Here is a 57,671-nt window from a genome sequence, read left to right on the forward strand (position 1 = left end):
AGCCTCCTTTACTATAGAATTCAAACTAAGAATTATAAAAATCAAACAAGGTTTGTTCTTAGGGCATTGGGAGCTATTCCAGTTTGTTTTTTAAAATAATTGGTAAAATAAGCAGGTTCTTCAAAGCCTAATCCGTAGGCAATTTCAGCAATATTCCAATCCGTATGGGTTAACAGGGCATTGGCTTCCTGTATCACTCTTGCTGTAATCTGTTGGCTGGTGGTCTTTCCTGTAATCTCTTTTACAGAACGGTTTAAAGAATTAACATGAATGGAAAGACTCTGTGCGTAATCATTGGGGGTTTTTAATTTCAAAAAAGCTTCAGGGCTATCAATCGGGAATTGCCTTTCCAGGAGCTCCATAAATAAGGATGCTACTCTTTGAGAAGCATTCTGATAGGGTTCAAATGTTTCTGCCGGATGCATTTTCATGGTTTCATGAATCATCAGATGAAGATAAGCTCTCAGCATATCATATTTGTGTACATAATCTGATTCAATTTCGGCCATCATTCTGATATACAGATCTGAAAGTACTTTCTGCTGATCTTCATTCAAAAAGAAAACCGGAGTTCCACCAATTTTAAACAATGGTGAATCCTGAAGATTTCCTAAACGGCTTCCGTTCTGTAAAAATGGTTCTGTAAAAAGACAGAACCAGCCTTTCTGATTTTCATCATCTGCTTCCCATGAATAAGGAATAATAGGATTGGAAAACAACAATGCAGGACGATCCACATAGATCCATTTATCCGCATAGTGAAGCTTACCCTTTCCTATAATCAGTGAAATTTTGTAATAATCTCTTCTGCTATATGGCGATAACAGCGAACAGTGTTCTCTTGAAAACACATTAAAATGCCCCATTTTGTTTGCACCCAAGCATAGAGGTCCATACTCGGGAGCATTTCGCTCATAAAAGCCTTGTAATGATTCATTGGATTCCATATCTCAAAGTTATAAAATTCAAACAAATCAGGAAATATATTTTTATTTAAATGGGAGATGGGTTTAGAAATGGGAAGATAGAAATTCTAACTAAAGCCGGATAAAAAATTGTTTATTTATCTGAAAAGGTAAAAGCCTATGATGTTAATGTTCATCATTATTTAACAGTAACATTACTCATTACTTATAATAAAAATGACCGACACGAATGCCAGTCATTTTAATAGTGATATATAATAGTTGATAATGGTTAATCCCAGTCCCCATGATGTCCATGGTTATGTTTGTTCTGTTTTTTGTAATATTTGGCTCTTTCTTTATAGTATTTTTCCTGTTCTTTACGGTATTTTTTGTAATCATTTTTTCTTCCGTACACAATAACAGGATTTTCTCCTCTATAATATCTCTTTTTAAAAATGATATACTTTTCTCTACCAAGAATTCTTTCCAGCTCTGAATATCTATCTCCTCTCCATCTTCCTGGTTCTACAACATAAACTCTATTCCATGAATCATAATCACGATACCTGTCATTTAATGCATAGACCTGGTTGGCCTGTGTGGTAGAAAGTAACAGATCTGCAACTACTGTCTGCCAGTTGATATCTGAAATACTCCTTCTATAATCATTATAATAATCTGATTGGGCGTAGCTCAGGCTAAATGTCCCAACCAAAAATGCTGTTAGCAATAACTTTTTCATTTCATTCCTCTTTTAAATTAAACATCAAGACATAGTCAATTAAAGTGCCAATTCTTATCCGAGATTCCTAATATTTGTTAACAAAAAACATAAATAACTGATTATCTTTTAAATAATTTCTAAAATTTATTAAATTTTAAAAATCTCAGTTGTTAGAAAATAGTGTATTTTATCATTGTGCAAATTATTAAACAGGGAAGAAAGAAGTTATTTCATAATTACTATTTTCAGATGTATTAAAGCCCCTCCTTTTGATATAAATAATGGTTACGGCTGTAGTTGTTTAACGAAAAGATCTTTTATCTTTTATCTTTTATCTTTTATCTTTTATCTTTTATCAAACCTCTTATAAAATTCGTTAAGATTCTCAAAAACTATTACTCCATGTTAAATAATTTTGTAATTTTAAGGGAGAGAATGCTTTCAGGTGTTCTCAATAGTATTATTTTATCAACCAAATCTGAGTAATTATGGAAAATATAAAATTTATGGTATCTCCATATCAGGATGAGCTGCAGTTGTTTATTGATGATAAAAAAGCAGGTTATATGTCCATTGAGGTTGACGGAAGACTTCTTATTGTATATTATACCAAGCTTGATGAAGAACGAGAAGGTAAAGGCTATGCTAAATTACTGCTGGATGAGCTGGTTCGTTACGCAGAAGAAAAAGATTTGCTTGTGGACCCTGAATGTGATTTTGTACGTCAACAGTTTGAAAATCATCCAAGAAGATATAAAGACATCTGGCATGCTTAATCAATCTTCCCACCAGGTTGTAAACTGTTGATCTTTACGGTTCAGATCTACTACTTCTCCGATTTTTGGAGTAAGAACGTTTAACCCTTTTTCTTTACCTAAACCATTTATTTTTTGTAAAGGTTCATTCCATGGATGCAATGCGAGGGCAAATTTAGCTGCGTGCACCGGAATAATATATCTGGCATTTATATCTATAGCAGCCTGAGCAACATCTTCAGGTAAGGTATGAATATATCGCCATGCTTCACCGTATTGTCCGTTTTCAAGGATTGCATAATCAAAAGGACCATACTTTTCTCCTATCATTTTAAAATGAGAATCATAACCGCTATCACCACCAAGGAAGATTTTCTTTGTAGGCGTTTCCAATACATAAGAAGTCCAAAGGGTATCATTCTGCTTTACTCTTCTACCGGAAAAATGTCTGGCTGGTGTAAAGTTTAGTTTTATCCCATTTTTTAATTCAAATTCTGCACCCCATTCATCTTCAATGAGCTGTTCTTCCATATATCCCCAACGTTCCAGATGCGCTCCTACGCCCAATGGAACAATAGCCATTCCGGTACGGTCTTTAATTGATTTAACTGTAGGGTAATCAAGATGGTCAAAATGATCATGTGTTATGACCAGATAATCAAGGTTGGGAATATCTTCAGGTTTAAAAATGTCAGATCCCTTGAAAGCTTTGTTAAAGTATTTGAACGGTGAACCATATAAACTTAATACAGGATCAATTAAAAATGAAACACCATCAGTCTGTATATAATAAGATGAATGTCCTAACCATACAAAAACATCTGTATTTTTATCCAGGCTTTTTAAATCTGTATGGATAGAGGGAATTTCCCTTAATGGTTTTAGCAAAGGATGTTTTTTACCTAAGAAGAAATCATAAGTAACCTGCCACATTTTATAACCTTCAGCCAGGGATGGCGTATGACTGATATTCTGGAATTGTTTGTTTCTATAAAGTTTTGACTGTCTGATCCGGTTCAATCGTTTACCTTTGGGTACAGCCCCAAACGCAGCTCTGTTTATCACGATAAAGTAGGTTGCCGCCAATAAAACCACAACCGCAAAAATCCAATACATCATTTGTAAAAAATAAATATCAAAGGTATCAACTTTTGCTCTTACTTGAAAATAAGATACATTTGACTGCATTTTTTTAACTAAATTTATCATGTATTTCGGAAAATTTATTATTCATTTAAGTGATGATTAATTTTAAACTTTCTATTTTAGCGGCTTAAAAAAACTCAAAGATCTATTGAAAAAATACTCGGTAATATTTATTCTGGCCATGCTTTCCTCATGTGCATCTATTAAGAGACACAATGAACAGCGGGCTTCCTGTATTCCCCCGGAGCAGCTTAAGGAAGATGTGGATTTTGCCTATTCCAAACTTCAGCAAATGCACCCACAACTGTATTGGTATATTCCCAAGAAGGAATTGGACCATAAATTTGACAGCCTTAAGCAAACAATCAATGAGCCGCTTACCCCGCTTCAGTTTTATTTTAAACTTCAACCCGTAATTGCAGGAATCCGGGAAGGGCATCTTTCGTTAAGAATTCCGAGAAAAAAGTTTACCAAAAAGGAAATCAAGACTTTAGACCAAAAAAAAGGACTATTCAGCAGGTTTGAATATTATATTTCCGGTGACCAGATGTATATTACAGAAAACAGGGATTCCATTGAAAATATTCAACCGGGAACTGAGATTCTGTCTATAAATCATATTCCGATCGCAGATTATATCAAAAAATACAGAAACCTGATCAGCAGTGATGGGTATAATACTACTTTTCAGCCTTATTTTTTAAAGGATCTTTTCTTTAGTTACTATACGGCAGAAAACGGACTTTCAAATAAAGCAACTCTTGAAACGCTTTATAAAGGCGAAAAACATACTTATACTTTAAGCAGAGAATCAAAATCTGACTCTGATCTTGAAAAGGACAAGGAAATGAACAAACGGACGCAGGAAAGAAAGCTTAATGATTATGTTGCGTCCAGCAATTCCTATAACAGAAGTTTTAAATTTCTGGATAAGGACAGCACCATTGCCTATATCAAGGTGAAAAGCTTTTCAAGGGAATATTCGGATGAGTTTTATAAAAAAACATTTGCTAAGATTAAAAATGCAAAGTCAGAGTACCTCATCATAGATGTCCGCAATAATTATGGAGGATCTCTTTATGAAATCAATAATCTGTATTCTTATCTTTCGGATAAACCGTTTACTCTGATAAAGCCTTCACAGGTTACCTCAAAGGATATTCCTTTAAGAACTAATTATTTCAGAAAAAGTTCTCCATTAGACTATGCCATTAAAAGCCTCTCTTATCCAAGTTACTTTTTTGCCCAGGCTTTCAGTACTTATAAAAAAGATGGAAAGGTTTTCTACAAAATGAAAGCGGATAAACCTACAAAGCCCAATAAAGGAGCTTTTCACGGTAAAGTTTTTGTTCTGATTAACGGAGGAAGCTTCTCTGCCTCTTCTATTATTACAGCAAAGCTTAAGAATGATAAAAGAGCGACTCTGGTGGGTGAAGAAACAGGCGGAGCCAATGACGGAACAGTGGCCGGTTTTTATTCTTATCAGAAGCTTCCTAATTCTGAGATCAGATTTCCCATCGGGCTTCTTCTGGTACAACCGAATATTGATTTTTCAGATACTAAGAAAGGAGTTGTTCCTGATGTAGAAGTCAAAGAAAGCCTACAGGATATTATTGAGAAAAAGGATCCACAGCTAGATTGGATCAGGAGTGAAATTGGAAAGGAAAAAACCGAAAAAAATTAACTTAAACAATCACTTTACAATTATACAATAGGACTCGGCGGGCTTTCAGCCCGCCGAGTCCCGTTTAGCTTATCTTTTCAATTCTTTCAAAAGAGATTCAATATGATCAATATATCTTCCATAATAACGATGGAACCAGAATTTGCCGCTAAGAAATAATAGAAACAAGCCTCCAATGACACTTCCAATCAGAATAAGCGCTATCTTCATCTCGCTTAAAGGCTGCGGCCAGGGGATAAATTCAAGCACGATAAGAATCTCACATACTATAAACGGTGCAAAGCTGATATAGTAGGATAAATAATATTGTTTGTTCAGGTTCAGCTGGGTCACGAGATCTTTCAGTGAATCGCTGGTTTTAAATTCTGTATTGCTGATCTCATTATACAGTCTGAAAAACTTACGGTAAAAGAAAACCGTAACAATAAGCATAGAGGCTACCAAAACTGTAATATAAAGCTGAAGCTTAAAGGGCTTACAGACAGAGCAGACCATAAACGCAAAAATGAAGATTCCTACCACCCACCAAAATTCCATGCGCATGTTCCTGCGTACTTTTTCAAGGGGAAGATGTATTGTGTTTCTTTGTTCTATGCTGATTTCTGGAGTCTCATCTGCAATATCTTCGTTCCATGTATTTTTCAATTCATCTATATTCATTGGATTTCTGATTTAATGTTGATTAATAATATGTTGGTTTAAGATATCTTTCAATTTATTTTTGGCACGGTTCATTTTCACTCTTACATTTCCTTCGGAGATTCCGATCTGTTCTGCAATCTGTTTTCCTGAGAAATCTTCTAAGTAATAGAAAATAAAGGCCTTGTCAATGGGATTTAGCTGATGAATAGCTTTATACATTTCTGCCATGCGTTCCTCTTTATCATCATCATAATCTTCCTGAGCAATTGCGTGGCTGGAGAAATCTTCATTTCCTATAAAGCTTCTTCTTTTTTGATTTTTAAGAAAGATAATTGCCGTATTTAAAGCAATTCTGTACAACCAGGTTGAAAATTCGCTTTCTCCTCTAAAGTTGGGATATGCCTTCCATAATTGACAGGTAATTTCCTGAAAAAGATCATCACGGTCATCTTTCTCAGACATATACATTTTAGAAATCTTAAAAATGATTCCTTTATGCTTTTCAATCTTATGGATAAACTCTTGCTCTAATGAGGTCATAGCTTGTTACTCTATAAAGTTAGTTCTCATTAAAAAAAAATGTTACAGAAATCAATTGAAAAAAATAAAAAACCCGACAGAAAAAATACTGCCAGGCCTCTCATCGTGTGTTTTTTTTGGTTTCTACTATTTTTAGGATAGTACTTTATTCGAAATAATATGTGTTTCTGATTGTAATAATTATTTGGACAGTTAGTAGAGAAAAAGCAAAAATGTTACAACATTCCATAAAAAAACTGATAGATTTTTTTCCATCAGTTTATTATTTTGCAGGCAGGCCTCTTTAGTTTAATCTATCTAAAGCTCTATGCAAGGTTGTCATATCAATAAAACCAAGTTTAGCTCCAATGATAATAATAATGAGGAGAATTAAGGTTAAAAATAAAATGATAAAAATATAAACCGATACATACCATATTACAGTGTTCATGATATTCCCCTTGATTCCAAACTTATTCATAAAATACTTCTGAGATCTTTCAAACCATGTTTTCTTTTTTTCTGTTCGCGGTTTTACTTCTACTCCATTCAGCTCATCTACCAGATACACCACATCATCAATATATCTTCCGTACATATAATAAATCCAGTATTTTATAATAAAACATACCAATAGTAAAGTAATGAGAAAACTTATCCCGAAAATCGCAAGGTTATATTCCATATCAAAATGGAAATTGATTTTAATAAGTGATAAAAGAAAGGCAAGAGGAATATAGGAAATATAGTATGAAATATAAATTTCTTTTGATATTAAAAGCTGGGTTTTAAGATTGAAAAGGTCATAATTGGTATTAATACTGTTTTTTTGCAGCAGTGTATACAATTTAAGGAAACGGGAATAGAAATAACACATAAAAGCAATAGTCAGAATAGTGACAAATGCTGATATGGTTCTGATATTGGAATCTGTAGAAGCAAACGGAAAGCTGGTTAAAAGCAATGGCAAAGTAACAACCATCAGCCAGAATTCAGTTTTCATATTGATTTTCAGCATCTGGAGCGGTGAATGAATCTCACGTTGTTTTTCCAGGGAAATTTCAGGCGGTTCCTGTCCTGTATCTTTGTTCCAAAGTTCTTTAAAGCTGTCTAACTCCATTCTTTTATCTTTTAAATTGAACCTGTTCTCTGTTTGGCAATGATCTCTTTCAATTTGGTCTTCGCTCTTTTGAGCTTTACCCTTGCATTCACTTCTGTAATTCCCAATTGCCGGGCTATTTCCCTACCCGGATAATCTTCCAAAAAGAAAAATATCAGGGCTTTGTCAATAGGATTCAACTGATGAATGGCTTCATACATCAGCTTCATATTCTGGTCATCAATATCATTATAAGGTTCCTGCCTGGCACTTAATCCGTCAATGTCCTGGTTTTTTATAAAACTACGTTTTTTTTCACTTCGCAGAAAAACAATTGCCGTATTAAGCGCAGTTCTGTAAAGCCATGTTGAGAAATCACTCCGCCGTTGAAAATCTCCGTAAGATTTCCATGCCTGGTAAATGATCTCCTGATAGAGGTCACTCTGATCGTCCTGGTTATCCATATACATTTTAGAGATCTTGAAAATAACACCTTTGTGCTTTTCAATTTTCTCTAAAAATTCCTGTTCTGCTGAAGACATGATTTACACACTAATCCTTCAGGTAATATTTTATAAAAACATCACCCTGTTATAACACAAAATACTCTAATTCCAGCCATTAATTTAAAAAATCCTTAAAAAACAAAGAAGTTTATTAAGGATTTTTATTTTATGTTAAATACAGCAAGGGATTAGAACTAGAAAATATAGTCTGTGCTTAAAAAATTGGAATCATGTTCCCTTACAATGGTATTCAGTAATTCTTTATTGGAATCTGTAAGTTTTGCAGCTACCAGTGATCTGATTGAAAATGAACGTAGGGCATCAAAAACAGAAAGTGTACCTTCTGCACTGTCTTTTCTTCCTGTAAATGGAAATACATCCGGACCACGCTGTGCCTGGCAATTGATATTGACACGGCTTACCAGGTTTACAAAAGGATCAATCAATCTTGCTACTTCCTGTGGGTCTTCACTGAAAATACTTACCTGCATTCCGTGGGAAGCATTCACCTGATATTCTATAGGTTCTTCAATATCTTCAAACGGAACTACCGGAATTACCGGACCGAACTGCTCTTCGTGATACAGTTTCATATCACTGTTTACAGGATAAACTACTGCCGGAAAGACAAAAGATTCTTCTGTATAACCACCATCTTTATTTAAAACCGCAGCGCCTTTCTCTATAGCATCATCAATACATTCTTTCAGATAAGGAGGTTTATTCACTTCCGGAAGCGGGGTTACTTTCACCTCTTTTTCCCATGGCAGACCGGCTTTCAGAGCAGAAACAGCTTCACTCAGCTTTGCAGTAAATTCTGCTGCAATTTCTTTCTGCACAAAAATCAGTTTTAAAGCGGTACAACGCTGTCCGTTAAATGAAAGAGCTCCTAAAATACATTCGCTTACAGCCACATCAAGATTAGCATTTTTGGTAACAATAGCTGCATTTTTAGCATCTAAACTTAAAATTGCTCTTAAACGGTTTACTTTAGGATGCAATTTCTTCAATCCATTAGCTACTTTACTGGAACCAATAAACGCAAGTACATTGACTTTACCACTTTCCATAATAGGAGTGATGATTTCAGAACCTTTTCCGTATAAAGTGTTTACTGTTCCTTTCGGAAAGGCTTCCTTAAAAGCATTCAGCAAAGGATAATGTGCTAAGACTCCATGTTTGGGAAGCTTAAACAAGATGGTATTTCCCATAATCAAGGCTGGAATCAGCGTGGTAAAAATCTCATTCAAAGGATAATTAAAAGGCCCCATACTTAAAACCACACCCAACGGTGCTCTTCTGATCTGTGCAATGGTTCCTTCTGCCTGCTGGAAGCGGGAAGACTCTCTGTCCAGATCTTTTAATGCATCAATGGTTTGGTTGATATAATCTACAGTACGATCGAATTCTTTGGTGGAATCTGCCAGTGTTTTCCCAATTTCCCACATCAGCAATTTGATAATCAGATCACGCTGCTGGATCATCAGATACACAAATTTCTGCATACATTTGATTCTTCCTTCTACGGACATTGTTGGCCATTCACCCAAACCATTATCATAAGCCTTTACACATGCCTCAAGAACTTCCATGGCTTCTTCAGGCCCGATATTTGGGATACTGCCCAATAGCTTTCTTTGTAAACCATTTTCTGTAGGGATACAGACTGGGGAATAAATATCCTGGGTTTCTCCTTTCCATTCTACCAGCTCACCATTCAGAAGGTAGACTTTCTGGTGAATTTCGGGTACCTTATATTCTTCGGGGATTTCGTTTTCGCTTTTAAAAATATTGTGAAATAATGCATTGTTTGCTGAACTCATATTTTTAGTATTTAATAATTTGAATCTAATTTTTGATAGAATAAAGGTAGATGTAAAAATTGATTTTAAGAATAATGGTTCAATAGATTTGCTCTATTTAAGAGCTATTTGAATGAAAATTAACCCAGCCAACTGAAAAAAACAATATTTTTGTTTAAAAATAAATTTTCAATGTTTTCAAAAATAGTTTTCAGTACATTATTCTTTTTCTCAGCAATGGGTTTTGCTCAAAAATCTAAAGCCATCAACACTGTTTTGTTAAAAGGAACGCCTGTACGTACTTATTCCAAATTACCGGAGGTAAACAAGCCGGCTCCTAAATTTACCCTTACAGATGTTAATATGAATGACCAGAGCCTGGATGCTTACAAAGGACGATATGTGATCCTTAATATCTTTCCCAGCGTAGATACGGGAGTTTGTTCCGCATCTGTTCATCATTTCAATGAGGAGGCAGGAAACCTTCCCAACACGGTAGTTCTTTGTATTTCCAAAGATTTACCTTTTGCTCAGAAAAGATTCTGTGGAGCTGAAGGAATCAACAATGTGGTGATGCTTTCAGATTTCCGTTCTGATTTTGGTTGGAATTATGGGGTAGAAATGGTAGAATCTTCTATGAAAGGACTTCTCAGCAGAGCTGTTGTGGTGATTGACCCTTCTGGAACCATTATTTATGAAGAGCAGGTACCGGATATCTCTCAGGAACCTAACTATGCTGCGGCTATTGCAGCTGTAAAAAATTAAATTTTACTTTAAAATATTAAAAAATCTCCGGCGATCTTCGATCGCCGGAGATTTTTATTTTTATTATCTGCGTTTCTTTTTCTTCTTAGTTGTAATTACAATTACCCCGTTTTTAGCTTCTTTACCATACTTTTCTACTGCGTCTTTCGCTGAAAGGCTGTTAACAGTTTCAATTGTTTCTGGATTTATTACGCGCAATTCTTCCAAAGAAATCTTTTTACCATCCAGTAAAACCAGTGGTCTGTTTTCCGGAGTTAAGACAGGAGCCCCGATTCTTACAGATGGATTCCTATTAAAACTATCAGTTGAAATTACACTCATGTTGACTCCCGGTACTTTTTCCGGAGGTTGAATTTCTCCGAGCTTTATTTCCTGTGCATTCATTGTAGCAACAAAGCTTCCAAATGTTAACAGTCCCAATGCCAGTTTACTCCCTAATGAAAAGTTCAGGTTTATTCCTAATTGATCTTCCCGAAATCTTCCACAGATATCTTTATTGAAATCAAAAGTATTAATAAGTTCTTCATCTGAAAAACTTGTAAAATCATAAACTGTTTTTGAGCAAACAGAACAGAATTTTCCTTTTTCATCAGTTGTCATATTATTCCAGTTTTCATGACAGGGTTTTGGAATGGTGATTTTCATAGCAGGTCTTTTATGTATAAAGATGCTTTGGGAATGAAAAAGGTTGGAAACGATTTTGGTGTTTTGTACAAATAGCAGATTTCTACTGGAATTAATACGAAGTTTCAAGCTTTATTAAACAATTTAGAAAAGAAAACTGTTCAGTCTGTACGATTAATATTTTCGACTCAGAATCAATCAAAGATTTAATAGATGTATATCCGTTAAGTAAAACCGAATATCTAAAATTTGCAGATCATTTTGTAGCGACTTCTACATTTGATGCCCCCAAATTAATTGCCTTTTATCCTCTTCAGGATTTACAATATAAAGAGTATGGTGGAAAAAATTTTAAAGAGCAAAAGATGAAATAAAGTTTATCATTAATACCTACCACAAAAAATAAATTATTACAAATAATATAAACATAGGTTCGGAATCTAGCGATTCCAATTAAAATGTTAACTTGGCATTATAGAATGCTATCAATGGGATTTGAATATAAATTAAAAGCTAAGTTTACAGACAAACAAACTTCTGAAATTCAGAATTTACTGGGAAATTCTGATCTTTTTGAAAAAAAACATGAATATGCTCATCAGCTGTTCTGGGATTTCAGGTATGCAGAAAATACGGGGAAAATACCTAATATCAGTATTATTTTTGAGAAGGATGGTATTTATATCTGCCAATGGGGTTCTTCTTATGCTTGGACAGATCTTGATGAGTTGAAAAACTACATAGAAAATGAACAAATAGAATACGAGCTTATTGATTACCAAGAATAATAATTATAATAGCCACTAATTCACGAATAAAATCATCCGTGAATTAGTAGCTAAAAAATACTTGCTAAAAATTTTTGATTTTCTTTCACCTTAAAGATTCATGCTTTTGTAATTTTTCAACAAAAGCTAAATTTCCATCAACATTTCCCCATCCTTCAAAACCATATACTCCTGCCCTACTTCCTCAGAAACTCTTTCCAAATCATTCCCATTAAACAATTGCGGGATATAGCATTTCTCATGAGTAAACAATCCATAATGTATTGGCACCAGCTTCTTAGCATGCAAAAGATGAGCTGCGGCAAAGGCCTCTTTTAGATTAAGAGAAGCCGGAACCGGGCTGTATTCCAAACCAATAATCTCAAAATTGACCACCACACCATTCACAGGTAAAAATGCGTAATCTATATCTTTATTTTCTTTTCCAAGCCTCCAGAATTGATTATGCCAGATGGTATCTCCACCATGAAAGATCTTATTGGTTGCATCTTCCACTATCCAGGAAGATTGAATTTCCCCTACTCCATCCATCGCAAATACAGGCTTGAAGGTGATTCCGTTTTCAGTGAAGGTTTCGTCCAGATTCAGAACTACTATTTCAACATTTTCCACATGTTTTCTAACCCATGGTTCCAGCTCTGAATACACAATTAATTTTCCATCCTGTTTCAGACATTTTTTGATAACACCTTTATCAAAATGATCTAAATGTAAATGGGTAAACAGGATATAATCTGCCTTTAAATGATCTGAAAACGTTATCACTTGTTCTACAGCATCTCCTAAAACGGGTTTATAATAGGAGAAATCCTCCACTGCATCTATCAAAATGGTTTTGTTGTTGAAGATCAGCTTTATTCCTGCCCAGTTTAATTTTTGTATTTCCATAATTTCTTTTTTTACAAAGGAAAAGACTTCAGGAGGGCTAGTCAATAAACAAAAGTTAATTAATTAGGGATGGAAGAGTAATGACGGAAGTTCATTATTATCCTATAATTTCTGATAGTTTTTTGAATAATGAAGAATCTAAATCTTTTTTAAGCCCAAAGATTTAAAATATTTTGATGTTATATTCTAAGGAGGCAAAGATGCCGGCAAAGCCGTTGACTAAGCTAATGATAACAGCACGCTTCATCAAATCGATTGAAAATCGATCCACCCTTTGCTCGCTTAAAATAATACGTATTTAAAATTGAAACTTTGCGTTTATAAAAAGCAGAATAATACCGCTCATTAAAATGTGAGAATCAATAGAGAAGTTAATTGCTACCCCGTGATTTCTGATAGTTTTTTGAATTGATGAAGAGTCTAAATCTTTTTTAAATGCAAAGATTTAAAATATTTTGATGTTATATTTAAGGAGGTAAAGATGCCGGCAAAGCCGTTGACTAAGCTAATGATAACAGCACGCTTCATCAAATCGATTGAAAATCGATCCACCCTTCGCTCGCTTAAAATAATACGTATTTAAAATTGAAACTTTGCGTTTATAAAAAGCAGAATAATACCGCTCATTAAAATGTGAGAATCAATAGAGAAGTTAATTGCTACCCCGTAATTACTGATAGTTTTTTGAATTGATGAAGAGTCTAAATCTTTTTTAAACGCAAAGATTTAAAATATTTTGATGTTATATTTAAGGAGGTAAAGATGCCGGCAAAGCCGTTGACTAAGCTAATGATAACAACACGCTTCATCAAATCGATTGAAAATCGATCCACCCTTTGCTCGCTTAAAATAATACGTATTTAAAATTGAAACTTTGCGTTAAAATCATCTCCCACAAATTTCGCAGATTACACAGATACAATGACTGTAACCTTGATATAACTTCCCGCTTTCATCTTCAATCTTCCAGTCCCTAACTAATCCTCTTTCTGATCCTGCTTAAAGAGATCGGAGTAATTCCAATATAGGAAGCCAGATATTTTAAAGGAATATTCTGAATATAATGTGGCTTGTTGGCTAACAGATATTCGTAAAGGTCCTGTGGAGTGTTTTTGAGTAAAAGCATTTCCCTTTTCATAGCAGCATTTAATTTTCTGCTCAGGTAGTAGTTTTGTACAAAGCGGCATTCGGGGTTTACAGTGAACATTTTCTTTACTTCATCCAAAGTAATTTCCCAGGCAAGACCACTGCTGATGGATTCATAAATTCCTTCAGAACCTTTATTTCCAACGGTAAAAATGTCACCGGGAAAGTAGAATTCTGCACACACTTCAGTTTCTATATCTGAGGTGCTGTTGATATAATATTTACGGACAAGCCCATCTTCAAGAAGATAGGCTTTATGGTCCGAGAATATGTTTTTCTTTGAAAACTCAACCTCAGCAAATTTTCCCCAAACAGGATCACTATCCTCTACATTGAGGTGTGAAAATAGTTTCTTATTAATGCTTGCCAATGCTGAATTCTTTATTGTTTACAGTAAATTTTCATCTACAAGGTTCGGAAGTGTTACCTTTAAGTTAGGTTCAACTTCCATGGCTCTTTTAATGGCGAAAATAGCGCCTTCATTTCTGGCCCAGCTTCTTCTTGAGATTCCATTGTTAACGTCCCAAAAAAGCATAGACTTTAATCTTCTGTCGGCATCTTCACTACCATCCAGCAGCATTCCGAAACCTCCGTTGATAACTTCTCCCCAGCCTACTCCACCACCATTGTGGATAGAAACCCAGGTTGCTCCACGGAAACTGTCACCAATTACGTTATGAATTGCCATATCTGCAGTAAATCTTGAGCCGTCATAGATATTGGAAGTCTCTCTGTAAGGAGAATCTGTTCCAGAAACATCATGATGGTCTCTTCCCAATACTACAGGCCCAATTTCACCATTTTTAATTGCTTTGTTGAAGGCTTCTGCAATTTTCATTCTTCCTTCTGCATCAGCATATAGGATTCTTGCCTGTGAACCTACTACCAGCTTATTTTCCTGTGCTCCTTTGATCCACTGGATATTATCCTTCATCTGCTGTTGGATCTCTTCCGGAGAATTTTTGATCATTTCCTCTAAAACGGCACATGCAATATCATCGGTTTTTTGTAGATCTTCCGGTTTTCCGCTTGTACATACCCAACGGAACGGCCCAAAACCATAATCGAAACACATTGGTCCCATAATATCCTGAACATAACTCGGATATTTAAATTCTCTCCCTAATGTTGGATTTTCTGACATTACATCCGCTCCGGCTCTTGAAGCTTCCAGTAAGAAAGCATTTCCATAATCGAAGAAATAGGTTCCTTTTTCTGTATGTTTATTGATGGCGGCAGCATGTCTTCTTAATGTTTCCTGAACTTTTTCCTTGAATAATTCAGGATCTTCAGCCATCATTCTATTGGATTCTTCAAAACTTTGCCCTACCGGATAATATCCTCCAGCCCAAGGATTGTGAAGAGAAGTCTGGTCTGAACCGATATCAATTCTTAAATTTTCCTGGTCAAATTTTTCCCAAACATCTACAACATTTCCAAGGTAAGCCAAAGAAACTGTTTCTTTATTCTCTTGTGCTTCTCTTACTCTTTTTACCAATGCATCAAGTTCTTCATGAATTTCGTTCACCCATTTCTGATCGTGACGGATTTTGGTAATTTTTGGATTTACTTCAGCACATACTGTAACACAACCGGCAATATTTCCTGCTTTTGGCTGAGCTCCACTCATTCCACCTAATCCGGAAGTTACAAACAGACCTCCTTTAGGATCTTTATTGATCTTTCTGAAAGCATTTAAAGCAGTGATCGTAGTTCCGTGAACAATTCCCTGTGGACCGATGTACATATAACTTCCTGCGGTCATTTGTCCATATTGAGTCACTCCAAGAGCGTTAAATTTCTCCCAATCATCCGGTTTAGAATAATTAGGAATCATCATTCCATTGGTTACTACTACTCTTGGTGCATCTTTATGAGACGGGAATAATCCCATCGGATGTCCTGAATACATCACCAACGTTTGCTCATTGGTCATTTCAGACAGATATTTCATCGTCAACAGATATTGTGCCCAGTTGGAGAACACAGCTCCATTTCCGCCATACGTAATCAATTCATGAGGGTGTTGAGCTACTGCATAATCCAAATTATTCTGGATCATCAGCATAATGGCTTTGGCCTGCTCTGATTTTCCCGGATACTCTTCAATAGATCTTGCTTTCATTTCATAATCCGGACGGAAACGATACATATAAATTCTTCCGTAATCCTCCAATTCCTGTTTAAATTCAGGAATTAATTCTGCATGAAATTGAGGATCGAAATAGCGTAAAGCATTCTTTAATGCCAGTTTTTTTTCTTCTTCTCCTAAAATTTCTTTACGCTTTGGAGCATGGTTAATATTGGTCTCGTATGGTTTTGGTTGTGGCAGCTGATTAGGAATCCCCTGCTGTATCTGTTCTTGAAATGTCATATTGCTATTTAAAGTTCTATGTTTACACAATGTTTGAAGTTTTAAAGATATTCAAATTATGAAATATAGGCAACAAAAGAGCGGAAAAGCAATGTGCATAAAAAGGAATAAAGAAAAAAACTGATTATCAATCCTGTAAAATATAAACAACAGCTATTTTAAATACTATATTTGAATAGGCACACTCATATTCCCCTCCGCTGGAGGGGTGGATTTCAAAATTCAAGGAATTTTGAAAGACGGGGTGGTTAAAATAACACACAAATGAAAGAAATACTAACACACATAAATGGAATTCCCATTCACAAAAATTTTGTAGAAAACCTACCCTACAACCCTCTATTAAAAGTTTTACTAAAAGAAAAACGTAAAGCCCGAATATTGAGTGAAGTAATCTTCTGGAAAAAAGTCCGGGCAAAAAAATTTCATGAAATTGATTTTGACAGACAAAGAATCATTGGGAGTTATATTGTTGATTTCTATGTAAAAACATTAGGCCTTATCGTTGAAATTGATGGTTCAAGCCATGATGAACAACAAGTTTATGATGGCATAAGACAGGAATATCTGGAATCGTTAGGATTATTGGTTTTTAGAATTACTGATTTTGATGTAAAGAATAATCTTTGGATAGTAATGAAAGAGTTGGAAGATTTTATTATTACTCATTATGAAACCACCCCGTCTTCAAAAATTGAATAATTTTTGAATCCACCCCTCCAGCGGAGGGGAGTTTCTTCTTACAAAATAAGCTTTCATCCAATAAATAAAAAACCTTACTGAAATTCAGCAAGGTAATGTATATTTTGGATATTTAAAATCAGGTTAAAACATCATCATTTTCCTCTTCATGATCGTCCTCGTTATCACTGAGGCTCCAATAGTTGTTTTCTTCATCTTCCTCTCCTATTTCTTCCATTTCATCATCATCTTCTGCACCCGGAATATCCAGGCCTTTATCAATTTTGTCATCATCTGTATCCTCATCAAATATAGGGTTCCCATCTCCATCAAGCGAAATATGCTTCTCTCTTTTGAATATATCTTCATTAGGATCATAATCCATACGTTCCAACCTTCTGTTCTGTTCATTAATATTGTTTTCCGGTGCCATGATATTTTGATTTTAAGGGTTACTTTATTGAGATCAAAAATAATTCCAAGTTATAACGAAGAAATAGAATATACTTCAGTATTTGCACAATAAGGCATCTTTTCTCCTTTTGAAAACGCAATAATGTTTTCAGCCGCTAATCTTGCCATCCCGTTTCTGGCTTCTATCGTAGCAGAACCAATATGTGGAAGTACACATACATTCGGTAACTTCAGAAGAGGATTATCTGCAGACATAGGCTCCGGATTCGTTACATCAAGACCTGCCCCCCAGATCTTTCCTTCAGTTAATGCATTGTATAAATCCTTTTCCTGATGAAAGCCACCCCTTGCGGTATTGATAAAAATAGCATTGGGATTCATTTTTTCAAACACCGACTGATTGAAAAGATCCTTATGTTCAGGAGTAAAATTAGCATGAACACTTAATACATCTGAATTTCTTACCAATTCATCAAATGAAACATAAGTTGCCTCCAATTCTCTTTCTGTCTCTTCATTGTGATGACGGTTATGGTAAATGATCTCCATTTCAAAAGCTCTTTTACACTTTTCTGCCATTTGAAAACCAATTCTTCCTAATCCGAAAATACCTAGTGTTTTACCGTAAAGTTCTTGTCCCAACGCATGTAAAGGCTCAAAAGTATCCCAGGCCTCATCTTTTACCTTCTGAAAATTATAGCTTGCCCGTCTTGCAACTGACTGCATCAGTAAAAAAGCAATATCGGAAGTCGCCCTGCTCAGTACATCCGGAGTATTTCCAATGGGAATATGTCTTTGATTGGCTTCTTTTATATCCACATGGTCAAACCCTACAGAATATAAGGCAATGGCTTTTATATTAGGGCATGCCTCAAAAAATAATTTATCATATTTAAAATCACTGCCAATACTCAGTATTACATCTGTATGCTGGCAATACTTCAGCCATTCTTCATAAATAAGGTTTTCATTTTCAGGAAATATAATCTGTAATCCTGCTTCCTGCAACATATTGATTCCGATCTCTGGAATTCTTTTGTTAATAAAGACTTTCATTATTATTTTTTTTGTTTAAATAAAAAACCTCACTTGCAAAAAGTAAGGTTATTAAACTTTAATAGTAAAAATTATTTCTTCTCATCAGAATGGTTCTTATTCTTCTCCCAAGCCTCAGAAGCTATTTCCTGGATTTCTTCCCAAACTTCTTTTGCAGATTTCTGTGCATGAGTCATAAATCCATGTTTTGTTGCTTCCTGATTCTTGCTTTTCATATCGTGAAGGTAATCTTTCACCTGCTGGGAATAGCTTTCTACACTATATCCGGGATTGTTGTGCAGGTTCTTCTGAAGATTACTAAAATCATGTGATGCTTTGAATCTGTTTGTATCCATAATCATAAGATTTAAGTGAGTTGGTTTAGAAAAAGAGTCCAATTTCTGTTCCGAAAAGAACTAAAAATGTATTAAAAAAACACAAAAAAATTTAAATTATATGAACCGGGCAGCTGCAAATGACACAGCATAGAAGTTTCTGAAAAGATTTTATTTTTTCGCCACTAATGCATGAATCTTTATCATTATATCTCTTTTAATCAAATACATAGAATTATAAACTGTGTATATTTTACTCATGCATTCGTAGCTAAAACAACGAACTGGTGTTTGAGACCAGCTCATCTACCAGTTCCGTGGTCCGTATATAATTTTCATTCTATAGCAAGTTGATTATTGGTTGGTGCTTCCCAACATTGGCACAAACTTATACGCTCCAAATTCTTCTTTTTCAAACTCCGTAGGTCCTACTTTTGTGAACCTGTACAACACCTGTTCATCTGTTGGACCTAATGGAATAACCATAATTCCCCCTACCTTCAGCTGTTTCAATAATTCTGTGGGTAAAGTTCCTGCACCACAGGTTACAATAATTTTATCGAAAGGTGCAAAAGTAGGCAGCCCTGCAAAACCGTCTCCAAAACTTTGAAATTTCGGATATAAATGAAGTTCTCTCAGCTTATTTTTAGAAAAGTCAAATAAATCTTTCTGTCTTTCTACGGTATAGACATGAGCTTTCATTGCTATCAGAACAGCAGTCTGATATCCGCATCCGGTCCCGATTTCCAGTACTTTTTCACCTGGTTTTACCTGTAACAGCTCTGATTGTTCCGCTACAGTGGAAGGGTGCGAAATGGTTTGATGCGCCAAGATAGGGAAAGCCCTGTCTTCATAAGCAAAATCTTCAAAAATACTTTCAATGAAAAGGTGTCTCGGAACTTCATTCATTGCCGAAAGTACACTTTCATCCGAAATCCCGATTTTATATCTGAGATATTCTACTAAATTCTTTCTTTTTCCTTTATGTACAAACGAATCCTGCATATGACAAAAGTAAGAAATTAGATTTTAGATTTCAGAAATCGGACAAAAGAATTATCCACAAAAAAGCTGTCAACAATCTGACAGCTTCTTTTTCTATATAATTAATTCCATTTTACAACCTGTGAGGTGACATCTGTATAAGTATTATCTGCGCATCTTTTTCTGACGTAGAACATATAAGAAATACCCTTATTTAAGTTAACAAAAGCAGCATTGTGCCCAGGGAGAACAGCATCTCCATTTCCTGGAGCGGGAGGCGTACCACTTGTTCCTAAATATACTTCATACACTGAAATCCCATCACTTTCCCAGGAAACTGTAGCTGAAAAAGTAGGATCGTAAACGGAAGAAGTTGATGTGGTATAATTAACATATCCTGGCTTTACACAAGCAGTAGTATTTTCAGAAAGAATGGTGATAGGCCCAGCCCAATCGCTCTTACCTTCTGTTGTTCCACAGCTTTTTCTTACATACAGATCATATTTCTTTCCTTTAAATAATGGAAGGCTGTAAGAAGTATTAGTAACTTCTGCCTTGGAACCGGTTCCCAGAGAAAACCCCTGTTCACCATACTGCACCTCAAAATATCCGGTACCCTGAGCAGTATTACTACTCCAGGAAAAAATATTATATAAAGGTTTAAAACTTAAACTTGTTGGAGTCTCACACTTAGATTGTGGTGGCGGATTATTGTGTACTTCAGTAGCGATATTATCCCCTGATCCTGAGCATCCGGCAGCCAATAATCCAGCTACAGACAAAACGAAATATATTTTTTTCATGGTTGAAAATTTTATTGTATGCGAATTTAATATAATTCTTTTAATTGTAAGATCTGCATTTCGCAAATACTTATCAACTCAAAAAATCCAAGTGAAAAGTCATGTATTTTTATACCATACATTCACTATCTTTACAAAAATTTAATACAGCTATGTTAAAAGCAGGTTTGGTAGGTGCCGGACACTTGGGGAAGATCCACTTAAAACTTCTTAATCAGTCAGATCGATATGAATTTATAGGTTTTCACGATAAGGATGCTGAAAACGGGAAAAAATTAGAAGCCGAATTCGGATATAAATATTTTGAAAATTTTGATGAATTGCTTGAGCAGATCGATATGCTGGACATTGTTACTCCTACAATCTATCATTATGATTATGCATTAAAAGCGATCGCAAAAGGGCTTCATTTCTTTATTGAAAAACCGATTACCCAAACACTTGAACAGGCCGAAGAAATTCTTCATTTATGCCGGGAAAAAGGTATTAAAGCACAGGTAGGACATGTTGAAAGGTATAATCCTGCCTTCATAGCCACTAAAGAATACATCAAAAACCCTATGTTTATCGAAATTCACCGACTGGCTGAATTTAATCCTCGCGGGACAGATGTTTCTGTAGTATTGGATTTGATGATTCACGATCTGGATATTTTATTAAGTATTGCTAAATCTAAAGTGAAAAGCATCCATGCAAGTGGTGTTTGTGTTGTAAGTAAAACTCCGGATATTGCCAATGCCAGAATAGAATTTGAAAATGGATGTGTAGCCAACCTTACCACTTCCAGAATTTCTATGAAAGCTATGAGAAAAAGCAGATTCTTCCAGAAAGATGCTTACATTTCTGTAGATTTCCTTGAGAAAAAAGCAGAAGTGATCAGAATGAAAGACGCTCCTGAAAACCCTACTCCATTCGACATGATTATTGAAAATGCTGAAGGAGAGAAAAACCAGATCCTGTTTGAATATCCAAACATTCAGCCTAATAATGCCATTCTTGATGAATTGAACTCTTTTGCTGATGCCATTACCGGTGATAAAAATGTGGAAGTTTCGCTGGAAGACGGAACAGAAGCATTAAAAGTGGCTCTGGAAATCATGAAGCTGATCAGTCAAAAATAAAATATGCTGTTTCTATAAGCGGCAGCCGTAACAATGCTATCTTACGAATCACAAAAGTGGTTATAAGGTAGCATTTTTATTGAGTATTCATATACTTTCCTGGTATAAAATGAATTATTATCAATATAAAGTAGATTTTAAAACAAAAAAACAATATATTTGGGCAACAGTTCAATAAACAATTGAAAAATTTTGTTTTACATATACAATGGATGCCAACCAAAATAAGCAATCTCAATACAGACTCTTATTTTGACTTTACCCTATTTTTATAAATACCTTCTCTATAATTTTAAAACCAAAACAACTATGAAAAGAGCCATTCTATTATCCGTTTTATTATTGTCTCAATTTGGGACATCACAATTATTAAGGACTTCAGGACAAAAAATCGTTAGTGATAAAGGTGAAAACATCCAATTAAGAGGTCTTGGACTAGGGGGATGGATGCTTCAGGAAGGGTATATGCTGAAAACAGCAGATTTTGCCGGGCCTCAGTATAAAATCAAGGAGAAAATAGCAGAACTGATTGGTGAAGACGGGATGCAGGAGTTTTATAAGGCGTATTTAAAGAACGGTATCACCAAACAGGATATTGATTTCCTGGCAAAAGCCGGATTCAATTCTATCAGGCTTCCCATGCATTATAATTTATATACACTTCCTATAGAAAAAGAGCCCGTAAAAGGCAAAGATACGTGGCTGGAAGAAGGTTTTAAAATGACAGACGATCTGTTACAATGGTGTAAAGACAACAAAATTTATCTGATCCTTGATCTTCATGCAGCTCCCGGTGGACAAGGCAATGATGCCAATATTTCTGATAATGATAAGACGAAGCCATCCCTTTGGGAAAGTGAAGAAAACCAAAGAAAGACCATTGCACTTTGGAAAAAACTGGCAGAACGCTATAAAAACGAGCCATGGATTGGCGGCTATGATATCATTAATGAGCCTAACATCAATTTCACTGGAAAAAATCCTAATGGTACAGACGAAATGTCAAATGCACCCCTTTGGAAATTACAGAAAGACATCACTGCTGCTATTCGTGAAGTGGATCAGAAGCACATTATTTTTATTGAAGGAAACGGCTGGGGAAATAATTACAATGGCCTCATACCCATCTGGGACAACAACATGGTTTTCAGCTTTCATAAATACTGGAATGACAATGATGATAAAACCATACAGTTTGCTTTAGATCTAAGAGCTAAACACAATATGCCGATCTGGCTTGGAGAAACCGGTGAAAACTCTAATGTTTGGTTTACTGAACTTATTCAGCTACTGGATAAGCACAATATCGGGTACGCTTTCTGGCCTATGAAAAAGATTGACAATATTGCAGGAATTACCAACGTAAAAACCACTCCTGAATATGAAAAATTATTGAGCTATTGGAAAAACGGAGGTGAAAAGCCTTCAAAAGAATATGCCCAAAAAGCTTTGATGAAAATAGCAGACAATTACAAATTCAGTAATGTGGAAGTTAAAAATGATGTTATTGATGCCATGTTCAGACAGGTAACAGATGGTTCTTCCAAACCGTTTAAGAATCATCAGGCTCCAGGAAGAATATTTGCTTCAGACTATGATTTGGGAAGAATGGGTTCAGCTTATCTGGATAAGGATTTTATCAATCTGTGGGTAAGTGATCCGGCTAAAAGATCAGAATGGAATTCCGGTCAGCAGTTCAGAAATGATGGTGTAGACATCTATTCATGTCATGATACAATAACCAATCAGTATTATGTAGGAAAAACGGAAACCGGAGAATGGCTTCAGTATACGATTAACTCCAAAACAGGCAAAAATTATACATTTGATATCAGATATTCAAGTATTTCTGCTTCAAAAATAAGGCTGGAAGATTCTTCAGGGAAATTATTAGCCAATATTACGTTGCAGGCTACGGGTAAAAATGAGAACTGGGCTACCGTCTCTACGAAAAATATTCCACTTCAGAAGGGAGAAAACAAAATCAGGATCATTTTTGAAAATGATGGTGTCAATCTGAATTATTTTGAAATAAAATAATCATCATTAAAAAAAGTCCAATGATTATCTGATGTGAATTATGTAAGCAATCAAAACCAGAGCTAATAAGGTTGTAGAACAGCTTCCAAAGGGAATTTTGACAACCATAAATGAGATATTCCGGTATAAAAGGTAACATTCTTATCATTGCAGAAAAATGATATGGAAATTATTATTCCAAAGTACAACACTATGCCATTGCTGTGTATATAAGCTATTTCCAAGAATCTGAAGTAGAAAACCAAAAATAATTTCCAATATTTCCAAAGCAGTCTGGGATAATTTTAATAAATAAAATATTAAGCTTAATTTTAACGCAGAGAATCGCATGGGTTCTCTGCGTTCATCATTATGAAAAAAATACTATTAGCAGCTGCTCTGTTTTGTTCTACATTCTTCTTCTCACAGAAGAATCAAAACTATTTAAAGATCAGCTATAGCAGTGTATGCTGTGGACCGGCTTCCGAAAAACCTGTCATCAGTTACCTGAAAGAATTTAAAAGAAAAAACCAGATAAGAAGCCTGGAAATCCTGATGCAAAAAGGCATGGGCCGAGAAGGTGAATTTGAATTGTATGTAGGCACTGATTTTCTGACCATCAACCAAAGAAAACGACTTGTACGCGGACTTATGGCATCCATTTCCAATCAGAATAATAACAAAAAGTCTCAAAATATCGGAAATATCAACTTTGACCCTGCAGATATTGCTCATCAGGAGGATCTTATGAATGTAAAAAATTTAACTATCTATAAAAAATAAAGGAAAAAATGATCAAAAACATTGTAGTTATCGGCGCAGGAACCATGGGGAATGGGATTGCACATACTTTCGCACAAAGCGGTTTTAAAGTAAATCTTGTAGATGTATCTCAGGAAGCTTTAGACAGAGGATTGAAAACCATTACTACTAACCTTGACAGAATCATCGCAAAGGGAAACCTTACAGAAGAACAAAAGGCTGAAACTCTAGGGAATATTACTACTTTTACAGCCCTTAATGATGCTGTAGGTACGGCTGACCTTATCGTAGAAGCGGCTACTGAAAATCTTGATCTTAAATTAAAGATCTTCGGCCAGATGGATGAATTGGCTCCTGCCGATTGTATCCTTGCCACTAACACTTCTTCTATTTCTATCACGAAAATTGCTGCTGCTACCAAAAGAGCTGATAAAGTGATCGGGATGCATTTCATGAACCCGGTTCCTATTATGAAGCTGGTAGAAATTATCAAAGGGTATTCTACTTCTAAAGAGACTTTTGATGCTATTTATGAAATGAGCAAAACATTAGGAAAAGTTCCTGTAGAAGTGAACGATTATCCAGGATTTGTGGCTAACAGAATATTAATGCCAATGATTAACGAATCAATTGAGACTCTTTACAATGGTGTTGCCGGAGTAGAGGAAATTGATACGGTAATGAAATTAGGAATGGCTCACCCGATGGGTCCTCTTCAGCTAGCAGACTTCATTGGTCTTGATGTATGTCTTGCCATTCTTAACGTTATGTATGACGGATTCAAAAACCCTAAATATGCACCGAACCCATTGCTTGTAAACATGGTAACGGCTGGAAAACTGGGAGTAAAATCCGGAGAAGGTTTCTATGATTATTCTGAAAGCAAAAAAGCTGAAAAAGTTTCAAAAATGTTTTTAAAATAATCTTCAAAATGATGAGTTGTGCGTTATAAGTTATAAATTTGGGGCTTCAACTTCTATTGATACTAAATAACTACAGCTTTGATGAAAATTAAAGAAAAAAACATACAAATATTATTGGTCATCATTACTTTAATGATGACCATTTTTCGTTTTTTACTCAATGAAAAAGGAAGAATAAATCCGGACTCAATCCGCTATATGAGATTTGCTCACGGATTACCTGTTATTGACAATACAACAACACCTCTAGGCTATCCTGCAGCCATAAAATTCTTTACCTACTTTGGTTTTGATGAATTCTGGAGCAGTAAATTAATAGGTATTCTCGGTTGTTTGTTTATTATTTTATTTGCGTGGAGCAAGAAATTCTATTTCAGAGAATCTATTATTGTATGCAGTTTATTCAGTATCCTTTCCCTTTTCTCTTTTACCCTGAGCGAAGCTCTTATTTTACCGTTTGTATTTCTTTTCCTATATACAGCAGCTCTTGCTATTGACCGGAAAATTGAAGGCTGGAAAGCCGTTTTCTACCTTTCTTTATCTTTAATTATACTCTATAATATAAGATATAGTGCGCTTTTTATCATTGGAGGAACAGGTTTATACGGACTTATTTTCTGGAAAAGAAAATATGGACCTTCTTTTATCATTTCGGCAGCCATAGGAATGATCTTCATTGTTTTGTATAAGTTTTTATTCATTGATTATTTTAACAAAGACTATGTAAAGGATTTCCTGGAAATTGGGCTGCACCCCACGTCTCAATTATTGGTAGAGTTATTCCAGGGACTTTGTACAACATTTAATCCTTTTATTCATATGGCCAATCCTGCAGGAGGTATTATCAACTATGGGATTTATGGAATCGGACTTTTGAATATTCTCTTCATGGTTTTCCTTTTTGTAAGACAAAAACTTTCAAATACTGAGTTCTTTTGTGTTTTCATAGGAGTATCAGGAATTATTTTTTCTTATTTCATTCAGTATTTTTATTCTCTAACGCCTATGGATTACAGATTGATAGCACCGTTCAGTTTTCCTTTATGGTTAGTTTATTTTAAAAAGCTTTTTGAACTCTTTGATACTAAAGTTTATATCATCAGCGTTTTAAGCCTGATGTCCGGGATGCTGTTCACGTGGCTTTCAAAAGGAAATTATCTCGAAAACAGAAAAGCTATTACAGAATATCTAAAATCGGAAAATCTGGATAAAGTCCCTCTGAAATTTTTTATTATTGAAGAAAAGAATCTGGAAAAAGTACAAGTAGCAGAGTTAATAAGTACCGTAAATCCTCAGGTTACCATCACAATTAAGCCTCAGGATACTCTACAAAAAACAACATTAACGCGCTATAAAGTTTTACAAAAAGTTAAGATCGACAAGAATAAATATCAATAATTTTATTATCTTTGAGAAAGTTAAAACATTAAAAAAATGAAATTACCAAAGTTTTTATTAGCAGATAATTCGGAATTTCCTGAAGATCTATTCGTAGTTCACACAGAATATCCAAGATTTATCCTAAACGTTGAGGAAGAGGAAGTTGAGTGGTTAGATGATCTTGAAGGAGATGATGAAGAAACTATGGCAGATGAAGCTACAAAAGTAGTGGAAGCAGCTTTCAAATGGTGCGATGAAGAGTTGGCTAAGTACGACGAAGAAGAGGAAGATTAATAACATCTAAATCATAAAAAAGGAACTCAAATTGAGTTCCTTTTTCTTTTTATTCTGATTTATTGAATTTCAATAATAAAAGATTGTCTTTATAAAGCTCCAGGGTATTTCCTGAAATTACATATTTGTTAGCTTTTCCCATCATATCCATAAAGTTCTGCTCTACTCCGATATTGTTACACATCATTTTTGTAGAACCCATCTGACCGGCAGAAAAACCTCCTGTAGAAGGATCTATGGTAGCCGTTCCGAAGTAGTTGTTGCAACCTGCATTTCCATTAATTTTTTCTCCTTCGATATTTAAGGTAGGGATTTTACCTTTTACATTTTCAGCCAATGTCCATTTTGTATTGGCAAGAGCCGGCTGAGCTTTTCCTACTTTAGAAGCAGACGGGCTTGTCATGGTTCCACATGATGCCAATACTGCTGCTGTACATATACTTAAAAAAAGATTTTTCATTTTTTACTATTTGAATTAACCCAAATTTACGGATTTTAAATTATTTAAACGGGCTGCAGTCAATTTTATTATTCTTTAACAGTTGATATTTTGGTTTGTTTTAAACACGAGGATCACAAATGATTTCACAAATACCACAACTGTCATTGCGAGCGAAGCGAAGCAATCTCACCTTTGAAATGTAACCTGGCAGATTAGAAAGTTGGAAATCTTTGCGTTGTTCTAACCTAAAAAGCTCTCGCAGATTTTGCAGATGACGCAGATTTCTTAAAGCACAATAAGCTCTAACATATCTTTGTCATTCCGGAGGAATCTAAATTTCAATTTACCTATCAAATTTGTTGAGACTCCTACGGAGTGACAAACTTGTGGTAATACTTTCTTATTCATTTCAATCATTGAATCCCTATTAAAAACAAAAAACGGACTGTAAAAAGTCCGTTTCTGTATATTTCTGTAATCTTATAAATTAAGATCTCAATTCTGCGTTGAATTCTTTCTGGAAAGATTTAATTAAAGAATCCATTACTTCTGTGATTTCTTTTTCTTCCAGCGTTTTTTCCTCGTTTAACAGCTCAAAGCTCATTGCGTAAGACTTCTTACCTTCAGGAAGATTTTTCCCTTCATACACATCGAATAAATTGATGCTCTTAATAAACGGAGATTTATTCTTCTTAGCTGTCTGGTATAGCTCCTGATAGTTAATATTCTTATCAATCAATAAAGCTAAGTCTCTTCTGATTTTGTTGAATTTCGGGATGTCTTTAAACTTCAATTCGTTTTTAGAACGTAATTCCTGAGCCAGTTCAAGTTCTATTTCAGCATAGAAACAATCCTGATCGATATCAAAATCTTTCAATAATGCAGGAGCCACTTTCCCGATTCTTACCAATACCTTTCCATCTGCTTCATAAGCTAATGCATCAGAGAATCTTTCGTCAGATAAAGCTACTTCTTTATAGTTTACTGCTAATCTTTCCAATAAAACTTTCACATAGGCCTTAAGGTTGTAGAAGCTTACTGCAGATTTCGGCTGCAACCAGTTCTCTGCAACATCTCTTCCGGAAACAATAATCGCTAATTGCTTTCTTTCTTCGTATTTATCTCTTTTATGATAGATCTTTCCTAATTCGAAGAACTTAATATCCTGATTCTTTCTGTTGATATTGTAAACCGTATTCTGAAGAAGTCCTTCCAATAAAGACTTTCTCATGAATGCAAGATCACCACTTAATGGATTCAATAGTTTTACTGCATCCGTTTCATCTTTTACAGAAGTTAATGAGTTGTTCATTACTTCATGGAAACCAAGACTCTGTAAAGCTCTTGCCCAACTGTTTTCTAATTCATCCTGATCGTTTGCGCTCAGTTTTACCGGTGTAAACGAAATCTTTTGCGGAGCATCAATTTTATTGTATCCGTAGATTCTTAAAATCTCTTCGATAACATCGATTTCTCTTGTTACATCTGCTCTGTAAGCAGGAACAGAGATTTCAAAACCATTAGGAATTTCGTTTAATACCTGAATTTCCAATGCTTTCAGGATCTCTTTTACTTTTTCTCTGTGAATTTTTGTTCCTAAAATCTGTTCAATCTTAGAGAATCTTAAGATCACATAGCTATCTTCTATTTTCTTAGGATATTCTTCTAAAAGCTCCCCTACCAGTTTTCCTTCTGCTATTTCCTGAATCATTTTAATAGCGTGAGTAATAGCTGTTCTTGTAAGGTTCGGGTCTACTCCTCTTTCAAATCTGAAAGAAGCATCTGTATTCAAACTGTGAACCTTAGCCCCTTTTCTTACTGCCACAGGGTTGAAGTAAGCACTTTCAAGGAATATCGTTTTAGTAGTTTCAGACACTCCTGAATTTTCACCACCAAAAACTCCGGCAATACACATTGGCGTGTCTTTACCATCTTTAATCATGATCTCAGTACCATTCAGGGTTCTTTCTACTCCATCTAAAGTAGTGAACTTTGTTCCCGGTTTTACAACCCCTACTTTCACTTTTTTATCTGCAATCTTATCTGCATCAAATGCGTGAAGCGGCTGACCATATCCGTGAAGAATATAGTTGGTAATATCTACAATATTGTTAATCGGGCTTAATCCGATGGCTTTTAATCTGTCTTTTAACCAGCTTGGAGATTCTGCCACTTTTACATCTTCAATCACTGCACCAATATACCTTGGACAAAGCTCTGCATCTTCAATTTCAAGCTTGAAATCGTGAGAACCTTCACTATTTAAAGGTTCAGAAGCTACTTTATTAAACTGAGACTTCTGTTGGTTGGTAGAAAGAAAAGCGTGTAAATCTCTTGCCACACCATAGTGAGACATGGCATCGGTTCTGTTTGGCGTTAAACCAATTTCAATAACCTCGTCATTCGTCAGCTCAAAATAGTCTGCAAAGTTTTTCCCTACTTCATACTTGGTTTCGTCTAGCACCATAATTCCGCCGTGATCTTCGCTAAGACCTAATTCATCTTCTGCACAGATCATTCCCTGAGAAACTTCACCTCTGATTTTTGCTTCTTTAATTTCAAAAAAGTTTCCGGTTTTATCATAGATTTTTGTTCCGACAACGGCTACAGGCACAGTTTGTCCTGCTTCTACATTGGGAGCACCACAAACGATATTCAGTACTTTCCCGTTTCCTACGTCTACTGTTGTCTTCTTCAGTTTATCAGCATTCGGATGCTTTTCGCAGGTTAACACTTTCCCTACAACAATTCCTTCCAGACTGCCTTTTACACTTTCGAATTTATCTATCCCTTCAACTTCAAGACCTATGTCTGTTAGGAATTCACCGATTCTTTCAGTTTTCAATTCCGTTTTTACAAAGTCTTTCAGCCAGTTGTTTGATATTTTCATTTGCTTATCTATCTACTTGTTTAATTCGTCAAACGAAACATGAGGTTTCATCTGCTCTATTTTTGAAACTTTTATTTGAAATTCCGTTCAATGAATGAGTCGGATTTTCGCGGTACAAATGTCGTGTTTTTTTAAGAAATACAGAAATTTCAGAGCGATTTTAAGAGAATTAATTTTCATTTTTCTCTCTCCGGAAGACCAAACAAATCAATCTATACAGTGCTTTTCTGTAAAATCTCCAGAGACCGCTTAAGGAAATAAATTATATTATTATTTTTTGTAAATGCAATGTGTGCTAGACTTACATTATACAATACATTTTTTGCATCCCAAAGAAGAGTTTCATTATTGATTATACAACCCACCTAATCCCTCTTTAATAAAACTTAACCTATCTTAAAATCTTTGTTTTTTAGTGATTTAATCCGATTAAACACCATTCGGAAATAAGAAAAGCCGGATTACTCCGGCTTTTTTGTATTTGTTTCTTAATATTACAACCCGATTACCGGCATTGATAACATTAAAATGTTTTCGTTTTCTTCAAGGCCATCAAGTGGTTCAATAATTCCCGGTCTGTTTGGCTGAGACATTTTCATGGTAATATCATCAGAACCTAAGATTGTTAACATTTCTGTTAAGAATTTAGAGCTGAATCCGATATTGATATCTTCTCCGTTGTAATCACAAGGGATCTGCATATCTGCTTTGTTTGCATATTCAGTATCTTCTGCATGAAGGTGAAGAATATTTCCTGAAAGCTTGAATCTTACCTGGTTGGTAGATTTGTTAGACATGATAGATGCTCTCTTGATTGCTCCTAATAAAAGGTTTCTGTTGATGGTTAATACATTCGGGTTTTCTTTAGGGATTACCGCTGTATAGTTTGGATATTTACCATCAATCAGTCTACAGATCCAGATATGTTTACCAAAAGTAAATTTAGCCATGTTCTCGTTGAAGTCGATTTTAACGTCATCATTAGAACTTGCCAGAATATTTTTGAAGATATTCAAAGGTTTTTTAGGCATGATAAACTCCATTGGCTCAGCATTCATCAGATCTGCTCTTTTGTAAACAACAAGCCTGTGAGAGTCTGTAGAAACGAAATTGGTTTCGTTCTCTCCAAACTGGAATAATACTCCTGTCATTACCGGACGAAGTGAATCGTTACTGGTGGCAAATAATGTATTGGTTAAAGCTTCAGACAAAACTCCAGCCGGCATTACTACGCTTTGAGAGGCGTCAAATTCCGGTAATTCAGGATAGTCATCAGCGTTATCTAATGCTACTGCGAAATTATCTTTTTCATCTAAAATCTCAAGCTGGCTTCCAGTTCCTTCTGCATTGTCCTTTACAACAAATGTTAAAGGCTGTTCTCCATACGTCTTGATAAAATCCTGAAAAATTTTAGCAGGAACAGCAAATTTACCTGAATCATCAGACTTTACTTCCAGGGAAGTTACAAGAGTTGTCTCGCCGTCAGATGCTGTAATGGTAACATTATTTCCGTCTAATTCAAAAAGATAGTTTTCTAAAATCGGTCTCGATTGAGAGCTTGATATTACGCCACTTACAGTTTGCAACGCCTTCTGCAGTTCACCACTTGAAATAATAAATTTCATAGATTTATAAAATAAGTTTCTACAAATATAATAAATACATACAACAAAGAAAAGAATAATCCTGACGAGTTTTTAACAAAGATCGTCAATGGGGTTTCAGACCGGATATTACGTTCTGGTTTCCATAGCGGTATATTTTTGTATAAAAATATCACCTCTGAATATATTTTAATCTTATAATCCAAATATAACAGATTACCGGCAACAATCAAAATACAAAAGCTATCTTTGTTGAAAAAAATAAAGAATCCATGCAAAAACCTCCTCTTCATAAAAGTTTTCTGAATGCTTTCCGGGGTGTTTTTGCGATGATAAAAACGGAAAGAAATTTTCAGATCGAGCTTCTGGCTTTTTTCATTAATCTGTTTCTGATCTTTTACCTAAAACTTACTTCTACAGACGCGGCTCTTATTTTTTTGGCTTCTGCAGCTGTTTTAAGTGCAGAAATTTTTAATACAGCCATAGAAAAGATATGTGACATCATTCAACCGGATTTTGATAAAAGAATTGGCTTTATTAAAGATATTGCAGCTGGAGCTGTAGTACTTATTGCCGGGGTTTCTGTGATTATTGGGATTCTGGTGTATTGGAAGTATTTTTTTTAACCACCCCGTCAAATCTATGATTTGACACCCCTCCGGAGGAGGGGAATATCACGTCTTCAACTCAATATTTTGTTAAATTAGGTGGTTTTATTTTTTTAAGCTTTTAATTTACAGCAATTAAGATATCTACTTCTGCATCAGAAGGGTTTTGTGCTTTTTCTCCATACATTTCAAAATCTGCGGTGAAAGTTCTTCCAAGATCCATATTCCAGATTTTAAACCATTCGTTGATGACCAAGCCTTCTGCCAAATTTCCCTTTGCTGTAAATTTTACATAATCTCCACCCTCAAAAGATTTCCCAATCATTCCCTCCGGAATATGATCAAGATTTTCTACTTTGCATCCTAATAGTGTAGTGTATGGCTTTGTATGATCTTTTTCATACTCTGTATAAACCGAATAAATGGTATTATCTATTTTATTGGGGATATTTTCCAACACATTTTCCTGCATAAATTTTTCCCATAATACCGGAATATCCTTTGCTGCCTGCTCATTTTCATTGGTTGTTCTTACCGCAATTCCGATTACTTTAAAAGGTTCAATTTTTACGTTATTCATTTCTTGATTTTTTGTTGTAGGTCAAAGATAGAAAGGAGTTGTGACAACTGTTTGTCAGGAGAAACTTTTTTCATGATTGATAGATGATGTTTACAGGCTCGTTTTTATGTTTTGGCTAAAGTTATGGTTTGATGATGATATTGTTTTTAAAGCAAAAACGTTTCTGAAAGTTAAAATACTTTTCAGAAACGTTCTGTTCATTAGATTTTTGCTATCTTATAATGGGCAATAAGCATCCCATGCTTCACCTGTCATACACCCATCATATTTTGGGCAATAGTAATAATAGGGTGAAGTGCTGCAGTTTCCATTTTCATCTTTAGGATAGATAATTCTTGGTGGATTTGCTCCTCCTCCTTTTACAGCTTTTAACTCCTGTCTTTTAATTCTTTTTAAATTTTTCATAGTAATTTTATTTTTGCAGCTTAAAACTACTAAATAAAATTCACTCTGCATAGATAAATTCAAGCATACTTATGTTCCTACATAAATAAACCCTTTGTTTCCGGATTTAAAAACAGTTTCTATCCTTTTATAATCATCCACCTCATATTCGTCTGCCTGAAGGATTTCTGCTTCTGTTACTTCAAATAACATTCCTTCTATTTCATCATCAACGTTTCCAGAGAACTCCAGAACGGGATGATATTTTTGCCCGCTCTTTCTTAGAACCTCAGGATCAGTAATTTCAAGCATATTTAGTTTGTATCCTGATAAAAAGTCTTTTTCACCCTGTAATATACGTCCGAATGTTTCGAGTTGAACCTGCTCTTTCTGTAAGGTTCCGTAAGAGAATAAATAAGGCATTATAAATATTTTTCAATGATTGGAATTGCAATTTCGGCCATCATTCCATAGCCTTTCTCGTTAGGATGAACTCCGTCTGCGGAAAGCAGGATCTCTTTATCTTCTAATAGCGCAGAATGAAAATCAATATATCCCAAAGAGTAATCTGCCGCAATACCCTTAAGAATATCATTATAAGCAATCACTTCTTCATTTGATCTTAATTTTCCTGAACTAACCACTACTCCATCTATATGTTTAGCAATAGGAAGAATACTTACTAAGTAAATATCATTAGAATATTGCTGAGCCTGTTGAACGGCCCTGATCATATTCTCTTTAAATTTTTCACGATTTACAACCTGCACTCCTTCTTTGATGGCAAGATCATTAGCTCCATAACTGATGAAAACCAGATTTCCATCTGCTGAATTTCTTGCGCTTAACTCTACAGGCATTCGTCTCAATAAGCCTTCTGTTGTTTCGCCACCGATGCCTAAATTGAATAGAATCAATTCATCACCATTTCCTTCATGGAACTTTTGCAAGGCGTATCTCTTTAAAATATCTACCCAGCCTCCAAAAACGCCGTCATATTCTCCATACGTTATGCTGTCTCCAAAGAACAGTCCATACACTATTTTCTTCATTCAATTAATTTTTTGTTTTTTGATTTCTGCTGCTTATTTAAAGCTTGTCAAATATTTTTCAAAGTAAGATAAAAATCTGCTGAATCTGTTTAATCTGCGAGAAATTTTAAATATAAATTATATTGAAAATATTATTTTGAACCATTAAGATCATTTAAGGAGCTAAGAAAAGTTAAGGGAATAGCTAAAGCTATTTATTAAGTGGTTTCCTAAAATTCATCTTTGATGAACCTTAAATTATCTTAAAGTCTTATTTTTATTAATGGTTGAAATATATTTCAGACGCAAAGCTCTTATTATGATTCTGTTGATTTTAGGGAGCTAAGAGGAATCAACAAGTTGATTGGATGAAGCTGAATGGAAAGCTTTGAAAACAAATAGACCATTAAAAGCTTTTAAGTTTAAGAAAAGATAAGGATATAACTGAAGCAAATATTAAGCAACCTCCTAAATTCATCTTGGATGAAGCTTAACTTATCTTAAAATTTTCATTTTTCTTAATGGTTTAAATATTTTTTTGACGCAAAGTTCTTATTATAATTCTGTAAATTTTAGGGAGCCAAGAAAGAATCAACAAGTTGATTGATGAAGCTGGGTGGAAAGCTTTGAAAACAAATAAATATTATTATTGTGAATTTTCCACTCATTACTCATTACTCATTACTCATTACTCATTACTCATTACTCATTACTCATCAACCTAAGGTCAGGGTAATATTCTTGTGTGATCTGATAATTTCTACCAGGATTTCGAACAGTGTTTGTCCTTTCCCTTCATTCAAATCATTCAGTTTTTGTTGGATAAGTTTTGTGTTGAAAGGTTTTCCCTGTCTGATTTTGTTTTGGTAGAATTCCTGGGTTATTTTGAGTCCCAAATCTTCTTTTGATTTTTGTGATTCTTTCCAAACGATTTCAACGTCTTCTTTGTTTTCAAAAACTCCGAAGCCACCGTAAAGAATATCATCAAACCCATCTAAGGTTCCTACTTTCCAATCCGTGTCTTTCATCAACACATTGGAAACTTCTTCATAGAAACCGTCTAAAGACGAAAAATGACCGCCATGGATGACGATCATTTTTCTTGTTTTATTATTTGAAATATTCAACACCGTTTTTGAATATGTTGTGATAATTCGCGGTTGGTATGTTTTTCATGAGACCTTCCGTAAATCTTTCAGGGTGGCCCATTCTTCCGTAGATTTTTCCACATGGGCTGGTAACTCCTTCAATTCCGAATAATGAATTGTTCGGGTTAAACGGCATTCCGTGGGCAATGTTTCCATCGAAATCGATGTATTGCGTTGCGATCTGTCCGTTTTCATACAACTTCTTGATTTCTTCTTCTGAAGCCATGAAACGTCCTTCCCCGTGAGAAATCGGAATGGTGAAAGTTTGGCCTTTCATTCCTTTTAACCATGGACTTTCATCATTGACTACTTTTACAGTAACCATCTGAGAGATATGTCTTCTGATTGCATTGTGAGCTAATGTTGGAGAGTTTTCATCCAGATCTTTGATTCTTCCGTAAGGTAGTAATCCGGATTTAACCAAAGCCTGAAATCCGTTACAGATCCCGATAATCATACCGTCTCTGTCTAATAATTCGTGAACTGCATTTCTCATCTTTTCGTTCTTTAAAACGTTGACAATGAATTTTGCAGAACCATCCGGCTCATCACCTGCTGAGAAACCTCCTGAGAAAGCTAAGATCTGAGATGTTCTGATCTCTTCTACCCAAGCATCAATACTTTCATCCAACAATTGGTGACTGATATTGATTAAAGGTAAGCTGCTTACTACAGCTCCTTCTTTCTGGAATGCGTTTAAGGTATCATACTCACAGTTGGTTCCTGGGAATACCGGAGCAAATACTTTAGGCTGTGCAATTCCGTGTTTTTTGATGATAATATTTCTTGGGTTGATAGAGTTTGATTTTTCATCAATTTCAACCGTTATTTTCTCTTTTTCTACTGTTGGGAAAAGATTTTCGAAAGTGCCTGTGTAAGCAGATTCGAGATTTAAAATTTGGAATTTGGAATTGTTGATGGTCAAAACTTCATCCTCAACTACTTTTCCAATCAATTGAAGATTTACAGAGCTTAACTCCTCTTTAGCTTCGATGATTAAGCTACCGATATTTTTAGCTAATAAAGTATTTTCATCAGCGTTAATTTCAGCGCCCAATCTGTTTCCGAAACTCATTTTTGCCAATGCTACCGCTACACCACCGTCTTTTACTGTTTTTACAGAAACTATTTTTCCTGATTTGATGTTTTCAAAGATGAATTCGTAAACGTCTTTTAAAGCATTATAGTTTGGAAGACCATTTTCCTGAGCGATGTGGTTGAAGAAATATATTTTGTTTCCAGCCGCTTTAAATTCCGGAGAAATGATATTTTGTTTGTCTCCGTTTGCACATGCAAAAGAAATTAATGTTGGGGGTACATTCAGATCCTGATACGTTCCACTCATGGAATCTTTACCACCGATAGCAGCTAAACCAAGGTTGATCTGCGCATCATAAGCTCCTAAAAGAGAAGCTAATGGTTTACCCCATTTTTCAGGAGCCTGACCAAGCTTTTCAAAATATTCCTGGAAGCTTAATCTGATGTTTTTATAGTCACCACCCATGGCAACAATCTTCGCAACACTTTCTACCACTGCGTAAGATGCTCCCAATAATGAGTTTTGTTTTGAGATTTCAGCATCGAATCCCCAGCTTGCCAAGGAAACAGTTTTGATATCTTTTGCTCCTAAGATCGGCAGTGTCTGCACACTTCCTTCCATTAGGGTTTGCTGGTATTTTCCACCTAAAGGCATCGCAACAGTTGTTCCTCCTACGGAAGAGTCAAACATTTCCAATAGTCCTTTTTGGGAAGCTACGTTTTTATCTTTTAAGGTATTCAGGAAGTTTTCTTCGTTGAAAGCCTTGGTTTCTGCTTTTACTTCTTCAAGGTGGTTGATTTTTACCTCCTGAGATTTTGAACATCCGTTGGTATCAAGGAATGCTCTTGAAAGGTCAACAATTTTGTCTCCTTTCCAGAACATCTGCATTCTTCCTGAATCTGTTACTTTTGCTACTTCTACGGCTACAATATTTTCAGCTTCACAGAATTTGATGAATTTTTCTTTGTCTTTCGGATCTACCACAACGGCCATTCTTTCCTGAGATTCGGAGATAGCCAGTTCTGTTCCGTTTAATCCTTCGTATTTTAATGGTAATACATCTAGATTTACCTCCAAAGAGTCTGCAATTTCACCAATCGCTACGGAAACACCTCCTGCACCGAAATCGTTAGACTTCTTGATTAATTTTGTCAGTTCAGGGTTTCTGAATAATCTCTGGATCTTACGTTCTTCAACGGCGTTACCTTTCTGAACTTCAGAACTCATAGTGTGGATAGAAGTTTCGTCCTGTTCTTTTGAACTTCCGCTTGCTCCTCCTACTCCATCACGGCCTGTTGCACCTCCTAAAATAATGATAGAATCTCCGTTAGCTGGTTTTTCACGTCTTACCCAGTCTACAGGAACGGCTCCGGTAACGAAACCTACTTCCATTCTTTTGGCTTTGTACCCTTCATCATAGATTTCAGAAACCATGGTAGTAGCAAGACCAATCTGGTTACCGTAAGATGAATAACCGTTTGCAGCCTGTTTAGTAATTGTTTTTTGAGGTAATTTCCCTGGTAATGTTTTGTCTACAGATTCTAAAACGTCAGCAGCCCCTGTTAATCTCATCGCCTGGAATACGAAAGATCTTCCGGATAAAGGATCTCTGATGGCTCCTCCCAAACAAGTGGATGCTCCTCCGAAAGGTTCAATTTCCGTTGGGTGGTTGTGCGTTTCGTTTTTGAATAATAAATACCAAGGTTCTTTCTTCCCATCGTATTCTGCTTCGATCTGGATGGTACATGCGTTGATCTCATCAGAAATCACAAGGTTGTCCAGGTTTCCGGTTTTATGGAAATATTTACCACAAACTGTTGCTAAATCCATTAAGGAAATAGGTTTCAGCTCACGGCCTAAGAATTTTCTTTTTTCGATATAGTCATTGAAAATAGTATCCAATGTCTGTTTGAATTTTCCTTCAAACTGAATGTCTGACAATTCTGTTTCGAAAGTCGTGTGACGACAGTGATCGCTCCAGTACGTGTCTAATACTTTCAGTTCGGTTTCTGTAGGGTTCCTTTCTTCTGTTTTAAAGTATTCCTGAATAAATTTCAGGTCATCTAATCCTAATGCAAAACCGTGATTGTTATAGAAACTTTCCAGCTCAGCATCGTTGAAATTGATGAAGTTTTCGTGGATGATTACTTTTGAAGGGGTTTCATCAGCAGGAATATCCAGTACAGACAGGTCTTTTTCCTGAGATTCTACTTTGTTGATCAAAAGGTCTTTGATTTTCACCAAATCAGCTTCTGATACTCCTACAAACTCGATTAGTTTTCCACTTCTTACTTTTGACTTTTCATTTTCTGTTAATAAAGCGATACACTGTTGTGCGGAATCTGCTCTCTGATCGTACTGACCAGGCAGGAACTCCATTCCGAAGTGGATGCTCTTTGCAGGGTTTTCTGTATGTAAAATATCAGTTACAGGATCTACAAAAGTGTTGTTGACTACTTTCTCGAATTCCCCATCGTTCAAATTGAAGATGTCATACACATTGTAGACTTTCACACTTTGAATTGCCGGAACAACTGCTTTTACTTCATCAAAAATTTTTGGACTTTCAACATCGAAAATTCCTCTTTTTTCTACGAAAATTCTTTTGTTATTAGACATTAGATGTCAGATTTTAATATTAGATTTATTTTTCTTTTTACTTTTCTGAGTTCAGAGTACCATTGTCAGATTATTAATTTCTTTTCCATCCACATTGGCTGCTCTTTTTAGTGGTATTCATCACCCTACATTATGGAGTACAAATTTACTCTTTTTACTTTCTCTCACCACAATCTTTTTCTTATAATACCAATGCCAGATTATTATCTTTGGTACCGTCATTATTGGATGTCCTTTTGGAAGCTCCAATCCATTCTTCTTTATTTAATACCAATCTGAAGGAATAAGTTTTTCCTTTTTCAAAACGAGATGCCGGAACCTCCAATTCGTAGTGGTTCCTATCCTTTTTCACCATCTGATATTCTTTATTTTCAGCATCCCAATCATTGAAACTTCCTGCTACAGAGACTGTATGAAGAAGACTGGCATCCAAGTTTACAGGATGTGTATAGGAGAAAATCACTTTATCTCCTTTTACCGTATATCCGTATACCTGCTTTTTGTCTGAGGTTGAAATAAGATCTTCCACTAAACTGCTGGTTCCGTTATAAAGTATCCCAAATGTATCGGCCCCGGTGACATTTACAATAATGCAGACTCCCAGATTCAATTCAGGAAATACAGTAAACAAGCTATTTATTCCGTAAGAACCACCATGTTTATATCCTCTTTTCCCGAATTCGGTAATCAAGTATTTGTCCCAGAAATATCCGGTCCAGGCTTCTTTACTATTGTTGACATTTCTTTGCGATTCCTGTACTACTTTATTTTTTGGATCTAATTCTTCTTTTAAGAATTTCATCATATCTTCCATGGTAGATTCGGTTTTAGAGCCTCCTGCTCCCCATAAAAGACTTGTTGAAATTGGCATCAGCCGGCCGTTTTCATAATATCCATTGGCCTGAGCTTCATTTTTATCAAGTTCCAGTTTGGTATGATTCATTCCGGCTTTTGAGAAAATATTTTCTTTCAAAAGAGTTTCATAACTTTTCCCATAAATATTTTCCAGCATAAAACCTGTCATTTCAAGGCTTAAATTGCTGTACTGATATTTTGTACCTGGTTTCGCATCTAGTTTTACAGCAGTCAGATCTTTTTTAAAGTCTTCTTTTGTATATCCATTGTTGAGCTTCTCATAAAGAAAAGGGGTCTCATCGTTCATATTTTTTCTGAGCTCATCATCAATAGGAAGGTTTCTAGGCAGAGCAGTTTCATAAGAAATCAAGTTTCGAACTTTTATAGGAGTTCCGTCATATTCTAAGTTGGGATAAGAACCTTTCAGATATTTTCTTACATCATCATCAAGGTTTACTTTCCCTTCCAGAACAGCCTGAGCCAGCAATTGCCCTGTAAAAAGCTTAGTAATAGAAGCTATGGCGAAATAAGTATTATCGTTTGCTTTATTGCCTTTTCCTTTGTCTATTTCTCCAAAGTGTTTGGTATAGATTTTTCCATCTTTGATAAGTCCGACAGACACAGAGTATGCTTTGGACTCTCCCGCTACTTTCTGCGCCGCTGCATCTATGATTGAGTACACTTTTTTATCACTTTGCGCATTGTTTTTTACAAATGCCAAGGCAAAAATAAATACAAGGATATTTTTTCTCATTAAGTTTAATCTGGTTATTTTTTGAATTTATTCGGGTTATCAGGGTGTTCTTTTTGATATTGTTCCGCTTCTTTTATTTCATCTCTCAGCCAATCTTCAAAAGGGACTTTTTGCTCATTATATGATTCTATTGCATAAACGGTCTTAGCATCTTGTGAAACCAGGAATTTAAAGCGATAAAGCATTCCCAAATCATACTTTGTATAATCATAAGTGTTTACCTGATAATAAGGAAAATTTTCTTTTGGCCTTTCTACAATTTCAAAATACAATCTCTTTTCTTTTTCAGGGATTTTATTGTATAGGTTTACATAATAAAGATCCGACAACAGCTTATTTTGTTGATCAAAAAACTGAAGAATATTTTTCTCTTTTTCGTTGTATTGAAATGGGTATGGATAATATTTTCCAACGATTTTCACGTCCTTATCAGAATATTGAGTAAGTGGCTGAACGGTTTCTCCTTTGGTATTCATCATTCCCCATTTTCCGCCCACTATTCTCTTGTGCTCGTCATCTGTTTTTTCCCAATCACAGCCATCACAAAATGAAGCGTATCCATAATTGAAATAATCTACAAAATCATGTTTAGGTTCAATGATCACTTTTCCGTTTCTATCGGCAAAACCTATCTTTCCTTTTTTGACAAAGCGTCTCAATCCTTCTACAAAATAATCAGGGCCATTATCATACATAAAAGGCTGATATAAAAAATTACCTTTTCTGTCATAGACATATCCCCATGCATTTTTTTCCTGATTCTCTCCTGTTTTGTTTCCATCAAAGAGAATGGTTTCTCCCTCTACCCAATCACCATCTTTAAGGTCTGAATATATTTTGAATTGCGCAGGAATAATGATGTCTCCTTTTTGGTTTTTTACGCCTACTAAATTGTCTTTGGAAGTAAAATACTTCAAAACCTCTTTCTCCTGGGAAAAAGCAAGCATGGGAATCATTGCAATGAATAAAAGGGCTTTGTTCATGGTTGGGTTTAAAATAAAAAATGCAGCCCAAAAGGCTGCATATTGTTTTATACTTTAAGATCAGCTTCTAATCCTATTAAGTCTTTATTCTGGTCTATAATCGGCTGCACTTCGTTCTTGACAAATTCTTCTGTCTGAATTGGTGCGAACCCTATAAAGTTCTTCGGATCTAAAACTTCTTTTAATTTCGATTTATCTAATTTTAAAGAATCATCATTCAGGATTCTTTCAATCAGGTCATTTTCTTTTCCTTCTTCCTTCACTTTCTTGGAAGCTTCCATAGAATGAACTCTGATTACTTCATGAATTTCCTGACGGTCACCACCTGCTTTCACTTCTTCCATGATGATATATTCTGTTGCCATGAAAGGAAGCTCTTCTTCAATGTGCTTGTTGATTCTGTTCGGATATACTACAATTCCGTTCAGGATGTTGTTCCAGATTAATAGGATTGCATCAACAGCTAAGAATGCCTGAGGAATGGTTAATCTCTTGTTGGCAGAGTCATCTAATGTTCTTTCAAACCATTGTGTAGAGGCTACCATTGCAGAACTTGTTGTAAGAGACATTACATATTTTGCCAATGCCCCGATTCTTTCGCTTCTCATTGGATTACGTTTGTAAGCCATTGCAGATGAACCGATCTGGTTTTTCTCGAATGGTTCTTCAATTTCCTTAAGGTTTTGAAGTAAACGTAAATCGTTGGTGAATTTGTGAGCAGATTGAGCGATATTTCCTAATAATGCTACAACTTTAGCATCAATTTTTCTATCGTAAGTCTGTCCTGAAACACCGAAAACTTTTTCGAATCCGAATCTTTTTGAAAGTTCTTTATCTAAGTGTTTTACTTTTGAATAATCTCCGTTGAACAGTTCAAGGAAACTTGCAGCCGTTCCTGTAGTTCCTTTTACTCCTCTGAAACGTAGGGTTTCAAGGAAGAAATCTAATTCTTCAATATCAAGGACCAAGCTCTGTAACCAAAGGGTAGCTCTTTTTCCTACGGTTGTTAACTGTGCCGGTTGGAAGTGAGTAAATCCTAATGTTGGAAGGTCTTTGTACTGAATCGCAAAGTCTGCTAAGTTTTTCATTACGTTCACCAACTTTTTCTTCAGGATTAAAAGTCCGTCACGTATCTGAATTAAGTCTGTGTTATCTCCTACAAAAGCTGAAGTAGCTCCCAAGTGAATAATTCCTTTTGCTGAAGGCGCTACATCACCATACGTGTGAACGTGGGCCATTACATCATGTCGGAATTTTTTTTCGTATTCTGCTGCCTTATCGAAATCGATATTTTCAGCATTAGCCTTTAATTCAGCGATCTGTTCGTCTGTAATTTCAAGCCCTAAGTCTTTTTCGATCTCTGCTAAAGCGATCCAAAGTTTTCTCCAGGTACGGAATTTGTTATTATGTGAGAAGTTAAACAACATTTCTTCACTGGAATAGCGCTCTTCCAATGGATTTTTGTAGGAATTCATTCGTTCTTTTACTTTTTAGATGTACAAAAATACGGTTTTTCAGTGAGAGATGAAAATCTTGGTTTTATGATTTTTGTGGTGATGGGATATGGAGATTTTTGAATATTTATTATGAATAGACTTAACTTTTTATAGACTCTTCCCGGAAGATTATTGGAAAATATAAACGCAATGAAAACCTACCCTCTATTGAGATGGTAGCTAAAATGGCTAAAGCTTTTGAAGTAACCGTAGATTTTTTAATAGAGGGAAGGGAAAACGCTGCATTCGATAAAGAGATCATAGAATGTATTAACGATATTCAAAAAATGGATCCTGATACCAGAAGTATTCTCTTTAATGTTATTGATACCTATATCCAAAACTTTAAAACTAAACAGGCTTTTAGATAAACAAATTCCAATAAGATATACTAACACTAAAAAAATATTACTGTACTATGAAAAAGTATACTTTAATATTAATTCCTTTGCTTTTTATAGGGTGTAATTTTAATAAAACCTATCGTAACAGAGAAGAAGACAAGCAAGAAGCTGAAAAAATAACCGAAAAATTCTATTCTTTGATAAAAAATAATAATAGAAAAGAGGCACTTAAATTATTTGGAGAGAAGTTTAAACTAACCCGTAAGGATCAGTTAAATAAGATGTTGAATGAAATAAACTCAAGTTGTGGTAGTAAAATCTCAGATACGAAGTTAACAACATGGGAAACATTTGTTTCTATCGGAACAAATCCAAAATCAGAATATGTATTATTATATAAAATAAATAGAAATATAAAAAATACACAAGAAAAAATTACTTTAGAAAAAAATAACGATAGTATTAAAATTGTAGGATACGATGTCAGTTTAGCAGAATAAAGAAATCCGTCTCGGTTGTGAGACGGATTTTTCTTATTTAATTTAATATTTGTTTTTTTTTCTGTTGAATTAAGTTATTGTACTTGTACTGATAAACTTAGGCATTATAGTTTACCAACCGTCATTATATTCCTCTTTCATCTTAGTACATTTTTTTAAAACTATTCTTTTCTGTGGATTATTATATGGAGCAGGTGGTAAAATTTTAAACTTTTCGTTCCTAGTCTTATTTTCAATATTTATCATACAATTATTCTCAATATTTTTAAAAAAGAAATAAAGTGTATAATTATTATAGACAGAAAACCCTTTCAAGTTCTCTACCTCCTTAGGCGTATCACTAGCCAAAAGAATATCCATATGATTCTCATTTTGATCTTTTAAATAAATAAGAATTGATTTTTTAGATTTTTTATCATGTCCATTCTTTTCTAGCTTTTTTATAAAATCATTCAGTTCTCTTTCTAAAGGTTCTTTAATTGTAATAAGATTTAGTTTTACTCCAGAGTCTGTTTGAGATATTTCATTCTTATTTTTTAGTATTTCTTTTTTTTGCAACGATGAATCACAAGCCAGATAAATAAATGAAAGAAAAATTAAAATATAGGATTTCATAGTTTTTTGATTTTTTTCATTACTTGATCATTATATTGAACAGTTGATTTTACCTTTGTACCATAAATATTAAAATATTGAGGTAATCCCGCACCATTACTTTCTTTTAAATATTTATAGTATTGTCTATCTCCAGTATAATCATTTGGAGTACCATCTGAGTTGTAACCTGATGGTTTAAATTCTTTTAAATCTGTTGCATTGGGATGAGAATGCCAGCTATCCAATATTTTTAAATCTTTTCCTTTTCCATAGAATGAATAGTTAAACCAAGCTTGAGCAGTATCTACATTGGATTCATGATTCGTGGATATTATAGAAGCTTTCCCTTCCTTAAATTGATATTCATTTAAACCAAACTCAACATTGGTGTTTCTAGCCATAAATTTAAATATAGTTTGAGCGTCTTTTTTATTTGATTCAATAAAGAATGTTGCTGTCCCGCCATACATCTTATTTTCTCCTTCAACCTTTTTATCAATAAGATCCTTATTAACAACTAAAGCTTCTGATGAATCGGAATTATAAATCGTATGAGTTCCATTTATTTCATCACTATTTGTTTTTCTAATTAAGTTAAGAGAACCATCTTTATTTAATCTAAAATCATCTTTAGGCGCCATACCATCCGGATCAATAAATCTTAACGGATTATTAAATGTATAATTATAGGGACTATGTCTTGTCATTTTTTCTGCTAATGGATCAACAACTCCCCATCTTCCAATATCCGGCATATACATTCTCGCTCCATAATCATACATCCCGGTCTCTTGCAATTCTTTCCCGTTGTACTTATAGTTGTATAGCTCCGCTCAACTTTCCAGGATTTGCCTACTTCAGTTTTCCTCGCGCGAGGCTTTACACTGTGATCGTCTGCTCTTGCTCGCTTACGTAAATATAATTTTTCTTTTTCAATTGAAAAAAATAAGAATGACATTTTCAGGATAGACCTATACCTTTAACTTGGTTTTCAACTAAAATAAAAAGTAACAGTATTGACAAAAGAACAGAAGAGCATTAAAATAGTGCTGTGGTTTAAGAAAATATAAGTAATTCAGGTAAAAATAATTTTGCTGGTTAGTGGATTTATTTTTTATTTGTCACATGGAAAATATAATTACCATTTTAGTACTGCTTTTCCTTGTGATTTTAGCGATGACAGCCTTTGTTATTGTTGCTAAAAATACAGGAAAAGTAAAAAAGTGATTACAAACCCGGTTGTAACCACTTTCTTTCAATTTTATTTACAATAGTCCACCCCGCCAGGTGGGCTATTATTTTACAAATATATACTTTTTTGGATATGTTTTGTGGTTCCGGTGGTATTGTTGTCGCTGTTGTTGTAGATGTGGACTTGTCGGTAAAATAACGATGGCAAAAGCCTTGGCTTTATCCACAAATCCACATCCTTTAACATACTTCCAGTTCAACGGCGATTCAGAGCGGGGGCGCATTTTTCTTTATTTCGGGTGGTTGCAGCTTGGGCAAAAAGGTATTTTTCGATGCTGGTTTTGGGTTGGGAAGATTCGGGGGTGTTGGAAGCGGAGTTGCTCTGCACGAAGCATAGGAAAGCATTTTACATAATCTCAAATTATAGGTGCCGATGGTTTTGCCAGGAACGAAGCTTGCGGAGCGGAAGGCAACGTTTAGGTGCTGCTGCGCGTATAATTTTATTATGTAATTTGCTGTGGCATTAAAGCTTAGGGAAGTTTAGGCAAGCGTTGGAGAAAAATGTCTTTTTCTGGTGGCGGGCGGGATATTTAATTCAAAATGCAAGTGGTGGTATTTTATTTCTTATATTTGAGTTATGGATTTTTGGACAACAATTGGTATCGTTTCTTCAGTTTTAGGGATTTTTTCTTTCCTAAAAAATGATACCGTTTCCTTAGTTTCATTTCTTAAAAAAGTATTATTTGTCTTTTTCTTAGGACAAAATTCTCTTTAAAAAAAAATCTAATTTGTTCCCATTCATCATCATAAATCCTTACATCACCGCTTTCTTTACGGCTGTAATTGGATACATCCGTGGAGATAATCTTGGACATATATTCCTGGGTATAGCCCCGCTGTTTTCGCAAACTCTTTAGCTTTTCCATCATGATTTTTTATTCATTACTACAAATATAAAAAATTCAAACCTTTTATTCTGTCTTCAAATATAAAACCCTCGCAAAATACGAGGGCCTTGTTTATAACTATACATTAATGTGTAAGTTGTATGCAATCAGGAGAAGGATTAGAAAATGTAATATCTTCGTATGAATTCGAGAATTTTAATTTTTTATTCATTAAAATTGATTTCATGCATCCTGAAATTGGAATAGGTGATAAAAAAGTTATTTCATCTCTTTTATTTAAAACAATATGCCAATTTTCAAAATCGTCATTAATCGTTGTTTTCTTTTGATTAAAATTTTCATATGTTACTTTTTTAAACATTTTCTCTATGCTTTTACATTCATTATCAGGTAATATAAGTTTATATCCTTCGAATATATAAACATCCTTATATTGAATACCTTCCATAAATTCAGGTTTAAAAAAAGCAATATCAATTGAATATTCACTTTTCTCTTTTATTTGGTCGTGAAAGGTTACTGCTAATATTTCATTCTTATTATCAATTTTTCTTTTTTTAGAAATATATTCTATATATCCTTTGATAATATTATGCAAATCTTGCTTCTTAATAGCACTTTTATTAAATGTAAAAAAGAAAATAAGAATGATTAAAAGTATTTTTTTCATAGATTTAAGTTAAATTATTTTTTCTTTCCTGTATATACCGCCTGGTTGTAATCATATTTCACATAGCCCCCATTTGCTCCATTATTTCTTAACCATGTATTATACACATACTTAGATATTGCATTATTACTTTTTGAACGCCTTTTATCTCCTGCATCTTTATATGCTGTACCAAATGTTGGATTTCCCTTGTTCCAATTTCCTTCACTAAATCCAGATGGATTATATTCAAATCCAGGATGTGAATGAACAGCTTCAGAATATACACCATCTTTAGTTATATGCGTTGTACCAGAACCCATACTCAGATTATTATTTGCTAATACATCAGCAGCACTTGCATGTTTAGTAGGATCATAGTTTGTACTTATTACATTTGTAGAAAATCCATCAGAAAAATCAAATCTATCCTGTCCAAATTCTACAGAAGTATTATCAGCTATAAATTCAAAAACTTGTGTCGCTGTGTCATAATCATTGACTTGAAAATAACCAAAATTAGATCCTGTTCCTGCAATTTCGATTTTTTGATTTTTTAGCTCTCCTATCTGAGAGTCTCCTGTAGGATTTGATTCTGTCACATTGGTACGGGCTACTTGTATAGACTTAGATTCATCTTCATTGGTAACAGTATCATAGGTATTATTGTCTTTTGTCCTTTCTATATTACCATTATTAAAAATCTTGATTTTATCTTCTGCTTGCATCCCATCTGGATCAATAAATCTGATTGGGTTATTGTAGGCATAGGTATAAGGACTCCAACGACGAGAAGTTTCCGCTAAAGGATCAACTACACCCCATCTACCAATATCTGCCATGTATAGCCTTGCCCCATAATCATACATACCAGTCTCCTGCAATTCCTTACCGTTGTACTTGTATTGATAAAAACCCTCAAACTTTTATGAGGGTTTATAATTTTTATTCTAAGTTATCTAAAATCAAAAACTTTCCAGTATTATCATCATATAATATATAATTTTGTTCTTTATAAAAAATATATAGAATTGAATATAATTCTTCTTTTGTATATTTTGAAGCTGAAACAATATATATATTTTTATAATTACTTTCTAATTGTAACTTTTTTACCTTATCATTAAAAGATAGATCTTCTAATTCTTGTAAGCTATTATCTTTTTTATAGTTTTTAGTAAAATACAATAATTCCTTTTCTTTGTTTGAGAGATTATTCAAGTTCTTAAGTAAACTATTTAAATCATTGTATCTAAATGATTTTTTTTGGTCATTATAAAAACTTTTTAAAATATTATATTTGACCATTGAAATGCTATCATCTTTTAAACTAAACAAAATAGCTGACTGTAATTCTTGTTCCTTTTCTATTTTTTCAAAATAAACATTTTTTTCCTTATTATTTTTGCACGAAATAAAAAGACTTATTGAGAAAATTATTAATGAGAGAAAATTAAAATTTCTATTTTTTTTCATCTAAAGGTTTTGTATTATTAAAATCAACTTTAACATTATCGTAGTATAAACGGGGTTCAGTTCCTTCAATTTTACGGTATTTATTTTCCATAATTACGCTTCTTGTTTCTGCTGGAGAAACAGCACCATCAACTTTACTTTCCCCCTTCATGTATCCTTGGTCAAAATCATATGAATGTTTTAATTCGTGCACAATTGTTGCTCCGTCTGAATTAGTTGTTTTCTCGCTTGCTAGATAACTTGCATCTGCTTTTTTGTTTCCTTGGTCCAAATCTAAAAAAACACCTGTACTAACTCCTTTTCCTAATTGATAAGCTTTATAAGCATCATCACTTGAGATTAACGTTTGGCTGCTTCCAACTTGTGACTCTTGGATAACGTGTTTCTGATCGCTCTTTTCCAAAGTTGAGATCATCCTTTTTAGATAAACATCATTTGATGAATTTATTTTATCAAAAGTGGATTGAATCTTATCTAAAGTCTTATTACCCCCAGTATAAACTTTATTTGTTGAAGTGTTATAAAATTTACCATTTCGGTATTTATAATCAACATTACTATTACCTGAGTTTTTCATCCTAAAAATTATGTCCATAGGAGCTCTTCCGTCTGGGTCAATATTGCGAATAGGATTATCAAAAGTATAATTGTAAGGACTATGTCTTCTCATCTTTTCCGCCAGCGGATCTACAACTCCCCATCTTCCTAAATCCGGCATATAAAATCTTGCGCCATAATCATACATTCCGGTCTCTTGCAACTCCTTGCCATTGTACTTATAGCTATATAACCCTCCAAAATTAGAGAGGCTAAGCATTCCTGAAATATGGCTTAATCCAAATGGGTAATAGTTATTGGTATCTGTAACTTTAAGAGCACCTGTGCTGTCTTTTGCAAAACTTACCCTAGCATTGCCTAAATGATCTTTATACTGGTAAATATAACGGTTTTCTGTGAAACTGTAAAGCCTTCAATCAAGCTTCCAGGTTGGAGTTTTTTCAAGATCAGAAGACTGTCCTTCGTGGACTAGCCTATCTTTACTTATCTGCTACGAAGTTACAAACTTCGCAGGGCGGGGATAAATAGAGTTATCTATGATTAAAAAGTTTTACGGTTGTATTTTTGAAACCATCGATGCTTTCATTAAAACTGCTAAACTTAAAAATATTACGGCTTTGTAAAACAAAGAGGCCGTCTCACAGCTTGTGAAAACGACCTCTTTTTGTGAAATTTTCATGTATTCCTGTACGAGAAAGCTTTTCGTTTAAACGATTCTCAACCACATCATCTAGTTGTGATACACTTTCTTTATCTGCTCAAAGTCGGGAGACTTTGCGCAGCGGGAATTTTCTTTTCATTTAGAATGATACAAACATGTTGATTATATATTGCTAACTATATCATGGTAGACTTCAATGCCAGGAAAGATTTCATGAATTTCGCCTATATCTGAACAGGCAGACTCAAGGTAATCATCATCAATCATCCTAAATATAACGCTGCTTATTGTCTCTTTTTTCAAATCTCTCACAATAATCATATCTGTTGACCAGAAATATAATTCCTTGCCCTTTTCAATTAGATTATTGATATTCAAAATTGTGAAAAAAGTTGTAAAAAACACACGTCCAGTAGGAAGAATAATATTTAAGTCAATATTATCATTATAATAATCATTAACATTATACCCACTTGGAAATACTACTTTAAAATCTTTCATAAATTATTTATCTTTTAAAAGGTGGTTAATTACTTGTTGCTGATTACCTTTATGAGAATATCCTACTATTTCTACACCATTAGAGCTATTTCTAAAATATACTCTTGCGCCTCCTCTAGATCTTGCCTCAAAAACATTTTTACCAATATTTTTAGTTCCAATACCAGGATTTATATTACCTAATTTTAATTGTTCTATTAAAGCGTTAGCTTCTTTACGTAACAAATCATTTCCTTTAAATGTTTCTTGTGCTAATTTTAATATTTTAGCATCCTTTTTCACAACTGAGCTTATTGTAACTTCTTCAGCTTCATTTACCAAATTTTGCAACGCTTTAACATTTCCATGCTTTAACTGCAAGCCAATTGCTGCCAATTGAACAACTTGAATGGCCTCCTGATCTTCAGGGTCTTGATAATCAACCACTGCATCAAGAGTAGCCCCCCCTGCAGAAGCTACAAGATTGCTTCCACCCATTAGGAAAGTTCCCATAGTAAAAGCTAGGTTTCTTTCAAATTTCTCTGTAGCAAGAGCTGCTTTACTATTTCTGATACCAAAAGCTAATCTATCCTGAGAACCATGATAAGCATTTAAGCTTTGGATTCCCATAAATGATAGCTTAGAATCACTTACATTTTTTGTCAGCTTAACTTCTCCAATTTCAATAGGATTATTAGGAGTAGAACCTTTTTTGGGTGGATCTTCCTCTCCAATCATTCCGGTTGGATCATTAAATCTTATAGGATTTCCATAAACATATGAATACGGGCTATAAGCAAACTGTAACTCGCTCAAAGGGTCATGTACCCCCCATCTACCGATATCCGGCATATACATTCTTGCGCCATAATCATACATTCCGGTCTCTTGCAACTCCTTGCCATTGTACTTGTAGCTATATAACCCTCCAAAATTAGAGAGGCTAAGCATTCCTGAAATATGGCTTAATCCAAATGGGTAATAGTTATTGGTATCTGTAACTTTAAGAGCACCTGTGCTGTCTTTTGCAAAACTTACCCTAGCATTGCCTAAATGATCTTTATACTGGTAAATATAACGGTTTTCTGTGAAACTGTAAAAACCTTCTGCTGTAGGTACAAAATCTAATTTCCATGTTGGGGGTTCTCCCAGGTCAGGAAAGGTTTTTCCTAAATTTCCATAGGCCTGTTCTTCTAAAGCAGTCTCTGTACGACAGGTTATACATATTCCGCCACCTTCTTTATAAAAATACTGAAATCCATCAAGATAATCGGTCATAGATGTTCTTGTATTACCTCTCGCAGGCCTGGTTGAATAAATTTTTCTCAACTTAACTCCATCTGCACGATATAAATATTCCATATTAGCAGTAGACAGCTGACCAACAACAATAGGGTCCGGATGGCTTATTGCAAATGTATTGGGAAGATTAAGATAATTATAGGTAATGGTGCTGATCCCTTTATCCTTCATGGTGGTCATATTTCCATTCAAATCATAATCAATCAAATTTCCGCCTCCCTCATAGCCTGCTTCATTCTGCGTAGCATCTGTGATCGTCTGTAACCTGTTGCCCTGATACCCATAAGTAAGATTGTCTACCAGCAATGCCGTGTTTGAATCGTTTTTACCTGTTCTCCAAAGACGGGTAATATTTCCATTCAAATCATAGTTCAGCTCTTCGTTAAAGAATGATTTATCAGGTAATGTTGTATAAGGCTCACGGTACACTCCGGATTTTAAACGGTTTAATTTGTCATATGCATAATGGTAAACTTTATAGACATCATCGTCGGATGTCTTCCAATGGGCCTCTGCAATGTTTCCTCCAAATTGGGGAGCGGAGGTGGTAGGAATAGCCGGGTCCTGATATTTCAATGCATATCCAAATAATTTTCCATTTAAATTGGAAGGATCATTGATCATCGTTAACCAGCCTCTGATATTATACCGATAATCTATTGTTTGTAAAGGATTAGCGATATCTACCCCGCCTACTTTTTTAGTTTCCAGCTGGGAAAGTTCATTGTATTTATTCTGGGTAAGGACTTCTGTTGGATTACTGTCTACCTGATGTTTGTGTACAAGAAGCCTGTTCTGATGGTCATATTCAAAGTTTTCCGTGATAACTCTTTCTGTATCTGTTTCTAACCTTTTATGTCTGGTGATAACAGTTTGAGCTACTCCTGCAAAATCCAGCCTGGATTCTGTCTTTGTATAACCTCCTAAATGGTTAATAGAATGAGTCCCTACTACTCTTCCTTTGGTATCATAATAAGTGTAATTCTTTGTCCAGTTATCATCTTCGATATTCTTTATTAGGCTCATCACTGGAAGACTTTTGGTGCTTCTTCCTTCTGAGGATACTGTTTCTTTTAACGTCTCGGCTCCCTGAATAACGGTGGGAAATGGAGGATTAAAGCTATAGGAAGGGTAAGTATCATAATAATTGACACTCAATATGGTAGGAATTTCTCCAATGAAATAATTATCTGTATAGTACACCGTTATTCCGTTTCGGGTAAATCCCTGTCCATTTCTGTCTTCAGCAATCAAAGCATTATTGATCTCATTTTGTCTGTTTGCTCTTTCGCCTCCTGTCAGAAATCCTGTATAAGCAATTCTTCCCAGTTTATCATATTTGGTAATAAGCCATTTATTGGCAGCCCTTAGATTGGCATCCTGAGAGAGAATTAACCTGTCTGATCTGTCATACACCATATATTCCCAGCCTTTGCCAGGAACTTTCTTTTCTACCAATCGGTTTTTCCCGTCATATTTATACTGGTAACAAAGGGTATCTAATGTGGTTTGATCGATGGCTGGCAAAACAGAGGCTAAAGGGGGAATGACATAAGCAAGTTGGTCATAATCATTATAAACATAGTAGGTATCAGCGTTTTCAGTTGCGCTTACTATTTTTCTCACTAATAAAACCTGTCCTTTTCCATTTTTAAATTCAATGGTTTTGTTACCATCTTCATCAGTAACGGTATTTTTATACAGCTGCCCGCCTCCGTAGGTTCCTGATAAAGTAATGCTAGATTCAAAGGTGGAGTAATTAAAAGTTGCTGTATACTTTTTTACTTCACCATCTGTATTGGCTTCATAATCAAATTTTATGGGTTTATTGCTCCAGTCATTACCTACCTGGATTTGTTGCTGTATCCTATCTAAGGGAGAGTTTTCCAATGCTTTCTCCGAGTAAATCTTTTCTCCTCCATACACAGAGGAAGCATTCCCAAGAGGAGAGGTATATATAGCCCCGCTTTGGGTTCCTGATTGTGGAATGGGAAGATAGTCTTTAACCTGTCTTCCAAACTGGTCGTATTCAATAGGGGTAACCACATCTTTTCCTCCGGGAGAAGCTTTTATACCAACCACTTGCTTTAGCCTTCCAAGTCCGTCAAAATACTGAACGGTTTCTGAGATTTTTGTTGGGGTTGTTCCATTGTAATCCAGATAAGTCCTGGATTGAATATAGTTTTCTCCCGGAGTAGCCTGGGCATGGACGGAATGGCCCATCAGCAGCATACCTATGGGAATGAGTATTTTTTTCATCGTTGTTAGTTTTTGTAATGGTAGTTAAATTCTTTTAATAATTTTCCGGTGTTGTTTTGCTCTCTGACTTCTTTTAATCTTCCCGCATCATCATAAAGATAAACTTCCCTGATGCCAGATGGCGGGGTAATACTTCTCACTCCGATTAATGGATCATAGGTGTAGGTAGTGATCTGATAGCCGGATAAAGCTGAATTGTTCTTAAACCCATCCAATGTATTAAGCATCCGTTCTTCCGAAGCAATTGTACCTTGCGAACCATCTGTTTGGGATGCGATTACAATACTATCAATAAGTGACTGATTAATATCAGATAGTTTTGCCCCAACTATTTTGGCTATAGGAAGTGTATTCTCATATCCCCAGATAATAACGGTGGAAACTCTGTCTTTGGTGGTATACTGCACAATATTTCCCTTAGAATCATATTTTTCATAGTTTACTTCATTAGAGGTTACCGTAAGATTCTGGAGATCGTAAGATACAATAGAGGTTGAAAGTACTAAGTTCCCTGTTTGTGAAGTTGGAAGGGTGGTAGGATAAATTGTTTCAGATTTAGACAACATTTTAGTGCTATTCCCTTCTGTCTTTGTAACAGCTGTTTCTAAAGGGATCCCCACCATATTTTTACTGATTAACAAGGGATTGTTTTTTTCATAAGCATAAGCATAATTGGTAAATAAATTAGATAAATCAGGAAAAATAGTCTTTTGGCTGGTCAGTTGAGTATGCTTCGGATTATTATAAAAATATTGTGTTTCGGTTTTTACAGGAGTTCCATTCAGATAATCTGTAGTTTTCCTGGATTTCAAAAAGGTAAAGTAAGAAAAGTTTTCATATTGAACAATAGACAGATTATTAACAATACCTGAGTGAGGAAAGCTTGTTCCAATCGGTTTACCATAACATTCATCATAAACAGTTCTCTCAACATTCACAGCTCCCTCAGCGATACACTTGTTATTGTAGAATGTATGGAAATGACCGGCTGTACAGTCGGTTTCCGTATATTTAAAATTTATATTATCAGCTGTACATACCCTTGTAGGATCTGGGATATAGGTCAATAAATCATAATCAGTCCTTATTCGAAGGCCGCGTACTGAATATTTACGACTCTCATCCTGCTCATAATGATTTTCTATTTTCTTTCCAAGACTATTATTTTTGTCAAAATATGAAACAGCAAGTTCCTTTCCATTATTCCATCCAAAGTTTGTCCATGGTGCACTTTTAATATCTACTCCTTGCATAATTTTCCCATAATTGTCTTGCCCGGTTGAAAATTCATGCAATGTATATCCGCCGTCTGTACCTATAGATTCTATAACAGATTTATAAAAGAAGGCAGGATGCGAAGGATAAAGAGGATTAAGGTTATCTGATGAAATATTGATGTAAGGAAACTCATCAAAAGCTGAATTGTCCATTTTACAAAAGATTCCACTTGTAGACCTGTCCAGATAATAAGGCTTCCGTACCTGTATACCAGAAGACATTCCTGCATTGCCAGTATTATAATTATATTTTTTTATTATAGGTTGGGTACCATCTATATTATAAGAAGCAATTTCTTTTACCCGTAATCCACCAACAGGAATATTGTCCGGTATTTCCTGGTCTTCATCGGGAATATAATTGACATTCAGGGAGCCTATGGTACATCTGAAGTTAGCCTGAAGTTTAAACTTTACCTGCATACCTTTTGGCACTACATAACAAGCTGAACTCATCCCATTTACCGGAGTAGGCCCTATAAATCCCGGACAATTACCTACAGTGTTTTGTGGAACAGGTTGGTTATTTTGATCTACTGCCCAAAATGCAGAAGTATGATGGCCTGGTACTTCATCACTTACCCCTTCACATTCATCATTGTACCCACTGAACATAACTGCAAGCATATACTGTGGCCTCTTGTTATCAACAATGGTCTCGTCTGTGATTTTATCATCAGGGTTACTGCTACCTATCTTTCTATGAACATACAGTTGAGCCGCAGTTTTTGATGGAGTAATGATTCTTGTTCCGCCATAGGTATTACTTTCATACTCCAACAGAGTGTAACCATTGGTAGGATAAATGATTTTTTTCAGCAGCCCTTTTTTTGCATTTACTTCTACAACACTTTGATCTGCTCCATCATAAACAACATCTTTAACCAGTAAATCATCCACTTTAGGAACAAGCGTTGAATTGTTTTTGCCATTATAATATCCATACATATCCCTGCTGTAAGAAAGCCTTGCGGGAACCTGTTCAGGGTCTATATACTCAAAGGAATATTTTCTGCCTGAGTTTGTTTCTGTAATATCATTCAGAAAAATCCTTTCAGTGGCTGTTTTTGTATAGTTGAATGTATAGGATTCAATTACATTATTATTAAGCAGTTTTTTAATGGTTGAAATCTGTCCTGATTCATCAATAACCAACTGGTTATATGAAATTTGCACTTCTCCAAAAAAAACATTGTTACTGTATATTCTTTTAAGTCTTTTTCCTTTTACATTCTGAAGATTAGTCATTGCTGATGATATAGTGGGAGGCATACTATAACCATTTACACAATTCCCGTGTTCATCCATTCTGGCATAATTAGCACCAATAGGTGTCATGGTAAGCGTTTGTGATCTGGAAAGAACTGTAGTATAGGTTCTGTCCTCATACTCAAAATATATTTCCTGGTTCCGGGTGCCTACGATTTTACTTAAATACCATGCTGAGATATTGGTTTTGGGGATATTATGGCCACCACCAGTTTGAGAATTCGTTGTGATTTCTTTTTCAGCAAAGTAATATTTTGTCCCATCTTCAACAGTAATGATAAACTGTGAGTTGACAGAATCTTTTTCTATCTGCACATTCTGTTGGGAGATCAGTACAGGAAACCCTCTTTTGTCAAATATAAAACTAAAACTTTTATTACCAAAACTGGCATAGTACATATCAGGTTCAGAATCTACATAGCCCCCGCTTACTGCTTTTAAATACTCTCTAACATTATTGTCTTCAGCTCCAATGGAGTCTAAATCAGGTGGATTAGTGAAGCCAATATTAGGATTTGATTTTTCATCAGGAATCCCTCTTATCACTCTCGTAATCGCTCCCCCGAAAACCATCTTCCAACCCAACCCAGCTAATCCTGATTGTTCATCCACCCTGATTCCACTGCTGGAATAATTAAGCCCGATA

At 34.9% G+C, this 57,671-nt stretch carries 52 protein-coding genes and 2 pseudogenes (1 of these 54 running past the window's edge); 14 read left to right on the top strand and 40 right to left on the bottom strand.

Going from position 1 to position 57,671, the window contains the following annotated elements; translation table 11 throughout:
- Positions 1 to 41: 41 nt before the first annotated feature.
- Positions 42 to 947: a helix-turn-helix domain-containing protein gene (locus BBH99_RS04115; RefSeq protein ID WP_066692350.1), complete on the bottom strand. Its 906-nt coding sequence runs from the start codon at positions 945 to 947 to the stop codon at positions 42 to 44.
- Between the two features lie 250 nt (positions 948 to 1,197).
- Positions 1,198 to 1,650 carry a hypothetical protein gene (locus tag BBH99_RS04120; protein ID WP_066692353.1) on the bottom strand — a complete coding sequence of 151 codons (453 nt, stop codon included), beginning with the start codon at positions 1,648 to 1,650 and terminating at the stop codon, positions 1,198 to 1,200.
- 470 nt (positions 1,651 to 2,120) lie between these two features.
- On the opposite strand from BBH99_RS04120, the gene BBH99_RS04125 reads away from it, so the two are divergent.
- Positions 2,121 to 2,408: a GNAT family N-acetyltransferase gene (locus BBH99_RS04125; protein ID WP_066692356.1), complete on the top strand. Its 288-nt coding sequence runs from the start codon at positions 2,121 to 2,123 to the stop codon at positions 2,406 to 2,408.
- Here BBH99_RS04125 and BBH99_RS04130 read toward each other — a convergent pair whose 3' ends face one another.
- A complete protein-coding gene (locus BBH99_RS04130) occupies positions 2,409 to 3,575 on the bottom strand; it encodes an MBL fold metallo-hydrolase (RefSeq protein ID WP_228390735.1) in 1,167 nt (388 codons plus the stop codon). It lies immediately after the preceding gene.
- A gap of 106 nt (positions 3,576 to 3,681) precedes the next feature.
- Between BBH99_RS04130 and BBH99_RS04135 the strand changes: the two genes are divergently transcribed.
- Positions 3,682 to 5,217 carry a S41 family peptidase gene (locus BBH99_RS04135; protein WP_066692367.1) on the top strand — a complete coding sequence of 512 codons (1,536 nt, stop codon included), beginning with the start codon at positions 3,682 to 3,684 and terminating at the stop codon, positions 5,215 to 5,217.
- A gap of 69 nt (positions 5,218 to 5,286) precedes the next feature.
- Here BBH99_RS04135 and BBH99_RS04140 read toward each other — a convergent pair whose 3' ends face one another.
- The 5 genes from BBH99_RS04140 to BBH99_RS04160 form a co-directional block, all read right to left on the bottom strand.
- Positions 5,287 to 5,877 carry a hypothetical protein gene (locus BBH99_RS04140; protein ID WP_066692370.1) on the bottom strand — a complete coding sequence of 197 codons (591 nt, stop codon included), beginning with the start codon at positions 5,875 to 5,877 and terminating at the stop codon, positions 5,287 to 5,289.
- Between the two features lie 12 nt (positions 5,878 to 5,889).
- Positions 5,890 to 6,399 carry an RNA polymerase sigma factor gene (locus BBH99_RS04145; protein WP_066692372.1) on the bottom strand — a complete coding sequence of 170 codons (510 nt, stop codon included), beginning with the start codon at positions 6,397 to 6,399 and terminating at the stop codon, positions 5,890 to 5,892.
- A 283-nt stretch (positions 6,400 to 6,682) separates the two neighbouring features.
- Positions 6,683 to 7,498, bottom strand: a complete 816-nt coding sequence (locus tag BBH99_RS04150; protein WP_066692373.1) for a hypothetical protein — start codon at positions 7,496 to 7,498, stop codon at positions 6,683 to 6,685.
- Positions 7,499 to 7,509: 11 nt separating this feature from the next.
- The gene (locus BBH99_RS04155) at positions 7,510 to 8,019 is read right to left on the bottom strand and encodes an RNA polymerase sigma factor (protein ID WP_066692375.1); all 510 of its coding nucleotides are present in this window, start codon (positions 8,017 to 8,019) and stop codon (positions 7,510 to 7,512) included.
- Between the two features lie 158 nt (positions 8,020 to 8,177).
- The gene (locus tag BBH99_RS04160; protein ID WP_066692377.1) at positions 8,178 to 9,806 is read right to left on the bottom strand and encodes an NADP-dependent glyceraldehyde-3-phosphate dehydrogenase; all 1,629 of its coding nucleotides are present in this window, start codon (positions 9,804 to 9,806) and stop codon (positions 8,178 to 8,180) included.
- A gap of 243 nt (positions 9,807 to 10,049) precedes the next feature.
- Here BBH99_RS04160 and tpx point away from each other — a divergent pair, with 243 nt between their 5' ends.
- The gene (tpx, locus tag BBH99_RS04165; protein WP_394333792.1) at positions 10,050 to 10,550 is read left to right on the top strand and encodes a thiol peroxidase; all 501 of its coding nucleotides are present in this window, start codon (positions 10,050 to 10,052) and stop codon (positions 10,548 to 10,550) included.
- 63 nt (positions 10,551 to 10,613) lie between these two features.
- Here tpx and BBH99_RS04170 read toward each other — a convergent pair whose 3' ends face one another.
- Positions 10,614 to 11,195, bottom strand: coding sequence for a TonB-dependent receptor plug domain-containing protein (locus BBH99_RS04170; RefSeq protein WP_066692379.1), 582 nt, complete (start codon positions 11,193 to 11,195; stop codon positions 10,614 to 10,616).
- A 467-nt stretch (positions 11,196 to 11,662) separates the two neighbouring features.
- Here BBH99_RS04170 and BBH99_RS04175 point away from each other — a divergent pair, with 467 nt between their 5' ends.
- Positions 11,663 to 11,962 carry a hypothetical protein gene (locus BBH99_RS04175; protein WP_066692380.1) on the top strand — a complete coding sequence of 100 codons (300 nt, stop codon included), beginning with the start codon at positions 11,663 to 11,665 and terminating at the stop codon, positions 11,960 to 11,962.
- A 126-nt stretch (positions 11,963 to 12,088) separates the two neighbouring features.
- Here the strand turns inward: BBH99_RS04175 and BBH99_RS04180 are convergent, their stop codons facing one another.
- From BBH99_RS04180 to BBH99_RS04190, 3 genes are all read right to left on the bottom strand, one after another.
- Positions 12,089 to 12,850 carry an MBL fold metallo-hydrolase gene (locus BBH99_RS04180; protein ID WP_066692382.1) on the bottom strand — a complete coding sequence of 254 codons (762 nt, stop codon included), beginning with the start codon at positions 12,848 to 12,850 and terminating at the stop codon, positions 12,089 to 12,091.
- A 973-nt stretch (positions 12,851 to 13,823) separates the two neighbouring features.
- On the bottom strand, positions 13,824 to 14,366 hold the full coding sequence (locus tag BBH99_RS04185) for a Crp/Fnr family transcriptional regulator (RefSeq protein WP_066692384.1): 543 nt from the start codon (positions 14,364 to 14,366) through the stop codon (positions 13,824 to 13,826).
- A gap of 18 nt (positions 14,367 to 14,384) precedes the next feature.
- Positions 14,385 to 16,370 carry a urocanate hydratase gene (locus BBH99_RS04190; RefSeq protein WP_066692385.1) on the bottom strand — a complete coding sequence of 662 codons (1,986 nt, stop codon included), beginning with the start codon at positions 16,368 to 16,370 and terminating at the stop codon, positions 14,385 to 14,387.
- Positions 16,371 to 16,634: 264 nt separating this feature from the next.
- On the opposite strand from BBH99_RS04190, the gene BBH99_RS04195 reads away from it, so the two are divergent.
- Positions 16,635 to 17,072: an endonuclease domain-containing protein gene (locus BBH99_RS04195; protein ID WP_066692388.1), complete on the top strand. Its 438-nt coding sequence runs from the start codon at positions 16,635 to 16,637 to the stop codon at positions 17,070 to 17,072.
- Positions 17,073 to 17,190: 118 nt separating this feature from the next.
- Here BBH99_RS04195 and BBH99_RS04200 read toward each other — a convergent pair whose 3' ends face one another.
- From BBH99_RS04200 to BBH99_RS04220, 5 genes are all read right to left on the bottom strand, one after another.
- Positions 17,191 to 17,484 carry a hypothetical protein gene (locus BBH99_RS04200; RefSeq protein WP_066692390.1) on the bottom strand — a complete coding sequence of 98 codons (294 nt, stop codon included), beginning with the start codon at positions 17,482 to 17,484 and terminating at the stop codon, positions 17,191 to 17,193.
- Between the two features lie 50 nt (positions 17,485 to 17,534).
- Positions 17,535 to 18,521, bottom strand: coding sequence for a 2-hydroxyacid dehydrogenase (locus BBH99_RS04205; protein ID WP_066692393.1), 987 nt, complete (start codon positions 18,519 to 18,521; stop codon positions 17,535 to 17,537).
- A gap of 71 nt (positions 18,522 to 18,592) precedes the next feature.
- Entirely contained in the window at positions 18,593 to 18,856 is a 264-nt protein-coding gene (locus BBH99_RS04210; RefSeq protein ID WP_066692496.1) for a prevent-host-death protein, read from the bottom strand.
- Between the two features lie 333 nt (positions 18,857 to 19,189).
- Positions 19,190 to 19,840 (bottom strand): protein-L-isoaspartate(D-aspartate) O-methyltransferase, encoded by a 651-nt coding sequence (locus tag BBH99_RS04215; RefSeq protein WP_066692402.1) that lies wholly within the window; start codon positions 19,838 to 19,840, stop codon positions 19,190 to 19,192.
- A 101-nt stretch (positions 19,841 to 19,941) separates the two neighbouring features.
- Positions 19,942 to 20,622, bottom strand: a complete 681-nt coding sequence (locus BBH99_RS04220) for a hypothetical protein (protein WP_066692405.1) — start codon at positions 20,620 to 20,622, stop codon at positions 19,942 to 19,944.
- Between the two features lie 152 nt (positions 20,623 to 20,774).
- Here BBH99_RS04220 and BBH99_RS04225 point away from each other — a divergent pair, with 152 nt between their 5' ends.
- The 6 genes from BBH99_RS04225 to BBH99_RS04255 all read left to right on the top strand — a co-directional run bounded on the left by BBH99_RS04225 (position 20,775) and on the right by BBH99_RS04255 (position 27,121).
- The gene (locus BBH99_RS04225; protein WP_066692407.1) at positions 20,775 to 21,743 is read left to right on the top strand and encodes a Gfo/Idh/MocA family protein; all 969 of its coding nucleotides are present in this window, start codon (positions 20,775 to 20,777) and stop codon (positions 21,741 to 21,743) included.
- Positions 21,744 to 22,052: 309 nt separating this feature from the next.
- Entirely contained in the window at positions 22,053 to 23,783 is a 1,731-nt protein-coding gene (locus BBH99_RS04230) for a cellulase family glycosylhydrolase (protein ID WP_066692409.1), read from the top strand.
- A 351-nt stretch (positions 23,784 to 24,134) separates the two neighbouring features.
- A complete protein-coding gene (locus BBH99_RS04240) occupies positions 24,135 to 24,545 on the top strand; it encodes a hypothetical protein (protein WP_066692413.1) in 411 nt (136 codons plus the stop codon).
- An 11-nt stretch (positions 24,546 to 24,556) separates the two neighbouring features.
- Positions 24,557 to 25,447 (top strand): 3-hydroxybutyryl-CoA dehydrogenase, encoded by an 891-nt coding sequence (locus BBH99_RS04245; RefSeq protein WP_185111039.1) that lies wholly within the window; start codon positions 24,557 to 24,559, stop codon positions 25,445 to 25,447.
- 81 nt (positions 25,448 to 25,528) lie between these two features.
- On the top strand, positions 25,529 to 26,845 hold the full coding sequence (locus tag BBH99_RS04250; protein WP_066692418.1) for a hypothetical protein: 1,317 nt from the start codon (positions 25,529 to 25,531) through the stop codon (positions 26,843 to 26,845).
- Between the two features lie 36 nt (positions 26,846 to 26,881).
- Positions 26,882 to 27,121, top strand: a complete 240-nt coding sequence (locus BBH99_RS04255) for a hypothetical protein (RefSeq protein WP_002977986.1) — start codon at positions 26,882 to 26,884, stop codon at positions 27,119 to 27,121.
- Between the two features lie 49 nt (positions 27,122 to 27,170).
- On the opposite strand, the gene BBH99_RS04260 is transcribed toward BBH99_RS04255, so the two are convergent.
- The 3 genes from BBH99_RS04260 to dnaN all read right to left on the bottom strand — a co-directional run bounded on the left by BBH99_RS04260 (position 27,171) and on the right by dnaN (position 32,078).
- The gene (locus BBH99_RS04260) at positions 27,171 to 27,581 is read right to left on the bottom strand and encodes an META domain-containing protein (RefSeq protein WP_066692421.1); all 411 of its coding nucleotides are present in this window, start codon (positions 27,579 to 27,581) and stop codon (positions 27,171 to 27,173) included.
- 469 nt (positions 27,582 to 28,050) lie between these two features.
- Positions 28,051 to 30,453: a phenylalanine--tRNA ligase subunit beta gene (gene pheT / locus BBH99_RS04265; RefSeq protein WP_066692424.1), complete on the bottom strand. Its 2,403-nt coding sequence runs from the start codon at positions 30,451 to 30,453 to the stop codon at positions 28,051 to 28,053.
- A gap of 494 nt (positions 30,454 to 30,947) precedes the next feature.
- Positions 30,948 to 32,078: a DNA polymerase III subunit beta gene (dnaN, locus tag BBH99_RS04270; protein WP_066692427.1), complete on the bottom strand. Its 1,131-nt coding sequence runs from the start codon at positions 32,076 to 32,078 to the stop codon at positions 30,948 to 30,950.
- Positions 32,079 to 32,329: 251 nt separating this feature from the next.
- On the opposite strand from dnaN, the gene BBH99_RS04275 reads away from it, so the two are divergent.
- Entirely contained in the window at positions 32,330 to 32,683 is a 354-nt protein-coding gene (locus BBH99_RS04275) for a diacylglycerol kinase family protein (protein ID WP_066692429.1), read from the top strand.
- A 103-nt stretch (positions 32,684 to 32,786) separates the two neighbouring features.
- Here the strand turns inward: BBH99_RS04275 and BBH99_RS04280 are convergent, their stop codons facing one another.
- The 9 genes from BBH99_RS04280 to purB form a co-directional block, all read right to left on the bottom strand.
- Positions 32,787 to 33,245: a GyrI-like domain-containing protein gene (locus BBH99_RS04280; protein WP_066692431.1), complete on the bottom strand. Its 459-nt coding sequence runs from the start codon at positions 33,243 to 33,245 to the stop codon at positions 32,787 to 32,789.
- A gap of 216 nt (positions 33,246 to 33,461) precedes the next feature.
- Positions 33,462 to 33,650 (bottom strand): bacteriocin-like protein, encoded by a 189-nt coding sequence (locus BBH99_RS04285; protein WP_123872994.1) that lies wholly within the window; start codon positions 33,648 to 33,650, stop codon positions 33,462 to 33,464.
- 69 nt (positions 33,651 to 33,719) lie between these two features.
- A complete protein-coding gene (locus tag BBH99_RS04290; protein WP_066692437.1) occupies positions 33,720 to 34,052 on the bottom strand; it encodes a gamma-glutamylcyclotransferase family protein in 333 nt (110 codons plus the stop codon).
- The gene (locus tag BBH99_RS04295) at positions 34,052 to 34,681 is read right to left on the bottom strand and encodes an SGNH/GDSL hydrolase family protein (protein WP_083188737.1); all 630 of its coding nucleotides are present in this window, start codon (positions 34,679 to 34,681) and stop codon (positions 34,052 to 34,054) included. Before BBH99_RS04295 ends, BBH99_RS04290 begins: the two co-directional genes overlap by 1 nt.
- A 695-nt stretch (positions 34,682 to 35,376) precedes the next feature.
- Positions 35,377 to 35,757, bottom strand: coding sequence for a ribonuclease inhibitor (locus tag BBH99_RS04300; protein ID WP_066692500.1), 381 nt, complete (start codon positions 35,755 to 35,757; stop codon positions 35,377 to 35,379).
- A 13-nt stretch (positions 35,758 to 35,770) separates the two neighbouring features.
- Positions 35,771 to 39,466 carry a phosphoribosylformylglycinamidine synthase gene (locus tag BBH99_RS04305; RefSeq protein ID WP_066692441.1) on the bottom strand — a complete coding sequence of 1,232 codons (3,696 nt, stop codon included), beginning with the start codon at positions 39,464 to 39,466 and terminating at the stop codon, positions 35,771 to 35,773.
- A gap of 181 nt (positions 39,467 to 39,647) precedes the next feature.
- Entirely contained in the window at positions 39,648 to 41,075 is a 1,428-nt protein-coding gene (locus tag BBH99_RS04310) for a serine hydrolase (RefSeq protein ID WP_066692443.1), read from the bottom strand.
- A 14-nt stretch (positions 41,076 to 41,089) separates the two neighbouring features.
- Complete coding sequence (locus BBH99_RS04315; RefSeq protein WP_066692446.1) at positions 41,090 to 42,058, bottom strand: WG repeat-containing protein; 969 nt, start codon at positions 42,056 to 42,058, stop codon at positions 41,090 to 41,092.
- 47 nt (positions 42,059 to 42,105) lie between these two features.
- Entirely contained in the window at positions 42,106 to 43,533 is a 1,428-nt protein-coding gene (purB, locus tag BBH99_RS04320) for an adenylosuccinate lyase (protein WP_065393095.1), read from the bottom strand.
- Between the two features lie 131 nt (positions 43,534 to 43,664).
- Between purB and BBH99_RS04325 the strand changes: the two genes are divergently transcribed.
- Positions 43,665 to 43,925 (top strand): helix-turn-helix domain-containing protein, encoded by a 261-nt coding sequence (locus tag BBH99_RS04325; RefSeq protein WP_123873002.1) that lies wholly within the window; start codon positions 43,665 to 43,667, stop codon positions 43,923 to 43,925.
- Between the two features lie 47 nt (positions 43,926 to 43,972).
- Positions 43,973 to 44,398: a hypothetical protein gene (locus tag BBH99_RS04330; protein ID WP_066692455.1), complete on the top strand. Its 426-nt coding sequence runs from the start codon at positions 43,973 to 43,975 to the stop codon at positions 44,396 to 44,398.
- Positions 44,399 to 44,509: 111 nt separating this feature from the next.
- Here BBH99_RS04330 and BBH99_RS04335 read toward each other — a convergent pair whose 3' ends face one another.
- From BBH99_RS04335 to BBH99_RS04380, 11 genes and pseudogenes are all read right to left on the bottom strand, one after another.
- Entirely contained in the window at positions 44,510 to 45,013 is a 504-nt protein-coding gene (locus BBH99_RS04335) for a hypothetical protein (protein ID WP_123872996.1), read from the bottom strand.
- Positions 45,010 to 45,636: a JAB-like toxin 1 domain-containing protein gene (locus tag BBH99_RS22890; RefSeq protein ID WP_317041482.1), complete on the bottom strand. Its 627-nt coding sequence runs from the start codon at positions 45,634 to 45,636 to the stop codon at positions 45,010 to 45,012. The genes BBH99_RS04335 and BBH99_RS22890 overlap by 4 nt, the downstream gene beginning before the upstream one ends.
- Positions 45,634 to 45,819, bottom strand: a pseudogene (locus BBH99_RS22895) (RHS repeat-associated core domain-containing protein); the annotation flags it as partial. The gene BBH99_RS22890 and the pseudogene BBH99_RS22895, both read right to left, overlap by 3 nt.
- A 1,399-nt stretch (positions 45,820 to 47,218) precedes the next feature.
- Entirely contained in the window at positions 47,219 to 47,764 is a 546-nt protein-coding gene (locus tag BBH99_RS04350) for a hypothetical protein (protein WP_066692464.1), read from the bottom strand.
- 14 nt (positions 47,765 to 47,778) lie between these two features.
- Positions 47,779 to 48,471: a JAB-like toxin 1 domain-containing protein gene (locus BBH99_RS04355; protein WP_228417709.1), complete on the bottom strand. Its 693-nt coding sequence runs from the start codon at positions 48,469 to 48,471 to the stop codon at positions 47,779 to 47,781.
- Positions 48,460 to 48,654, bottom strand: a pseudogene (locus BBH99_RS22900) (RHS repeat-associated core domain-containing protein); the annotation flags it as partial. The gene BBH99_RS04355 and the pseudogene BBH99_RS22900, both read right to left, overlap by 12 nt.
- Positions 48,655 to 48,688: 34 nt before the next feature.
- A complete protein-coding gene (locus BBH99_RS04360) occupies positions 48,689 to 49,219 on the bottom strand; it encodes a hypothetical protein (RefSeq protein WP_066692469.1) in 531 nt (176 codons plus the stop codon).
- Positions 49,206 to 50,159: an RHS repeat domain-containing protein gene (locus BBH99_RS22965; RefSeq protein WP_083560275.1), complete on the bottom strand. Its 954-nt coding sequence runs from the start codon at positions 50,157 to 50,159 to the stop codon at positions 49,206 to 49,208. Before BBH99_RS22965 ends, BBH99_RS04360 begins: the two co-directional genes overlap by 14 nt.
- A 441-nt stretch (positions 50,160 to 50,600) precedes the next feature.
- Positions 50,601 to 50,939 (bottom strand): hypothetical protein, encoded by a 339-nt coding sequence (locus BBH99_RS04370; protein ID WP_066692480.1) that lies wholly within the window; start codon positions 50,937 to 50,939, stop codon positions 50,601 to 50,603.
- Between the two features lie 3 nt (positions 50,940 to 50,942).
- Complete coding sequence (locus BBH99_RS04375) at positions 50,943 to 54,479, bottom strand: DUF6443 domain-containing protein (RefSeq protein ID WP_066692482.1); 3,537 nt, start codon at positions 54,477 to 54,479, stop codon at positions 50,943 to 50,945.
- A 5-nt stretch (positions 54,480 to 54,484) separates the two neighbouring features.
- Positions 54,485 to 57,671, bottom strand: the 3' portion of a protein-coding gene (locus BBH99_RS04380) for a hypothetical protein (RefSeq protein WP_066692484.1). The gene runs 230 nt beyond the window's last position; only the last 3,187 of its 3,417 coding nucleotides appear in the window; its start codon lies beyond the right edge, outside the window; its stop codon occupies positions 54,485 to 54,487.

It is taken from the genome of Chryseobacterium contaminans, from assembly GCF_001684955.1.
Classification (GTDB): domain Bacteria; phylum Bacteroidota; class Bacteroidia; order Flavobacteriales; family Weeksellaceae; genus Chryseobacterium; species Chryseobacterium contaminans.

Bases quoted from the DNA above. Each gene is read 5' to 3' on its own strand.
- BBH99_RS04180 (WP_066692382.1), bottom strand. From the start codon at position 12,850: ATGGAAATACAAAAATTAAACTGGGCAGGAATAAAGCTGATCTTCAAC.
- BBH99_RS22890 (WP_317041482.1), bottom strand. From the start codon at position 45,636: ATGGCGCCTAAAGATGATTTTAGATTAAATAAAGATGGTTCTCTTAAC.
- BBH99_RS04350 (WP_066692464.1), bottom strand. From the start codon at position 47,764: ATGAAAAAAATACTTTTAATCATTCTTATTTTCTTTTTTACATTTAAT.
- BBH99_RS04205 (WP_066692393.1), bottom strand. From the start codon at position 18,521: ATGAAAGTCTTTATTAACAAAAGAATTCCAGAGATCGGAATCAATATG.
- pheT (WP_066692424.1), bottom strand. From the start codon at position 30,453: ATGAAAATATCAAACAACTGGCTGAAAGACTTTGTAAAAACGGAATTG.
- BBH99_RS04355 (WP_228417709.1), bottom strand. From the start codon at position 48,471: ATGCAAGCAGAAGATAAAATCAAGATTTTTAATAATGGTAATATAGAA.
- BBH99_RS04360 (WP_066692469.1), bottom strand. From the start codon at position 49,219: ATGAAAAAAAATAGAAATTTTAATTTTCTCTCATTAATAATTTTCTCA.
- BBH99_RS04125 (WP_066692356.1), top strand. From the start codon at position 2,121: ATGGAAAATATAAAATTTATGGTATCTCCATATCAGGATGAGCTGCAG.
- BBH99_RS04115 (WP_066692350.1), bottom strand. From the start codon at position 947: ATGGAATCCAATGAATCATTACAAGGCTTTTATGAGCGAAATGCTCCC.
- BBH99_RS04280 (WP_066692431.1), bottom strand. From the start codon at position 33,245: ATGAATAACGTAAAAATTGAACCTTTTAAAGTAATCGGAATTGCGGTA.
- BBH99_RS04250 (WP_066692418.1), top strand. From the start codon at position 25,529: ATGAAAATTAAAGAAAAAAACATACAAATATTATTGGTCATCATTACT.
- BBH99_RS04220 (WP_066692405.1), bottom strand. From the start codon at position 20,622: ATGAAAAAAATATATTTCGTTTTGTCTGTAGCTGGATTATTGGCTGCC.
- BBH99_RS04160 (WP_066692377.1), bottom strand. From the start codon at position 9,806: ATGAGTTCAGCAAACAATGCATTATTTCACAATATTTTTAAAAGCGAA.
- BBH99_RS04305 (WP_066692441.1), bottom strand. From the start codon at position 39,466: ATGTCTAATAACAAAAGAATTTTCGTAGAAAAAAGAGGAATTTTCGAT.
- BBH99_RS04195 (WP_066692388.1), top strand. From the start codon at position 16,635: ATGAAAGAAATACTAACACACATAAATGGAATTCCCATTCACAAAAAT.
- dnaN (WP_066692427.1), bottom strand. From the start codon at position 32,078: ATGAAATTTATTATTTCAAGTGGTGAACTGCAGAAGGCGTTGCAAACT.
- BBH99_RS04225 (WP_066692407.1), top strand. From the start codon at position 20,775: ATGTTAAAAGCAGGTTTGGTAGGTGCCGGACACTTGGGGAAGATCCAC.
- BBH99_RS04260 (WP_066692421.1), bottom strand. From the start codon at position 27,581: ATGAAAAATCTTTTTTTAAGTATATGTACAGCAGCAGTATTGGCATCA.
- BBH99_RS04210 (WP_066692496.1), bottom strand. From the start codon at position 18,856: ATGGATACAAACAGATTCAAAGCATCACATGATTTTAGTAATCTTCAG.
- BBH99_RS04200 (WP_066692390.1), bottom strand. From the start codon at position 17,484: ATGGCACCGGAAAACAATATTAATGAACAGAACAGAAGGTTGGAACGT.
- BBH99_RS04255 (WP_002977986.1), top strand. From the start codon at position 26,882: ATGAAATTACCAAAGTTTTTATTAGCAGATAATTCGGAATTTCCTGAA.
- BBH99_RS04215 (WP_066692402.1), bottom strand. From the start codon at position 19,840: ATGCAGGATTCGTTTGTACATAAAGGAAAAAGAAAGAATTTAGTAGAA.
- purB (WP_065393095.1), bottom strand. From the start codon at position 43,533: ATGAATTCCTACAAAAATCCATTGGAAGAGCGCTATTCCAGTGAAGAA.
- BBH99_RS04315 (WP_066692446.1), bottom strand. From the start codon at position 42,058: ATGAACAAAGCCCTTTTATTCATTGCAATGATTCCCATGCTTGCTTTT.
- BBH99_RS04375 (WP_066692482.1), bottom strand. From the start codon at position 54,479: ATGAAAAAAATACTCATTCCCATAGGTATGCTGCTGATGGGCCATTCC.
- BBH99_RS04240 (WP_066692413.1), top strand. From the start codon at position 24,135: ATGAAAAAAATACTATTAGCAGCTGCTCTGTTTTGTTCTACATTCTTC.
- BBH99_RS04290 (WP_066692437.1), bottom strand. From the start codon at position 34,052: ATGCCTTATTTATTCTCTTACGGAACCTTACAGAAAGAGCAGGTTCAA.
- BBH99_RS04275 (WP_066692429.1), top strand. From the start codon at position 32,330: ATGCAAAAACCTCCTCTTCATAAAAGTTTTCTGAATGCTTTCCGGGGT.
- BBH99_RS04145 (WP_066692372.1), bottom strand. From the start codon at position 6,399: ATGACCTCATTAGAGCAAGAGTTTATCCATAAGATTGAAAAGCATAAA.
- BBH99_RS04175 (WP_066692380.1), top strand. From the start codon at position 11,663: ATGGGATTTGAATATAAATTAAAAGCTAAGTTTACAGACAAACAAACT.
- BBH99_RS04295 (WP_083188737.1), bottom strand. From the start codon at position 34,681: ATGAAGAAAATAGTGTATGGACTGTTCTTTGGAGACAGCATAACGTAT.
- BBH99_RS04170 (WP_066692379.1), bottom strand. From the start codon at position 11,195: ATGAAAATCACCATTCCAAAACCCTGTCATGAAAACTGGAATAATATG.
- BBH99_RS04130 (WP_228390735.1), bottom strand. From the start codon at position 3,575: ATGCAGTCAAATGTATCTTATTTTCAAGTAAGAGCAAAAGTTGATACC.
- BBH99_RS04335 (WP_123872996.1), bottom strand. From the start codon at position 45,013: ATGAAATCCTATATTTTAATTTTTCTTTCATTTATTTATCTGGCTTGT.
- BBH99_RS04155 (WP_066692375.1), bottom strand. From the start codon at position 8,019: ATGTCTTCAGCAGAACAGGAATTTTTAGAGAAAATTGAAAAGCACAAA.
- BBH99_RS04370 (WP_066692480.1), bottom strand. From the start codon at position 50,939: ATGAAAGATTTTAAAGTAGTATTTCCAAGTGGGTATAATGTTAATGAT.
- BBH99_RS04140 (WP_066692370.1), bottom strand. From the start codon at position 5,877: ATGAATATAGATGAATTGAAAAATACATGGAACGAAGATATTGCAGAT.
- BBH99_RS04310 (WP_066692443.1), bottom strand. From the start codon at position 41,075: ATGAGAAAAAATATCCTTGTATTTATTTTTGCCTTGGCATTTGTAAAA.
- BBH99_RS04300 (WP_066692500.1), bottom strand. From the start codon at position 35,757: ATGATCGTCATCCATGGCGGTCATTTTTCGTCTTTAGACGGTTTCTAT.
- BBH99_RS04285 (WP_123872994.1), bottom strand. From the start codon at position 33,650: ATGAAAAATTTAAAAAGAATTAAAAGACAGGAGTTAAAAGCTGTAAAA.
- BBH99_RS04230 (WP_066692409.1), top strand. From the start codon at position 22,053: ATGAAAAGAGCCATTCTATTATCCGTTTTATTATTGTCTCAATTTGGG.
- BBH99_RS04150 (WP_066692373.1), bottom strand. From the start codon at position 7,498: ATGGAGTTAGACAGCTTTAAAGAACTTTGGAACAAAGATACAGGACAG.
- BBH99_RS04190 (WP_066692385.1), bottom strand. From the start codon at position 16,370: ATGACATTTCAAGAACAGATACAGCAGGGGATTCCTAATCAGCTGCCA.
- BBH99_RS04120 (WP_066692353.1), bottom strand. From the start codon at position 1,650: ATGAAAAAGTTATTGCTAACAGCATTTTTGGTTGGGACATTTAGCCTG.
- BBH99_RS04330 (WP_066692455.1), top strand. From the start codon at position 43,973: ATGAAAAAGTATACTTTAATATTAATTCCTTTGCTTTTTATAGGGTGT.